54 protein-coding genes (1 of these 54 running past the window's edge) are annotated in these 55,787 nt (G+C 70.3%); 26 read left to right on the forward strand and 28 right to left on the reverse strand.

Annotated features, from left to right (window positions below; genetic code table 11):
• Positions 1–51 precede the first annotated feature (51 nt).
• From MFF54_RS03960 to tesB, 4 genes are all read right to left on the reverse strand, one after another.
• Positions 52–1,326, reverse strand: a complete 1,275-nt coding sequence (locus tag MFF54_RS03960; protein WP_238301337.1) for an outer membrane beta-barrel protein — start codon at positions 1,324–1,326, stop codon at positions 52–54.
• 365 nt (positions 1,327–1,691) lie between these two features.
• Complete coding sequence (locus tag MFF54_RS03965; protein WP_238301338.1) at positions 1,692–3,188, reverse strand: ammonium transporter; 1,497 nt, start codon at positions 3,186–3,188, stop codon at positions 1,692–1,694.
• Between the two features lie 97 nt (positions 3,189–3,285).
• The gene (locus MFF54_RS03970; protein ID WP_109951576.1) at positions 3,286–3,624 is read right to left on the reverse strand and encodes a P-II family nitrogen regulator; all 339 of its coding nucleotides are present in this window, start codon (positions 3,622–3,624) and stop codon (positions 3,286–3,288) included.
• A gap of 279 nt (positions 3,625–3,903) precedes the next feature.
• The gene (gene tesB, locus MFF54_RS03975; RefSeq protein WP_238301339.1) at positions 3,904–4,767 is read right to left on the reverse strand and encodes an acyl-CoA thioesterase II; all 864 of its coding nucleotides are present in this window, start codon (positions 4,765–4,767) and stop codon (positions 3,904–3,906) included.
• 134 nt (positions 4,768–4,901) lie between these two features.
• Between tesB and MFF54_RS03980 the strand changes: the two genes are divergently transcribed.
• Positions 4,902–6,176, forward strand: coding sequence for an FAD-dependent monooxygenase (locus MFF54_RS03980; RefSeq protein WP_238301340.1), 1,275 nt, complete (start codon positions 4,902–4,904; stop codon positions 6,174–6,176).
• Between the two features lie 79 nt (positions 6,177–6,255).
• Here the strand turns inward: MFF54_RS03980 and ppa are convergent, their stop codons facing one another.
• Positions 6,256–6,792 carry an inorganic diphosphatase gene (ppa, locus tag MFF54_RS03985; RefSeq protein ID WP_238301341.1) on the reverse strand — a complete coding sequence of 179 codons (537 nt, stop codon included), beginning with the start codon at positions 6,790–6,792 and terminating at the stop codon, positions 6,256–6,258.
• 111 nt (positions 6,793–6,903) lie between these two features.
• On the reverse strand, positions 6,904–7,410 hold the full coding sequence (locus tag MFF54_RS03990; protein WP_238301342.1) for a GNAT family N-acetyltransferase: 507 nt from the start codon (positions 7,408–7,410) through the stop codon (positions 6,904–6,906).
• Between the two features lie 206 nt (positions 7,411–7,616).
• On the opposite strand from MFF54_RS03990, the gene MFF54_RS03995 reads away from it, so the two are divergent.
• Positions 7,617–8,342 (forward strand): fused DSP-PTPase phosphatase/NAD kinase-like protein, encoded by a 726-nt coding sequence (locus tag MFF54_RS03995; protein ID WP_238301426.1) that lies wholly within the window; start codon positions 7,617–7,619, stop codon positions 8,340–8,342.
• A gap of 166 nt (positions 8,343–8,508) precedes the next feature.
• On the opposite strand, the gene MFF54_RS04000 is transcribed toward MFF54_RS03995, so the two are convergent.
• Together MFF54_RS04000 and MFF54_RS04005 are read right to left on the reverse strand one after the other, a co-directional pair.
• Positions 8,509–11,145, reverse strand: coding sequence for a DNA translocase FtsK (locus MFF54_RS04000; RefSeq protein WP_238301343.1), 2,637 nt, complete (start codon positions 11,143–11,145; stop codon positions 8,509–8,511).
• A gap of 133 nt (positions 11,146–11,278) precedes the next feature.
• The gene (locus MFF54_RS04005) at positions 11,279–11,683 is read right to left on the reverse strand and encodes an MAPEG family protein (RefSeq protein ID WP_238301344.1); all 405 of its coding nucleotides are present in this window, start codon (positions 11,681–11,683) and stop codon (positions 11,279–11,281) included.
• Positions 11,684–11,791: 108 nt separating this feature from the next.
• On the opposite strand from MFF54_RS04005, the gene mtnA reads away from it, so the two are divergent.
• Positions 11,792–12,889 (forward strand): S-methyl-5-thioribose-1-phosphate isomerase, encoded by a 1,098-nt coding sequence (mtnA, locus tag MFF54_RS04010; protein ID WP_238301345.1) that lies wholly within the window; start codon positions 11,792–11,794, stop codon positions 12,887–12,889.
• Positions 12,890–13,224: 335 nt separating this feature from the next.
• Here mtnA and MFF54_RS04015 read toward each other — a convergent pair whose 3' ends face one another.
• From MFF54_RS04015 to MFF54_RS04040, 6 genes are all read right to left on the reverse strand, one after another.
• Positions 13,225–14,214, reverse strand: coding sequence for a MaoC family dehydratase (locus MFF54_RS04015; protein ID WP_238301346.1), 990 nt, complete (start codon positions 14,212–14,214; stop codon positions 13,225–13,227).
• An 8-nt stretch (positions 14,215–14,222) separates the two neighbouring features.
• Positions 14,223–15,320, reverse strand: coding sequence for a redox-regulated ATPase YchF (gene ychF, locus MFF54_RS04020; RefSeq protein WP_238301347.1), 1,098 nt, complete (start codon positions 15,318–15,320; stop codon positions 14,223–14,225).
• Positions 15,321–15,329: 9 nt separating this feature from the next.
• Positions 15,330–15,779, reverse strand: a complete 450-nt coding sequence (locus MFF54_RS04025) for a PIN domain-containing protein (protein WP_238301348.1) — start codon at positions 15,777–15,779, stop codon at positions 15,330–15,332.
• Complete coding sequence (locus tag MFF54_RS04030; RefSeq protein ID WP_238301349.1) at positions 15,769–16,002, reverse strand: hypothetical protein; 234 nt, start codon at positions 16,000–16,002, stop codon at positions 15,769–15,771. Before MFF54_RS04030 ends, MFF54_RS04025 begins: the two co-directional genes overlap by 11 nt.
• A 46-nt stretch (positions 16,003–16,048) precedes the next feature.
• Positions 16,049–16,669 (reverse strand): aminoacyl-tRNA hydrolase, encoded by a 621-nt coding sequence (pth, locus tag MFF54_RS04035; RefSeq protein WP_238301350.1) that lies wholly within the window; start codon positions 16,667–16,669, stop codon positions 16,049–16,051.
• Positions 16,670–16,752: 83 nt separating this feature from the next.
• On the reverse strand, positions 16,753–17,436 hold the full coding sequence (locus MFF54_RS04040; protein ID WP_238301351.1) for a 50S ribosomal protein L25/general stress protein Ctc: 684 nt from the start codon (positions 17,434–17,436) through the stop codon (positions 16,753–16,755).
• Positions 17,437–17,668: 232 nt separating this feature from the next.
• On the opposite strand from MFF54_RS04040, the gene leuB reads away from it, so the two are divergent.
• The gene (gene leuB, locus MFF54_RS04045; RefSeq protein WP_238301352.1) at positions 17,669–18,778 is read left to right on the forward strand and encodes a 3-isopropylmalate dehydrogenase; all 1,110 of its coding nucleotides are present in this window, start codon (positions 17,669–17,671) and stop codon (positions 18,776–18,778) included.
• A 124-nt stretch (positions 18,779–18,902) separates the two neighbouring features.
• Here the strand turns inward: leuB and MFF54_RS04050 are convergent, their stop codons facing one another.
• A complete protein-coding gene (locus MFF54_RS04050) occupies positions 18,903–19,322 on the reverse strand; it encodes a hypothetical protein (protein WP_238301353.1) in 420 nt (139 codons plus the stop codon).
• Positions 19,323–19,482: 160 nt separating this feature from the next.
• Positions 19,483–20,265: a hypothetical protein gene (locus tag MFF54_RS04055; RefSeq protein WP_238301354.1), complete on the reverse strand. Its 783-nt coding sequence runs from the start codon at positions 20,263–20,265 to the stop codon at positions 19,483–19,485.
• Positions 20,266–20,664: 399 nt separating this feature from the next.
• On the opposite strand from MFF54_RS04055, the gene MFF54_RS04060 reads away from it, so the two are divergent.
• The 6 genes from MFF54_RS04060 (at position 20,665) to MFF54_RS04085 (ending at position 24,931) form a co-directional block, all read left to right on the forward strand.
• Positions 20,665–21,699 carry an aspartate-semialdehyde dehydrogenase gene (locus tag MFF54_RS04060; protein ID WP_238301355.1) on the forward strand — a complete coding sequence of 345 codons (1,035 nt, stop codon included), beginning with the start codon at positions 20,665–20,667 and terminating at the stop codon, positions 21,697–21,699.
• 137 nt (positions 21,700–21,836) lie between these two features.
• On the forward strand, positions 21,837–22,949 hold the full coding sequence (locus MFF54_RS04065; RefSeq protein WP_238301356.1) for a hypothetical protein: 1,113 nt from the start codon (positions 21,837–21,839) through the stop codon (positions 22,947–22,949).
• On the forward strand, positions 22,946–23,809 hold the full coding sequence (locus MFF54_RS04070; RefSeq protein WP_238301357.1) for a hypothetical protein: 864 nt from the start codon (positions 22,946–22,948) through the stop codon (positions 23,807–23,809). The genes MFF54_RS04065 and MFF54_RS04070 overlap by 4 nt, the downstream gene beginning before the upstream one ends.
• A 116-nt stretch (positions 23,810–23,925) precedes the next feature.
• Positions 23,926–24,384 carry a hypothetical protein gene (locus MFF54_RS04075; RefSeq protein WP_238301358.1) on the forward strand — a complete coding sequence of 153 codons (459 nt, stop codon included), beginning with the start codon at positions 23,926–23,928 and terminating at the stop codon, positions 24,382–24,384.
• A 3-nt stretch (positions 24,385–24,387) separates the two neighbouring features.
• Positions 24,388–24,669: a hypothetical protein gene (locus tag MFF54_RS04080; RefSeq protein ID WP_238301359.1), complete on the forward strand. Its 282-nt coding sequence runs from the start codon at positions 24,388–24,390 to the stop codon at positions 24,667–24,669.
• A gap of 118 nt (positions 24,670–24,787) precedes the next feature.
• Positions 24,788–24,931 carry a hypothetical protein gene (locus MFF54_RS04085; protein ID WP_238301360.1) on the forward strand — a complete coding sequence of 48 codons (144 nt, stop codon included), beginning with the start codon at positions 24,788–24,790 and terminating at the stop codon, positions 24,929–24,931.
• Here the strand turns inward: MFF54_RS04085 and MFF54_RS04090 are convergent.
• On the reverse strand, positions 24,923–25,570 hold the full coding sequence (locus MFF54_RS04090; protein WP_238301361.1) for a CatB-related O-acetyltransferase: 648 nt from the start codon (positions 25,568–25,570) through the stop codon (positions 24,923–24,925). The genes MFF54_RS04085 and MFF54_RS04090 overlap by 9 nt on opposite strands.
• A gap of 241 nt (positions 25,571–25,811) precedes the next feature.
• Here MFF54_RS04090 and rimP point away from each other — a divergent pair, with 241 nt between their 5' ends.
• The 9 genes from rimP to MFF54_RS04135 all read left to right on the forward strand — a co-directional run bounded on the left by rimP (position 25,812) and on the right by MFF54_RS04135 (position 38,650).
• Positions 25,812–26,576: a ribosome maturation factor RimP gene (gene rimP / locus MFF54_RS04095; protein ID WP_238301362.1), complete on the forward strand. Its 765-nt coding sequence runs from the start codon at positions 25,812–25,814 to the stop codon at positions 26,574–26,576.
• Positions 26,577–26,664: 88 nt separating this feature from the next.
• The gene (gene nusA, locus MFF54_RS04100; RefSeq protein WP_238301363.1) at positions 26,665–28,284 is read left to right on the forward strand and encodes a transcription termination factor NusA; all 1,620 of its coding nucleotides are present in this window, start codon (positions 26,665–26,667) and stop codon (positions 28,282–28,284) included.
• A 20-nt stretch (positions 28,285–28,304) separates the two neighbouring features.
• Positions 28,305–29,033, forward strand: coding sequence for an RNA-binding protein (locus MFF54_RS04105; protein ID WP_238301364.1), 729 nt, complete (start codon positions 28,305–28,307; stop codon positions 29,031–29,033).
• 175 nt (positions 29,034–29,208) lie between these two features.
• Entirely contained in the window at positions 29,209–32,175 is a 2,967-nt protein-coding gene (gene infB, locus MFF54_RS04110; RefSeq protein ID WP_238301365.1) for a translation initiation factor IF-2, read from the forward strand.
• A gap of 114 nt (positions 32,176–32,289) precedes the next feature.
• Complete coding sequence (gene rbfA / locus MFF54_RS04115; RefSeq protein ID WP_238301427.1) at positions 32,290–32,721, forward strand: 30S ribosome-binding factor RbfA; 432 nt, start codon at positions 32,290–32,292, stop codon at positions 32,719–32,721.
• 158 nt (positions 32,722–32,879) lie between these two features.
• Positions 32,880–33,899, forward strand: coding sequence for a tRNA pseudouridine(55) synthase TruB (gene truB / locus MFF54_RS04120; RefSeq protein WP_238301428.1), 1,020 nt, complete (start codon positions 32,880–32,882; stop codon positions 33,897–33,899).
• 76 nt (positions 33,900–33,975) lie between these two features.
• Positions 33,976–35,367: a dihydrolipoyl dehydrogenase gene (locus MFF54_RS04125; RefSeq protein WP_238301366.1), complete on the forward strand. Its 1,392-nt coding sequence runs from the start codon at positions 33,976–33,978 to the stop codon at positions 35,365–35,367.
• Between the two features lie 108 nt (positions 35,368–35,475).
• Positions 35,476–38,064, forward strand: coding sequence for a histidine kinase dimerization/phosphoacceptor domain -containing protein (locus MFF54_RS04130; RefSeq protein ID WP_238301367.1), 2,589 nt, complete (start codon positions 35,476–35,478; stop codon positions 38,062–38,064).
• Positions 38,065–38,074: 10 nt separating this feature from the next.
• Positions 38,075–38,650, forward strand: a complete 576-nt coding sequence (locus MFF54_RS04135) for a biliverdin-producing heme oxygenase (protein WP_238301368.1) — start codon at positions 38,075–38,077, stop codon at positions 38,648–38,650.
• A 186-nt stretch (positions 38,651–38,836) separates the two neighbouring features.
• Here the strand turns inward: MFF54_RS04135 and gmk are convergent, their stop codons facing one another.
• From gmk to dusB, 6 genes are all read right to left on the reverse strand, one after another.
• Entirely contained in the window at positions 38,837–39,505 is a 669-nt protein-coding gene (gene gmk, locus MFF54_RS04140) for a guanylate kinase (RefSeq protein ID WP_238301369.1), read from the reverse strand.
• Positions 39,506–39,542: 37 nt separating this feature from the next.
• The gene (locus MFF54_RS04145) at positions 39,543–40,406 is read right to left on the reverse strand and encodes a YicC/YloC family endoribonuclease (RefSeq protein ID WP_238301370.1); all 864 of its coding nucleotides are present in this window, start codon (positions 40,404–40,406) and stop codon (positions 39,543–39,545) included.
• An 81-nt stretch (positions 40,407–40,487) separates the two neighbouring features.
• Entirely contained in the window at positions 40,488–41,855 is a 1,368-nt protein-coding gene (gene mltG, locus MFF54_RS04150; protein WP_238301371.1) for an endolytic transglycosylase MltG, read from the reverse strand.
• Positions 41,856–42,021: 166 nt separating this feature from the next.
• On the reverse strand, positions 42,022–43,485 hold the full coding sequence (ntrC, locus tag MFF54_RS04155; RefSeq protein WP_238301372.1) for a nitrogen regulation protein NR(I): 1,464 nt from the start codon (positions 43,483–43,485) through the stop codon (positions 42,022–42,024).
• A 4-nt stretch (positions 43,486–43,489) separates the two neighbouring features.
• Positions 43,490–44,665 carry a two-component system sensor histidine kinase NtrB gene (locus MFF54_RS04160; RefSeq protein WP_238301373.1) on the reverse strand — a complete coding sequence of 392 codons (1,176 nt, stop codon included), beginning with the start codon at positions 44,663–44,665 and terminating at the stop codon, positions 43,490–43,492.
• Complete coding sequence (gene dusB, locus MFF54_RS04165; RefSeq protein ID WP_238301374.1) at positions 44,662–45,666, reverse strand: tRNA dihydrouridine synthase DusB; 1,005 nt, start codon at positions 45,664–45,666, stop codon at positions 44,662–44,664. The genes MFF54_RS04160 and dusB overlap by 4 nt, the downstream gene beginning before the upstream one ends.
• 173 nt (positions 45,667–45,839) lie before the next feature.
• Between dusB and MFF54_RS04170 the strand changes: the two genes are divergently transcribed.
• The 3 genes from MFF54_RS04170 (at position 45,840) to MFF54_RS04180 (ending at position 49,012) form a co-directional block, all read left to right on the forward strand.
• Complete coding sequence (locus tag MFF54_RS04170) at positions 45,840–47,144, forward strand: bifunctional 2-C-methyl-D-erythritol 4-phosphate cytidylyltransferase/2-C-methyl-D-erythritol 2,4-cyclodiphosphate synthase (RefSeq protein WP_238301375.1); 1,305 nt, start codon at positions 45,840–45,842, stop codon at positions 47,142–47,144.
• Between the two features lies 1 nt (position 47,145).
• Positions 47,146–47,646, forward strand: a complete 501-nt coding sequence (locus tag MFF54_RS04175; protein ID WP_238301376.1) for a CinA family protein — start codon at positions 47,146–47,148, stop codon at positions 47,644–47,646.
• Between the two features lie 136 nt (positions 47,647–47,782).
• Positions 47,783–49,012, forward strand: a complete 1,230-nt coding sequence (locus MFF54_RS04180; protein WP_238301377.1) for an FAD-dependent oxidoreductase — start codon at positions 47,783–47,785, stop codon at positions 49,010–49,012.
• Here the strand turns inward: MFF54_RS04180 and MFF54_RS04185 are convergent.
• Complete coding sequence (locus tag MFF54_RS04185) at positions 48,994–49,455, reverse strand: type II toxin-antitoxin system RatA family toxin (RefSeq protein ID WP_238301378.1); 462 nt, start codon at positions 49,453–49,455, stop codon at positions 48,994–48,996. The genes MFF54_RS04180 and MFF54_RS04185 overlap by 19 nt on opposite strands.
• A gap of 15 nt (positions 49,456–49,470) precedes the next feature.
• A complete protein-coding gene (gene lipA, locus MFF54_RS04190; protein WP_238301379.1) occupies positions 49,471–50,460 on the reverse strand; it encodes a lipoyl synthase in 990 nt (329 codons plus the stop codon).
• A gap of 366 nt (positions 50,461–50,826) precedes the next feature.
• On the opposite strand from lipA, the gene MFF54_RS04195 reads away from it, so the two are divergent.
• The gene (locus MFF54_RS04195; protein ID WP_238301380.1) at positions 50,827–51,339 is read left to right on the forward strand and encodes a CYTH domain-containing protein; all 513 of its coding nucleotides are present in this window, start codon (positions 50,827–50,829) and stop codon (positions 51,337–51,339) included.
• A gap of 176 nt (positions 51,340–51,515) precedes the next feature.
• Positions 51,516–51,668, forward strand: a complete 153-nt coding sequence (locus MFF54_RS04200; protein ID WP_238301381.1) for a hypothetical protein — start codon at positions 51,516–51,518, stop codon at positions 51,666–51,668.
• A 107-nt stretch (positions 51,669–51,775) separates the two neighbouring features.
• Here MFF54_RS04200 and MFF54_RS04205 read toward each other — a convergent pair whose 3' ends face one another.
• From MFF54_RS04205 to MFF54_RS04215, 3 genes are all read right to left on the reverse strand, one after another.
• Positions 51,776–52,321 carry a cell wall hydrolase gene (locus tag MFF54_RS04205; protein ID WP_370880171.1) on the reverse strand — a complete coding sequence of 182 codons (546 nt, stop codon included), beginning with the start codon at positions 52,319–52,321 and terminating at the stop codon, positions 51,776–51,778.
• A gap of 266 nt (positions 52,322–52,587) precedes the next feature.
• The gene (locus tag MFF54_RS04210) at positions 52,588–53,328 is read right to left on the reverse strand and encodes a trypsin-like serine peptidase (RefSeq protein ID WP_238301383.1); all 741 of its coding nucleotides are present in this window, start codon (positions 53,326–53,328) and stop codon (positions 52,588–52,590) included.
• Positions 53,325–54,308 (reverse strand): threo-3-hydroxy-L-aspartate ammonia-lyase, encoded by a 984-nt coding sequence (locus MFF54_RS04215; RefSeq protein WP_238301429.1) that lies wholly within the window; start codon positions 54,306–54,308, stop codon positions 53,325–53,327. Before MFF54_RS04215 ends, MFF54_RS04210 begins: the two co-directional genes overlap by 4 nt.
• A gap of 200 nt (positions 54,309–54,508) precedes the next feature.
• Here MFF54_RS04215 and MFF54_RS04220 point away from each other — a divergent pair, with 200 nt between their 5' ends.
• Both MFF54_RS04220 and MFF54_RS04225 read left to right on the forward strand, forming a co-directional pair.
• A complete protein-coding gene (locus MFF54_RS04220) occupies positions 54,509–54,727 on the forward strand; it encodes a hypothetical protein (RefSeq protein WP_238301384.1) in 219 nt (72 codons plus the stop codon).
• A 575-nt stretch (positions 54,728–55,302) separates the two neighbouring features.
• A protein-coding gene (locus MFF54_RS04225; protein ID WP_238301385.1) for an alginate O-acetyltransferase AlgX-related protein crosses the window boundary here: on the forward strand, positions 55,303–55,787 show its start. It continues 1,093 nt past the right edge of the window; the window shows 485 of its 1,578 coding nt (coding positions 1–485); the start codon lies at positions 55,303–55,305; its stop codon lies beyond the right edge, outside the window.

A 55,787-nucleotide genomic window follows, 5' to 3' on the forward strand; every position in this document is an offset into this window, starting at 1 on the left:
GCCCCTTTTCCATGGCCGGTGCAGGACGCGCCTCGCGCGCCCCGCAGAGGATCAGAAGGTGAAGCCGGTCTCGACCATGTAGCGGTCCTGGTTGCCCTTGTTGCCGAGCTTGCCGAAGCCGAGGCCCGCGATGCCGTTGAGGGCGTCGCCGCGCTGGAAGTCGACCAACTCAACGTGCGAGTACTCGCCGCGGATGAAGTAGCGGCCCACGGTGAAGGTCGGGGTGACCGTGAACGAGTAGGCCGAGCTGCCCGAGCCGTAGAGCACGTTGGTCCGGTTCTGCAGCAGGGCGCTGCCGCTCTGGCTGATGTACTCGAAGCGGCCGGCGAGCGCGAAGTTGTCGGTGAAGGCGTAGCTGGCGAGCAGCGCGCCGCCGAAGGTCTCGGCACCGGCCAGACCGAGCACGTTGCTCTGCTCGACCTTGGTATACTGGATGTAGGGCGTCACGATCCACGGACCGGCCGCGTAGGTGTAGTTCGCGCTGATGATGCTGCTGTTCTGCAGGGTCAGCGGCGTGGCGTAGTAGAACCGGTTCGGCTGGGTGACGTTGTTGTAGCTCGCGAAGTGCGTGCCGCCGTTGACGCCGATCGTGTTGGCGTCGTCGAGCTTGTAGGTGATCGCGCCGGTGATCCAGTTCAACTCACCCGAGAAGAAGCCGTCCGTCACAGCGAGCGAGGCCGCGAGCGGGCCGCTCGCGTAGTTCACCTGGACGCCCTGGTTGATGATGTTCTCCTGGTTGAACAGGAGGCCGCGCGAGATGTTCAGGTTCTGGAAGGTGAAGGCCAACTCCGAGCCGATATTGGTCGGCATGCGGCCGCCCTGGATCGACCACTCGTCGTTGATCGCCCACTTGCCGAACACCACCGGCACGGGGCCGAACAGCAGGCCGGTCTGGTCGATCGCGCTGAAGGTCGGGAAGCCCAGCGCCGGGATCGAGTACAGGCCGGTCTGCACGTAGAACTGGAACGGGCCGTCCGCCTTCTGGATGAAGGCCTGGACGTTGCTGAAGTCGACGCGGGCGACGCGGTCGTCGCGCTGGCCCGGGACCACCGGGGTGTAGAAGGACGGCAGACGGTCGCTGTAGTTGTAGGCGTAGCCCGTCACCGCGCCGCCGACATAGATGTCGCCGATACCGGTGGTGAAGCAGGACGGATCCGGGTTCTGCTTGATGATACCGCCGAAGGACGGGAAGGTGATCGCCGTCTTGCAGGGGCCCGTCACGGGCACCGCGGCGGGAACCGGCATGTCGGCGGCCTGAGCCTGGGCGAGGCCGAGCATCAGGGCAGCCGACGCCGTCGCGCTCCGCAGGATCAGTTTGGTCGTCATGAGTTTTCGAGCCCCAAGTTATTGTGTGCGCCGAAACTGCCCCAACTGCGCCGGACACAGCAAAACGAAACTGCGGGCATTTGCCTAGTTTTCGGGCATTCGAGCCGCGTCCGAGGTCTTGGCGTCCGCATGTTGCGGGAGGGACACATCCGGAGGGCCCCAATTCGCGGGTTTGGTGAAGAAACCCTTAATCGCCCCGGCTCATCCAGCATTCGGGACCTGTCCGGCAGATCTGCGTGGTATCTCCAATGCGGGTTTTCCAAGTCGTTCGATTCGAGCCGGGCAGGACTGCTCCTCCGGACGCGGAACGGCCCCGGCTCTCGCGAGCCGGGGCCGTCCGTGATCCGACCGAACGGTGCGGCTGATCAGTAGTTGTAGGCGCGCTCGCCGTGATCGGCGATGTCGAGACCTTCGCGCTCCTCCTCCTGCGTCACGCGCAGGCCGATGGTCAGGTCGACCAGCTTGTAGAGGATCGCCGAGCCGATGCCCGACCACAGGATGGTGAAGCCGACGGCCTTCACCTGGGCCATCACCTGCGTGGCGAGCTCGTAGGTTCCCACCGTCAGCTCGCCCGGCTTGGTGGTGTAGTCGGGGATGCCGACGCCGCCGAGTGCGGGGTTGACCAGGATGCCGGTGGCGATGGCGCCGATGATGCCACCGATGCAGTGCACGCCGAAGACGTCGAGCGAGTCGTCGTAGCCGAGGGCGTTCTTCACGCTGGAGCACATGATGAAGCAGGCCGCGCCGGCGACGAGGCCGAGCACGATCGAGCCCATCGGGCCGGCGAAGCCCGCAGCCGGGGTGACGGCGACGAGGCCGGCGATCGCGCCCGACAGCATGCCGAGCAGCGACGGCTTGCCCTTGAGCGCCCACTCCACGAACAGCCAGGAGATGGCGGCCGCGGCGGTGGCCACGAAGGTGTTGATCATCGCGAGCGCGGCCGAGCCGTTCGACTCGAGGTTCGAGCCGGCGTTGAAGCCGAACCAGCCGACCCAGAGCAGCGCGGCGCCGATCGTGGTCATGGTGAGCGAGTGCGGGGCGAGCAGGTCGCGGCCGTAGCCGATGCGCTTGCCGAGCATCAGGCAGCCGACGAGGCCCGCGATGCCCGCGTTGATGTGCACCACGGTGCCGCCCGCGAAGTCGAGGGCGCCCCACTTGAAGAGCAGGCCCGCGTCGCCGAGAACCGCGTCGTACTCGGCCTTGGCGGCGGCGTTCGCCTCACCGCCCGCGGCGGCGAGCTTCTTGGCGGCGTCGGCGAACACGTCCGGACCGCCCCAGTACCAGACCATGTGGGCCATCGGGAAGTAGATCAGCGTGACCCACAGGATCGAGAACACGATCAGCGCGGAGAACTTCATCCGCTCGGCGAAGGCGCCGACGATGAGGGCCGGCGTGATCATCGCGAACGTCATCTGGAAGCAGATGTAGACGTATTCGGGGATCACGACGCCGTTCGAGAAAGTCGCGGCGACCGAGTTCGCGTCGACGCCCTTCAGGAAGGCCTTGGAGAAGCCGCCGACGAAGTCGTTGAGGCCGCCGCCGTTGGTGAAGGCGAGGCTGTAGCCGAAGCAGACCCAGAGCAGGCAGGCGATGCAGCCGATGGCAAAGACCTGGGTCAGCACCGAGAGCATGTTCTTGGTGCGCACGAGGCCGCCGTAGAACAGTGCGAGGCCCGGCACGACCATCATCAGCACGAAGGCCGAGGAGACCAGCATCCAGGCGGTGTCGCCCTTGTTCGGCACCGGCGAGGCCGCCGGCGAGGCGGCTTCGGGCACCGGCGTCTGGGCCAGCGAGGGCTCGATCAGGAGAGCGGCGAGCGCCGCGCCTCCCAGCCCGAGCGCGAGGGCATTGCGAAGTTTCATGGACACGAGACTCCCGGTCGCGTTTGCTGTCGTTTGCGGTGAAGGATGGCGCGGGCGGCGGTGCCGGCCCGTTGCGGGCCTTCCGGCCCAGCGGAACTCAGAGGGCGTCGGCGTCGGTCTCGCCGGTGCGGATGCGGACGGCCTTCTCCAGCGGCATCACGAAGATCTTGCCGTCGCCGATCTGGCCGGTGCGGGCGGCGGCCGCGATCGCGTCGATCACGCTGGAGACGAGATCGGAGGCCACCGCCACCTCGATCTTCAGCTTGGGCAGGAAGCTCACCGCGTATTCGGCGCCCCGATAGATCTCGGTGTGCCCCTTCTGCCGGCCGTAGCCCTTGACCTCGGTCACCGTCAGGCCGTGCACGCCGATGCCGGTGAGGGCGTCGCGCACCTCCTCCAGCTTGAACGGCTTGATGATGGCCATCACGATCTTCATGGGCGGCGCCCCCTGCTTCCGGTTGGGGCCTCGGCCGGTGCACTCGGTGCGCGGCGGCCTCGGTCCGGTTGTCCGCGGCGAGCCGGAATGGCCCCGCGATCGGGGCCGCCTCATTCAAGGACTATGCCAGGATCGAGGGCACGGAACCTTTCGGGGTCGGGCCGTTTTGCCCACGCTTTAGTCGAATTGCGATCGACTCTGCCGCTTCAATGGCCGAGCTTTCGCCTACCGATTGGGCATTCTGGCGATGTCGGCGGCAGATCCTCGTCGCGGCAGCATTCACACCGTTCGCGGGCGGATCAGTCCTTCCTGAGCGACCGAGGCCACGAGCGTGCCGTCCTGGGCGAAGATCTGGCCGCGGGCGAAGCCTCGGGCGCCCCCCGAGCTCGGGCTGTCCTGGGTGAAGAGCAGCCAGGAATCGGCCCGGAACGGCCGGTGGAACCAGAGCGCGTGGTCGAGGCTCGCCCCCTGGATGTCGGGATCGAACACCGAGCGGCCATGCGCGATCAGGGTCGCGTCGAGCAGCGTCATGTCGGAGGCGTAGGCCAGCACGGCCCGGTGGATCGCCGGATCGTCCGGTAGGCGAGAGGCGGCGCGCAGCCAGACGTTGCATTGGGGCTCGGCCGGACCGGGTTCGAGGTAGCGCTTCAGGTCCACGGGCTTCAGCTCGATCGGACGCGGACGGGCGAAGTAGCCGGTCAGCGCGGGCGGCAGGCTGGCGCCACCCCGCTCGATCAGCGATTTCACCGAGGGCAGCGCATCGGGATCGGGCATGCCAGGCATCGGCATCTGATGGGCGTAGCCCTCTTCCTCCGCCTGAAAAGAGATCGAGGTGGCGAAGATCGGCCGGCCGTGCTGGATCGCCCGCACCCGCCGCGTGGTGAAGCTGCCGCCGTCGCGGATGCGCTCGACCTCGTAGATGATCGGCGCCTTCGGGTCGCCGCCGAGCAGGAAATAGGCGTGCAGCGAGTGCGGCGGTCGGCTCGCCGGAACCGTGCGGCTCGCCGCCACCAGCGCCTGCGCCACCACCTGCCCGCCGAACACCCGGGGCCAACTCACCTTCGGGCTCACGCCCCGGAACAGGTCCTCCTCCAGGCGCTCCAGGTCGAGGATGTCGAGCAGCTCTGTGACGATGTCGTTCATGGGGCGGACGGTGCCTTTCGGCGCGGCGGCGGTTATCGGTGGGCGGGAATTCATCGGTGAGTCGACATAGCACCGCCCGCGGGGCAAGCCACGCGGGGATGGGGGCAGCGGCCGGGGAGACGCAGGGGAGCGTGATGAGCGGAGCGAGCGGGCGTTCGGGCGGCCGGAAGCTGATCGTGGCCGGCGGCGGCATTCCGGGACTGACCCTGGCGCTGGCGCTCGCTCAGGCCCACGGGCCCGCGCTCGCGGTCGCCGTCCACGATCCGGCCCTGCCCGCGGGTGCCGGCCGCCACCGGGGCCGCGCCTACGCGGTCGCGGCAGGCGGGCGACGCATGCTGGCGGCACTCGGCATCTGGGAGCGCCTCGGCGCCGCGGCCGAGCCGATCACCGAGATGGTGATCAGCGACAGCCGTCTCGCCGATCCGGTCCGCCCCGTTTTCCTGACCTTCGGGCGGGAAGCGGATGCGGAGGACGGCACACCCTTCGCCCACATGGTCGAGGCGGAGCCGCTGGCCGCCGCCCTGCTCGACGCCTGCCGCGAGGCCGGTGTCGCGCTGGTCGCGCGCGGCATCGCCCGCTTGGAGGGCGCGGGGGAGGGCGCGGGGGACGGCGTCAGGGCGGTCGCGCCGGACGGCACCGCCGAGACGGCGAGCCTCGTGGTGGCGGCCGACGGGGCGCGCTCGCGCCTGCGCGAGGCCGCCGGGATCGGCTGGGTCGGCTGGTCCTATCCGCAATCCGGCATCGTCGCGACGATCGGGCACGACCGGCCGCACGCCGGCCGCGCCTACGAGCACTTCCTGCCGAGCGGGCCTTTCGCGGTGTTGCCGCTGGCCGACGGTGGCGCGCTCGGGCACCGCTCCTCGATCGTCTGGACGGAGCGCAGCCGCGACGTGCCGGCGTTGCTCGGCGGCGACGCGGCGGAGGTGCTCGCGGAGATCGAGCGGCGCTTCACGCCGGAGCTCGGCCGGCTCTGCCTGGAGGCGGGGCCGCACGCCTACCCCCTGTCCTTCGGCATCGCGCGCCGCTTCCGCGGGACGCGGCTGGCGCTGCTCGGCGACGCCGCCCACGTCATCCACCCGATCGCCGGCCAGGGCCTGAATCTCGGACTGGCCGACGCGGCCGCTCTGGCCGAGGCGGTGACGGGCGCGCTCCGACTCGGCCTCGATCCGGGGTCGGACGCGGTGCTGCAGGAGTACGAGCGCGCCCGCCGCTTCGACACGCTGGCGATGGGGGCGGCGACGGACGGGCTGAACCGCTTGTTCTCGAACGACGCCCTGCCGCTGCGCCTGGCCCGCGACCTCGGCCTCGGCCTCGTGGACCGGATGCCCGTCCTGAAGCGCTTCTTCATCGGCGAGGCCGCCGCCTCGCGCGGCGCGCAGCCTCGGCTGATGCGGGGAGAGCGGCTGTAGGGCGATCCGGGCTCCGGAATCCCCTCCCCCCGCCTGCGGGGAGAGGGTCGCATCGAGGGCCGCCGCGCGGCCCCGCGGCTTACGCCTTCGACTTGTTGTAGCGCTCGATGCCTTCCTGAATCAGGCGCTCGGCCTCGGCGCGGTCGCCCCAGCGCACGATCTTCACCCACTTGCCGGGCTCCAGATCCTTGTAGTGCTCGAAGAAGTGCTGGATCTGGCTGACCGTGATCTCGGGCAGGTCCGTGTAGTTCTCGACCCGGTTGTAGCGCTGGGTCAGCTTGCGCGAGGGCACCGCGATGATCTTCTCGTCCTCGCCGCCGTCGTCCTGCATCACCAGCACGCCCACGGGGCGCACGCTGATGACGGCGCCCGGGATGATGGCGCGGGTGTTGGCCACCAGCACGTCGCACGGGTCGCCGTCGCCCGACAGGGTGTGCGGGATGAAGCCGTAATTCCCGGGGTAGAACATCGGGGTGTAGAGGAAGCGGTCGACGACGAGCGTGCCGGCGTCCTTGTCCATCTCGTACTTGATCGGCTCGCCGCCGAGCGGCACTTCGATGATCACGTTGACGTCGTGCGGCGGGTTCTTGCCGATCGAGATGGCGTCGATGTTCATGGGCGTCTCTCCCGGCCCGCGCAGGCGGGCATACTTCCTGCGGTCTCTTATCGCCGCCGGCGGGAGAAGCAAATCGGGTGGGCCCGCACGCACACAGGCGGCGCGCGAGCCTCAGCCGAAGATGTAGCCGATCTTCGGCAGCGGGACCCCGGCGACCCTGTCCAGAACGTGAGGACCGGCACGGCCGCCGAGCGCGGCGTAGAAGGCGCCCGCCCGGTTGTTCTCTTCCAGCGCCCAGGCACCGAGGCGGGCGAGGCCGTGATCGGAGAGGTCGTTGCGCACGGCCCGGAACAGGCGCCGGCCGAGCCCGAGTCCCTGGTACTCCGGCAGGAGATAGAGTTCGTCGATCTCGCCCGCGGTGCCGAGACCGCGGCTGCGGGCCGGACCGTAAGCGGCATACCCGATGACAACGTCGCCGGTATCCAGCACCGCGATCGGGCGACCGCGCCGCAGCGCGCCCCGCCACCATGCGCCGTCGCGCTGCGCGATCATCCGTTCCAGGGCCACACCTGGAATGATTCCCCGGTAGGCCTCGCGCCAAGCCGCATCGAACACCCGCGACAACCCACCGACATCTCCCTCGCGGGCCCGGCGGATGCTCGTGGTGCGCGTGCTCATGGCCGGACCTTCCTGGTGGGAGCTGCCTTCGTGGGGGCTGCGGGCTGACAACACCGGTGTCGGCCAACAGGTTCAGTCGCGATCCTGGCGAACTGAAGGCAAGAGCGGTGCCGTGGTTCTCGCCGGGCCGTCCGAAATTGCCGCCGCCCGGCACGGCTGTTAGAGGCGGCGATCCGACCTCTTCCGTGCGACCCGGTCCCGCCCTCGTGTTCAAGCGATTCCTGAAGCCCGAGACGCGCTACGCCCGGCGCATGGCGCGCATCGCCCGCTTCGAGCGGCCGATTACCGGTGCGGGCGGGCGGCTGATGGCCTGGGCCAACATGCTGTTCGTCGATCACGGCGTGTTCCGGATGGCCTATCTCAACCGGCACCGGGTCGGCGCGGGGGAACTCTGGCGCTCGGCCCAGCCCGGTCCGCACCAACTCGCCCGCTTCCGCCGGGAGGGGGTGCGCACCATCGTCACCCTGCGGGGCGGGCGCGAGCACGGCTCCTGGCCGCTCCAGCGCGAGGCCTGCGAGCGGCACGGGCTGAAGCTGGTGGAATTCGTGCTCCGCTCGCGCGAGGCGCCCGATCGGGAGACCATTCTCGCGGCGCGCGACGTCTTCGCCCGGCTCGAGTATCCGGCGGTGATGCACTGCAAGTCCGGAGCGGACCGGGCGGGCCTCGCGGCCGCCCTCTACCTGATCCTGCACGAGGGCCGCCCGGTGCGGGAGGCCGCGCGCCAGCTCTCGGCGCGCTACGGCCATTTCCGCTTCGCCAAGACCGGCATCCTCGACGCCTTCTTCGCCCGCTACCTCGTCGAGGGCGAGGCGAAGGGGCTCGACTTCCTGACCTGGGTCGAGACCGTCTACGACCCCGAGGCGCTCAAGCGCGACTTCCGCCCCGGCTTTTGGTCCGACCTCGTGGTCGACCGGGTGATCCAGCGCGAGTAGGCCGCGCCCCGTCCTGGGGATCCCGCAGGGCCTCGGGCCCTTTGGCGGAATTCGGGGCTTGGCCCCGAGCTCCGCCCCGCGCTTGGCTTCGCCGACCAGGGCTCCGCGCTGGACCCGCCAAAGGTCTCGGACTGTGCGATCCGGAACTCAGGCGGGCCGCGCCGGATCACATCCCGTGCTGCTCGGTCTCGATCAGGATCTCGCGCTTTCCGGCATGGTTGGCCGGGCCGACGATGCCCTCGATCTCCATCCGCTCCATCAGCGAGGCGGCGCGGTTGTAGCCGATCTGCAGGCGGCGCTGGATGTAGCTGGTCGAGGCCTTCTGGTCCCGCAGCACCACCTGCACGGCCTGCTCGTAGAGGTCGCCGCCGGTCTCGCCGAAGGCGCCCTGGTCGAACACCGCCCCGTCCATCTCGATCTCGGCGGCGCCAGCCTTGCCCTTGCCGCCCTTGGCCGAGGCGTCGTCGTCGTCCTCCGCCGTGACGGCGTCGAGGTAGGCGGGCCGGCCCTGGCGCTTGAGGTGGGCCACCACGCTCTCGACCTCGGCGTCCGAGCAGAACGGGCCGTGCACGCGGGTGGTGCGGCCGCCGCCGGCCATGAACAGCATGTCGCCTTGGCCGAGCAGCTGCTCGGCGCCCATCTCGCCCAGGATTGTGCGCGAGTCGATCTTGCTCGTCACCTGGAAGGAGATCCGGGTCGGGAAGTTCGCCTTGATGGTGCCGGTGATCACGTCCACCGAGGGACGCTGGGTCGCCATGATCAGGTGGATGCCCGCCGCCCGCGCCATCTGCGCGAGGCGCTGGATCGCCCCCTCGATGTCCTTGCCAGCCACCATCATCAGGTCGGCCATCTCGTCCACCACGATCACGATGTACGGCAGAGGGCTGAGGTCCATCGCCTCGTCCTCGTAGATCGCCTCGCCGGTCTGCCGATCGAACCCGGTCTGGACCGTCCGCGTCAGCACCTCGCCGCGGCTCTGGGCCTCCTGAACGCGAGCGTTGTAGCCGTCGATGTTGCGGACCGCGATCTTGGACATCTTCTTGTAGCGCTCCTCCATCTCGCGCACGGCCCATTTCAGGGCGATCACCGCCTTCTTGGGGTCCGTGACCACGGGCGTGAGGAGGTGCGGGATGCCGTCGTAGACGGAGAGCTCCAGCATCTTGGGGTCGACCATGATCAGGCGGCACTCCTCCGGCTTCATCCGGTAGAGCAGGCTCAGGATCATGGTGTTGATGGCCACCGACTTGCCCGAGCCGGTGGTGCCGGCGACCAGCAGGTGTGGCATGCGGGCGAGGTCCGCGATGATCGGCTCGCCGCCGATGTTCTTGCCCAGGCACAGCGCGAGCTTGTGCTTCGTCTCCACGAAGTCGGCCGAGGCCAGGAGTTCGCGCAGGAACACGGTCTCGCGGCGGGTGTTCGGCAGCTCGATGCCGATGGCGTTGCGGCCGGGCACGACCGCGACGCGGGCCGAGACCGCCGACATCGAGCGCGCGATATCGTCGGCGAGCGAGATCACCCGGCTCGACTTGGTGCCGGGAGCTGGCTCCAGCTCGTAGAGGGTGACGACCGGGCCGGGACGCACGGCCAGGATGTCGCCGCGCACGCCGAAATCGCCGAGCGTGGCCTCCAGCAGGGTCGCGTTCTGCTCCAGCGCGTCGGCCGAGACGAGGCTCGCGGCCGAGGGACCGCGCGGTTCCGCCAGAAGGCCGAGCGCCGGCAATTCGTAATCGTCCGGATGGACCGGGGGCGGCACGGGCTGGCGCCGGGCCGGCACGGGGGCGGCGGCCGGCGGCGCGACGCGCGAGCGCGGCGGCTCCGGCGCGAGATCGTCCTCGTCCGCGTCGGGCAGGTCGGGCGGCGCGACGGCCGGCCGCGCGCGCGGCGGGCGCGGCGCCTCCGCCTCCTCGAAGACCGGTTCGCGCCGTGGGGCCGGCCGGGCCTGAGCCGGTGGCTGGTGGTCGGCCCAGGGCGCCTCCTCATCCGCGAAGGCGCGCTGCGCGGCGAGCGTCGGCGAGGCGCCCGCATAGGCGAGGTTGCCGGAGCGCTGGGCGCGCCAGCCCTCGACCGTGTCGCTCAGCGCCGCACGGCCGCGCATCACGGCCTGTGCCAGCGCGCCGAGCCCCACGAGGCCGAGGCCCGGCTCGCCCGCGACATCGCGCTCCTCCGAGCGGTGGGCGGCCGGGCGGCGCGCCGGCGGGGCGGGCTCGTAGGCGTCGTAGCTCTCGTCCGCGTCGTTCAGGCCCGCGCGGCAGGCGCCCGTGAGGCTGAGGATCGCCACGATCGCGTAGGCGAAACCGACGAGCGAGGCGGCGGGCCCCGCGATGGCTCCGACGACCGTGCGGCCGAGGCCGAGCAGCGAATCGCCCGCCACGCCGCCGAGCCCGGTCGGCAGTGGCCAGCGCGCGGTCGGCGGCAGGGCGCTCGCGACCGCGCTCGCCGCGCAGAAGCCGATGATCCAGAGCGCGATGCGCAGGCCTCCGCGCGGCAGGTCGCGCTCGCGCATCAGCCGCATGCCCCAGAGGGCCGGCGGTAGGACGAGGGCGAGCGAGCCGAGGCCGAGGATCTGCATGGCGAGGTCGGAGATCACCGCGCCCGGTCGGCCCAGCACGTTGTGGGCGCCGTGGTCGGTGGCGTGGTTCAGGCTCGGGTCGTCGATTGACCACGTCGCCAGTGCCACGGTCAGCGCCACCGCGGCGGTGAACAGCACGAGGCCGCCCATCTCCGTCAGCCGGCGCGCCAGGAACGGGCGCAGCGTGTCGACGAAGGTGTCGTAGGGCGACGCGGAGCGGCGAAGCGAGCGCATGCGGGACCGGACGCGTGATGGGATGGTTGGCCGTGAGGCACTTGCCCGGAACGCTACGGACGACCCGTTAACGGGTGGCTAAGGTTGAGGAAGGCTCAACCGGAGGCTGCGGGCGGGACCGGCCGCCTTCGCCTCAGAACAGGAATGCCACCGGGAGGAGCATCAGGCCGAGGGTCAGGATTGGCACGAGCGTCGCCAGCATGCCGCCGATTCGCAGGCGGATGTCCTCGGGCGCCTGTGAAACGCCGAAGGCGTGCACGCAGCGGCCGGCCAGCAGGACGAGCCCGATCCCGTCCAGCGTCCAGCGCGGATAACCGGAGAGCTCGGCCAGCAGCATCAGCACCAGCGCGAGCGGGACGTATTCCGCGAAGTTCGCGTGGACCCGAACTCGGCGCTCCAGGACGGGCTGCCCCCCGACCCCGAGGAGAACCCGGGCCGCGCGCCGCGCCTGCACGACCCGCAGCGAGAGCGCGCAGTACAGGATCGCGAACAGGCCCGCGTAGAGCGCGGTCGCCGCTGGGACGAAGAGTTGAGTCATCGACATCGAGCCTAGGATGGAAGTCCGGACCCGCTCCTGTTTACGGCCGCTCCGCTCCGCCGCAAGCCGCCGAGTGCAATCCGGCGCCTGTTGTGGCAGACCGCACGCATGAAGATCGACGGCCGCCCCTACCGTACCATTGTGCCGCACGCCGACGGCGTCAGCGTCGATGTGATCGACCAGACGCGCCTGCCCTTCGCGCTCGAGATGCGGCGGCTCGCCACGCTGAACGACGCCGCGGTCGCGATCCGCACCATGATCGTGCGGGGCGCGCCGCTCATCGGCGTGACCGCCGCCTACGGGCTGGCGCTGGGCTTGGCGGAGGATCCCTCCGATGCCGGCCTCGCCCGCGCGGTCGATGCGCTGGCGGCGACCCGGCCCACGGCGATCAACCTGCGCTGGGCCCTCGATCACGTCGCCGCCCAGCTCCGCCCCCTCCCCGTACCTGAGCGCTTCGCCGCTGCCTTCGCGGAGGCTGGGCGCATCGCCGAGGAGGACGTGGCGAGCTGCCGGGCGATCGGCGAACATGGCGGGCGCCTGCTGGCGGACTTGGCGAAGGCCCGGGGGCGGCGGATCAACGTGCTGACCCACTGCAACGCGGGCTGGCTCGCCACCGTCGACTGGGGCACCGCGCTGGCCCCGATCTACTGGGCGCACGATGCCGGTGTGGACCTCCACGTCTACGTGGACGAGACCCGACCGCGGAACCAGGGCGCGGCGCTCACCGCCTTCGAGCTGAACGGGCACGGGGTGCCCCACACGGTGATCGCCGACAACGCGGGCGGCCACCTGATGCAGCACGGCGGCATCGACGTCTGCATCGTCGGCTCCGACCGCACCACGGCGTCCGGCGACGTCTGCAACAAGATCGGCACCTACCTGAAGGCGCTGGCGGCCTCCGACAACCGGGTGCCCTTCTACGCGGCGCTCCCCTTCTCGACGATCGACTGGACGCTGCGCGACGGCGTCGCCGAGATCCCGATCGAGGAGCGCGACGGGCGCGAGGTCACGCACCTGACCGGCCGGCTGGCGGACGGGGGTTTCGCCACCGTGGAGGTGGTCTCGCCCGGCAGCCCGGTGGCCAACCCCGCCTTCGACGTGACGCCCGCCCGGCTCGTCACCGGCATCATCACCGAGCGCGGCGTCTGCGAGGCCTCGCCCGAGGGGTTGCTCGGCCTCTATCCGGAGCGGCGCCAGGCGGCGTGAGAGGAGAGAGCATCCCCGCGCCCCGCGCCTACCGTGTCTAAACATCGTCCGAACGAGGAGCGGGTCCCCTCTCCCGCGCGGGAGAGGGACAGGATGAGGGGCTCGGAGCGGGCCGAAAAGGGCTCGGCGGTCGCGGCGATGGCCAGCCTCATCCGGACAGTTCTCATCCCTCACCCCAACCCTCTCCCGCACGGGAGAGGGGGCGGGCCGTGGTTCGAGTTCGAGCCGACGTCAGCCGAGTTGTCAACGAGGCCGGAACCGGATGCACGGATCCAGTAGGCAGTGCAGGGAGAGGACGGAAGCGCGACTTCCGCAGCGCCCACCCGGCGCCCGCCCTACGGCTCCCACTGTGCGAACACGGCCGAGTCGAACCGAAACACCTCTTCGCCGTGCTGGTTGGTGCCCGTGTTGTGCGCGAAGGCCAGCCCCCAGCCCGGCCTTGAGGCCGAGGCGCGGCGATCGGTGAGCGTGGTGCGGTAGCGGATCGTGTCGCCCGCGTAGACGGGTTTCAGCCAGCGCAGCTTCCGGAAGCCCGGCGAGGGCCCGAGCATCGGTGCCGGACCGCGCGCGGCCGTGTAGGCGTAGTCGCGCGCGCGGGTCGTGGTCAGGCGCTTCATATAAGCCGCCGCCGTGTGCCAGCCCGAGGCGCAGAGGCCGCCGAAATGCGTGCGCGCTGCGGCCTCCGCGTCGAGGTGGAATTCCTGCGGGTCGTAGGCCCGCGCGAAGGCGACGATGGTCTCGGGCGTGAAGGTGTAGGGGCCGAGGTCCCGCGTCCGGCCGATCTCGGCTTGGCCGATAAAGTCGAGGATCTCGGCGTCGTCCGGCTCCGGGGGCGGCGCGGGCGGGGTCAGCGTGACCGGCCGGGGCGGCGGCGGTGCGACCCCGCGGCGCCCGAACATCACCGTGAAACCCTGGGTCATCACGATGCGGCCCGCGCCGTTCTCCAGGCGCGCGGCGAAGCGCACGAAGCCGACGCCCGGCTTCGAGGTCGAGGCGCGGCAATCCTCGACCGTGGTCTTCAGGACGAGGCTGTCGCCCGGCACGACGGGGAGCATCCAGCGCAGCTCGTCGATGCCCGGCGAGCCGAGCGTCGAGGCGCCGCGGAAGACGCTGGCGTGCAGGAGCCGCATACCGAGCGCGGCCGTCTGCCAGCCGGAGGCGATCAGCTTGCCCACGAAGGTCGCTTCCGCCGCCGCCTCGTCGAGGTGGAAGGGCTGCGGGTCGAACGCGCGCGCGAAGGCGACGATCGCGTCGCGGTCGACCGTCAGCGGATCGCTGACGATGCGGTCGCCGGGCCGGAAGTCCTCGTAGACGGGGGCCGACATCGCGCGCCTCAGTTGGCGAAGCGGAAGTGCAGCACGTCGCCGTCCTGCACGCGGTACTCCTTGCCCTCCAGGCGCAGCTTGCCGGCGTCGCGCGCGCCGCTCTCCCCCTTCAGAGAAACGTAGTCGGCGTACGCGATGGTCTCGGCCCGGATGAAGCCCTTCTCGAAATCCGAGTGGATCACGCCGGCCGCCGCGGGAGCGCGGGTGCCGTCGGTGATCGTCCAGGCACGGGCCTCCTTCGGGCCGACCGTGAAGTAGGTGATGAGGCCCAGCAGGTCGTAGCCCGCCCGGATCACCCGGTTGAGGCCGGGCTCCGCGAGGCCCACCGCCTCCAGGAACTCCGCCTGGTCGGCCGCCGGCATCACGGCGATCTCGCTCTCGATCTTGGCCGAGACCACCACGGCGACCGCACCCTCCGCCTTCGCGCGGGCGATGACGGCGTCCGAGTGCGCGTTGCCCTTGTCGGCGTCGCCCTCGTCCACGTTGCAGACGTAGAGCACGGGCTTGGCGGTCATCAGGCCGAGCTGGCGGAACAGGAACTCCTCCTCGGGCTTGCGCTCGACGAGGCGGGCGGGCTTGCCGTCGCGCAGCAGCGGCAGCGCGCGGTTGACGAGGTCGAGGAACTCCTTCGCCTCCTTGTCGGCGCCGCGGGCCTTCTTCTCGAGGGCGACGACGCGCTTCTCCAGGCTCTCCAGATCGGCGAGCATCAGCTCGGTCTCGATCGTCTCGATATCGGCGATCGGGTCGACTTTGCCCTCGACGTGGGTGACGTCGCCGTCCTCGAAGCAACGGACCACGTGGGCGATGGCGTCCACCTCGCGGATGTTGGCCAGGAACTGGTTGCCGAGCCCCTCCCCCTTCGAGGCGCCGCGCACGAGGCCGGCGATGTCCACGAAGGTCAGGCGGGTCGGGATGATCTCCTTGGACGCGGCGATCCCGGCGAGCGCGTCGAGGCGCGGATCCGGAACCGCCACGTCGCCGACATTCGGCTCGATGGTGCAGAACGGGTAGTTCGCCGCCTGGGCCGCCGCGGTCTGCGTCAGCGCGTTGAAGAGGGTCGACTTGCCGACGTTCGGCAGGCCGACGATGCCGCATTTGAAGCCCATGGGTCAGTCCTAATGCTCGGTCATGACGGCCTCGGGGCCGACGATGAAAGGGTTGAGGATGGTGGTGCCGCGGACCGTGCGGCCGTGCTGGTAATCCTCGGAGAGCAGGTAACGGCATCCGGCCTGGATCGCGGAGGCGAGGATCACGCTGTCCCACCACTGGAAGGCCGTCTCCTTCCGGATCGTCCAGGCCTGCGTTATCAGATCGAGGTCGGTCGCGCCGTGCGAGAACGCCTGCAGCTCGACCGCCATGAGCCGCATCGCCTCCGCGTCCATGTCGATCTTGCCGCGCAGGATGGCGTTGTGGATCTCGCCGATCACCTGGGGGCTCACCATGAGGGCGTCGCGGCGCGCGAGCGTCGCGAGCCAATGGCCTGCCGCCTGCTGCTTGCCGGGATAGCGGTCGTCGCGGGCGTAGAGGAAGACGTTCGTGTCGACGAAGACCAAGTCACTCGTCATCGTACAACTGGTCCCGCGTCGGGGCCTTTCCGTTCTCGTCCAGGAGATGGAGAGGCGGTCCGGCCAGGAAGCGTTCGATCGCCTCAAGCTGCGTCATCGGCCGGCCGACCCGCTGCTCCACGGCCTCGGCGACGAACTTCGACAGGCTCTTGCCATCGCGCGCGGCCGCGACCCGCGCCCGCTGCAGCAGCGCCTCGCTCATGGTCACGGTCACGTTCTTCATCGCCGCCTCCGGGTCGCCCTCGATATCGTGTCCTCGTGTTTTCGTGTCAATTCTTCGAAGGACCGCCCCGCGCCACCGTCTTCACGTCGTCCCAACCCCGGTCCGCCATGGCGAGGTGAACCTTGTTCTGGAAGCTCGCATCCTCGCCCGCGGCGAGCAGCGGGGCGTGGTCGGCGACCGCCCGGCAGAGATCCTCCACCCAGGGCTCCTCCGCCTTGCCGAAATCGTTCAGCACGTAGGCGTGCACCTGCGCCTTGTCGCCCGGATGACCGATGCCGAGGCGCACGCGCCGGTAGTCGTTGCCGCAACTCGCGGTGATCGAGCGCAGGCCGTTATGGCCGGCATTGCCGCCGCCGAGCTTCACCCGGAGCTTGGCGGGGGGCAGATCGAGCTCGTCGTGGAGCACGATCACGTCGCCGAGCGCGATCTTGTAGAAGCGCTGCGCCTCCGCGACCGCGCGGCCGGACTCGTTCATGAAGGTCTGGGGCTTCAGCAGGATGGCGCGCTCGGTGCCCAGCACCACCTCGGCGGCCTCCCCCTGGAAACGGCGGCGGAACGGGCTCGCCCGGTGCACCCGGGCGATCTCGTCGATACCCAGAAAGCCGATGTTGTGGCGGTTGCGCGCGTAGCGCGGGCCCGGATTTCCGAGGCCGACGATGAGCCGCATGCTGTGCCTCCGACATGAAAATGCCCCGGCCGCGGGACCGGGGCATCGTGAGGGCGGACGGGACCGCGGGGTCCCGGTCCGACTTACTCCTCGGTCTTGGCCTCGTCGGCGGACTCGGCCTCGGACTCCGCCTTCTCCTCGGCGGCCTCGGCGGACTGCGCCTCGGCGATCGCGGCCTCCTCGGCCTCGACCTCGGCGCCGAGCACCGTCGGCGGCACGATGTTGGCGACCGGGTCCGTGCCCTCGCCCGTGTAGGTGCCGGCCGGCAGCTTCAGGTCGGAGGCGTGGATCACGTCGCCGATCTCGCGGCCGGTGAGGTCGACCTCGATCGCGTCCGGGATCTGGTCGGGGGCCACGTCGAGCGAGACGGTGTGGAGCGAGACGTTGAGCGTGCCGCCGCGCTGCTTGATGCCGGGGGCCGCGTCCTCGTTCACGAAGTGCACCGGCACCTCGACCACGACGGTCTGGCCCTGGACGACGCGCAGGAAGTCGACGTGCAGCGGCACGCTGGTGACCGGGTCGAGCTGGAAGTCGCGCGGGATGGCGCGGACCTTCTTGCCGCCGATGCTGATCTCGAACACCGTGGTCTTGAAACCGCCGGCATAGATCAGGGTGCGGGTGCGGATGAGGTCGACGGCGATCGACTCGGGCGGCTGGCCGGCGCCGTAGATGACGGCGGGAATCTGGCCCTGGCGACGAACGGCCCGGGCGGCCCCCTTGCCGGCCCGGTCGCGTGCCACGGCCTCAAGCGACTTCACTGCGCTCATGGCGTGATCCTTTACGATTGATGGCCCGGGAAACGACAAAGGCCGCCCGAAGCGGACGGCCCGACCGATCCCCAGCGCGCCCGTGCCTCCAAGGGTGTCTGTTGGGCGCGGGGGGCGCATACACCCGGGAGACCCGAAAGGCAATGCCGGCCGCCGCGCGAGGAACCTTGCCAAGCGGCGTCGGCCCTCGATAGAGCCCGCCTGATCTTTCTCATCAGGACGAGACCGCGCCATGGCCAGCTACAACCTCCTGCTCCTCCCCGGCGACGGGATCGGCCCCGAGGTGATGGCCGGTGTCCAGACCGTGCTGAGCGCGCTCCGCGAGACCGGCATCGCCAGCTTCGAGACCGAGACCGACCTCGTCGGCGGCGCGGCGATCGACCGGCACGGCAAGCCGCTCGCCGACGAGACGCTGGCGCGCGCCGAGGCCGCAGACGCGATCCTCCTCGGCGCGGTCGGCGGGCCGAAGTGGAACGGCGTCGCCTACGACATCCGTCCCGAGGCCGGCCTGCTGCGCCTGCGCAAGGATCTGGGCCTCTTCGCCAATCTGCGCCCGGCGATCTGCTACCCGGCGCTGGCCGACGCCTCGGCGCTCAAGCGCGAGCTCGTCGAAGGCCTCGACATCATGATCGTGCGCGAGCTCACCGGCGGCGTCTATTTCGGCGAGCCGAAGGAGATCACCGTGCAGGCGGACGGCTCGAAGCGCGCCGTCGACACCCAGGTCTACACCACGGGCGAGATCGAGCGGATCGCCCACGTCGCCTTCGACCTCGCCCGCAAGCGCTCCGGCCGGGTCGCGTCGGCGGAGAAGAACAACGTGATGAAGTCCGGCGTCCTCTGGAAGGAGGTCGTCACCGCGGTGCATGCCGAGCATTACGCCGACGTCGCCCTGGAGCACGTGCTGGCCGACAACTGCGCCATGCAGCTCGTGCGGCGGCCGAAGCAGTTCGACGTGCTGGTCACCGACAACCTGTTCGGCGACGTGCTCTCGGACGTCGCCGCGATGCTCACCGGCTCGCTCGGCATGCTGCCCTCGGCCTCGCTCGGCGCAACTGGAGAGGGCGGGATGCGCCGCGCCCTCTACGAGCCCGTGCACGGCTCGGCGCCCGACATCGCGGGCGCCGACAAGGCGAACCCGATCGCGATGATCGGCTCGCTCGCCATGTGTCTGCGCTACTCCTTCGGCCTGGGCGAGGCCGCCGATCTCCTCGACGGCGCCATCACCGACACCCTCGCCGCCGGCACCCGCACGGCGGACATCGCCGCGGACGGTGCCGGGGCCGTGGGGACGAAGGCCATGGCCGAGGCGATCGCCGCCGCCGTGCGGGCGCGCGCCGCCTGAGTCAGGCTTGGGGCTCTGCCCCGAGACCCGCCAGAGGGCCCAAAGGCCCTCTGGATACCCCCAACGCGAGAGGGGCGCACGGCCTTCGCCGCGCGCCCCTTCACATGAGACGGACCAGATGGTCTCAGTACGGGTTGCCGTAGCGGGACACGTACGAGGTCGGGTCGATCGCGTCGACGAAGGAGAGATCGACGTTGCGGATCGAGCTGTTCCGGGCGCCGATGAACGGACCGTTGGTGATCGGGTCGGGCAGGATGCCGAAGCCGAAGCGGTCGTTGCGGCCGTAGACCGGGTTGAGCTGGTTCGACTGGGCGATCAGCACGGGGTTGGTGGCCGGGTTCGAGACCGAGCCGTTGCCGGGCTCCACCACGTTGCCGGCGTCGAGCCAGCTGCGCGGACGGATGCGGATCGGCAGCGGGCGGCTCACGCGGTAGTAGCCGACGCCCGGGGCGTAGCCGTCCTGGGCCTGAACCGGGGCCGTGGTGCCGAGCCCGATTCCGGCGACGGCGAGGGCGCCCAGCAGGGCGATCTTGATCGAGCGCATGTCGCACCTTGATGAAAGCGGGGGTGATCGTGGCGGGAAGGTGTTAACAATCCGCCGCGTCTTCTTGTTGAGTAGACGTCTGAGCGTTGCCGTTGTTCCACCCGTGCGGCCGAGCTAGCACGGATCTGCCGCAGATTCGCCTCATTTTTTCGTGGCGGCCTCATCCGCGTCCGGCCGCGGCGCGGCGGACACGGATCGAGCCGGTGCGCCCAGCGGGGGGCTCCGTCGCGGCGCTGGGCTGAGGCGGCCGGCAGCCGGGATCGCGGCGGGTCTCGGCCGCGCGGAACAGGTCGGCGGCCGGCCCCTCCGCGCCGTCGAGTGTCAGGGCGTCGAGCGTGCAGGCGAGCGACCGCGGCTCGGGCGGCTGCGCCAACGGTGCGCAGAGCCAGCCGTCGATCCGCAGGGGGCTCGCGCCGAGCGTCGCGAAGCCGGTACAGATCCGGCGCGCGCCGCCGGCCAGCGTCGCCTCCAGGGTCTCGACCGGGCCGAACTTGGTCTCGATCCGGCCCCGCGGCCCGGTGCGGACCACGGCGATGCCCGGCCCGTCCGCGCCGCGGCGGACGAGCGTGATGAAGAGGCCGGGCGTCTCACCGCCGGCGTCCCGGGCCAGCGTCAGGCGCAGAGCGCTCGCCTCGATCGCGTCGAAATCGCCCCGCGCCAGGGTTTCCTCGCGCAGGCCCGTCACCGGGTTGATGCGCGCCGGCTCCAGCCGCACCGGGTCGATTGCCTCCGGCTCGTCGAGCCCGAGGCGGCCGGGCATCGACGGCGCGGCCGACCGGGCCGGGGCCGCGAGCGTCGCCGGCACGAAGGGCGTTTCGGCCGCGGCCGGCGCGGGCGGCTGGGGCGGCGCCTCGGTCCGGCCGCGGGCGAGCAGCGCCATGAGCGCGACCGCGCCGCAGGCCGCCGCGATCTTCAGGCTCGGCCCGAGCAGCGGCAGGCGCATCGGGGGCTCGGCGGCTTCGGTCGGTTCGAACGGTGTCGTGCGCAACGGGGGCCGGGGGTTCGCCTCGGCGGATCCGCGTCCGCCGCGCCCCGACCTTGGGCGCGGGCTCGGCACCAAGAGGTTGCCGCGGCCCCGCGCATCAACCGGTTCCCATCGCTAAGGTGAATCGAAGGTTGCGCCTGTGATGCGCTCCGCAATCCTGCCGCTTGACAGGCGCGCGGGTCCAGCGTCTTGCTCCGCACGGCTGCCGCACCCACCTGCCCGTCAGGTCGGATGCGCGCGGCCATGCCCGCATTGGGGCAAGCGATCCGGCCGGTGAGCCTGCGTTCCGCAGGCCGGAGAAGCCGGGGCCCGCGCGAGATGCGGTGGCCGGGTCGTCACGGACAAGCGGAGTGGACAATGGGCTACAAGGTCGCCGTCGTGGGCGCCACGGGCAACGTGGGCCGCGAGATCCTGGATATCCTGGCCGAGCGGGCCTTTCCCGCCGACGAGGTCGTGGCGCTGGCCTCGCGCCGCAGCCAGGGCCAGGAGGTCTCCTTCGGCGACAAGATCCTGAAGGTCAAAGCCCTCGACACGCACGACTTCTCCGACACAGACATCTGCCTGATGTCGGCCGGCGGCGAGACCTCGAAGGAGTGGAGCCCGCGCATCGGGCAAGCCGGCTGCGTGGTCATCGATAACTCGTCGGCCTTCCGCTACGATGCCGACGTGCCCCTCATCGTGCCCGAGGTGAACGCCGACGCGGTCGAGGGCTTCACCAAGCGCAACATCATCGCCAACCCGAACTGCTCGACCGCCCAGCTCGTCGTGGCGCTCAAGCCCTTGCACGAGGCGGCCGGCATCCGGCGCGTGGTCGTCTCGACCTACCAGTCGGTCTCCGGCGCCGGCAAGGAGGCGATGGACGAGCTGTTCAACCAGACCCGCGCCGTCTTCACGGCCGGCGAGGTGACGAGCGCCAAGTTCACCAAGCGCATCGCCTTCAACGTCATCCCCCACATCGACGTGTTCATGGAGGATGGCTACACGAAGGAAGAATGGAAGATGGTCGCCGAGACCAAGAAGATGCTCGACCCGAAGATCAAGCTCACGGCCACCGCCGTGCGCGTTCCGGTCTTCATCGGGCACGCGGAATCGGTGAACGTCGAGTTCGAGCGCCCGATCACCCCCGAGCAGGCGACCGAGATCCTGCGCGCGGCCCCGGGCGTGCTCGTGGTCGATAAGCGCGAGAACGGTGGCTACATCACCCCCCACGAAGCGGCCGGCGAGGACGCGACCTACATCTCCCGCATCCGCGAGGACGCCACGATCGAGAACGGCCTGAACTTCTGGTGCGTCTCGGACAACCTCCGCAAGGGCGCGGCGCTGAACGCCGTGCAGATCGCCGAGGTACTGATCAACCGCAAGCTCCTGAACAAGGCGCGTCAGGCCGCCTGAGGTTTCCGGGGGCCGCGCCCCCGGCCGGGTTCTGGATCCATCCGACGCCGTCTCGCTCGCGAGGCGGCGTTTTTCGTTTCGCCAACTATAGGAATTATAACTGTATATTCCCGATTTGTTCTGGTATTTGATCCTAATTGAGGGCGATTCGGGTCGGTGTCATGACGAGACGGGAACCGGTCGGTGACGAGATCCGGCAACTAAGGGGTGTCCTGGCCGGACTCGCCCTCGACACGAAGCTGCTCCGCCTGGAGCACGCCCTGGGGCGGAAGGACTGGTCCGACCAGCCGCGCGCTCCGGCCGGGCAATCGGACGGCGGGCAGTGGGTTGGCGGCGGCGGCGGTGGCGCCGTCGATCCCGAGGTGCTGTGGCTGGTCACGCCGCAATGGGCGCAGATGCCCGAGGCCGAGCCCGCGCAGAGCCAAGAGGAGACCCGTCTCGAGGACGGGACCCGCATCCTCTCGATCCGCATCCGCGCGGGCCGGCGCGATTTCGACGAGCAGCACGCGGTCACCGCGCCGGACGGCGAGAGCCGGATCTTCGAGACGCTGGGCGCGACGCAGACCATCCGCGACGGCGTCTCCGGCGAGATCCTCGGGCGCAGCACCTTCACGGCGAACGGCGTCGAGCCGGACGCGACGATCCAGCCGGCCTTCCTTCCGGCGGTTCCGGCTGCTGTGGTGGCCGTGCAGGCTCTGCGCACGCTCCAACTCGCCGGCACGCTCTACTCGCTCCTATCAGCGAGGCGCAGCGGCTACGGGACTGTCCTGGGCGCTACGGCGCACGAGTTCCGCGGAGCGGAGGACTTCCGGGAGAAGCCGGCGATCTGGGTCGGCCCGCTCGACCAGCCGGCGCTCGACGCCGCCTGCCCGAAGACCGGCGCGATTCAAACACAGCTCGATGCGGTCAACACGGCCGTTCGGCAAGAGAATCAGTTCCGGACTCCCAGCCAGATCGGTAACGAGGTTCATTCTCGGATGCACTTTTGGGTGCAACACCAAAAAAATTCTCGCCTCAAGTCTGAATTTTCGATCGACAAAGAAGGGTTCTCAACCCGTGTCAACAAAGCCGGCACAAGTCGGCTCGACATCTACCACCAAGCCAGCCCAACGGTCACCTGCATCTATGATCATAAGACGGGAGCGCGTGGCCTCGCATGGTCGAACGCGTTGCGCTACGCGGCCGCTGCCAAGAAGCACTTCCCCGGAACGCAACGGATTATCGTCATTCAAATGAGGCCGCGCACATGACAAACGCGAAGCAGATAAAGTGGCTGTTTCGAAGCCTGCTGGAGCGTAATCCAGATCTCATCCAAGTCGAGCCGGGCGTAATATGGATCAGGCCGATTCGGCACTTCGCTGCCAAAATATGGGTGAAACGGTGTTTGGATCCGAATATATTCGACTCAAATATGAGTCTGACAACCCTCTACTGGGGCGGATCAACAATAGAAGATCCTTTCGGAAGCTTTATTGAATCTTTTTCGCGAAAGCCTCGTCCGGCTCCGTTCACCAGGGAGTATTTTCTTCAGCCGCAATACGAGCTTCGGCCGGAATTCCCGCAATTGGCTGCTTGGGGGAGCACGATCGGTAGATGGGATTGGAGGGTTCCCGACATCGACCGCATCTTCACATGCGCGGTCGAGGAGCAGGTTCTACCCCTGCTTCGCCCACTCGCAGAGGACCACCGCGCCTATCTGCCGTTCTTCCGTAAGTTCATTATCCCTGGCGGTCGCGTACATGCCGAGCAACAGGTCGCTATCGCCCTCGCATCCGGCGCGCTCGACGAGGCGCGCACGTTCCTCGCCCAGATCTGGAAGTGGTACGAGACGGACAGTTACGGCGACTACGAACCGCCGGACCAGATCGTCTATCCGAAGCCTGGCCAGAGGAAGCGGGCTGCCATCGAGGCTTGGGAGAAGGCCTGTCTCTGTACCAGCTATCGGAAAAGACGCCGCCGCATCCTCGAGGTCGTCGAACCGCTGCGGACCGGCGACCGCGCAGCGCTTGCGGCCATCCTCCATCGCTGGGAGGCTGAGGCGGCGCGCATCCACGGGGTCGAGCGCTGGTGGGAGCCCACGCCGTTTCCCATCGAGGAGCGGGCAGCGTGACAACCGCTCGGCAGATCAAGGGCCTGTTCCTGCCGCTGCTTCAGCGGAACGACGACCTCATCCAGATCGACAGATTTTTCCTCTGGGTAAATCCCGTTCGCCATGTCGTATGCTGAGTGACGATCGACGGAACGTCTGATCCCGACCTCTTCGTGCCCGCTTTTAGTCTGACGCCGATATATTGGGATATCATTGAAATCAAATCATGTCCTGGTTCCTACAACGAGCAGTTCGGGACGGAGCCGTCGCTGCCGAAGCTTCCGGACGCATATCGATATCAGCCTCAGTACTGGACGTTGCCGGACTACATCGAGCGACTGGCTATACTCAGATCGCACCGGCAATGGCGTTGGTCCGATCCCGAGATCCCGCGGATTTTCCTCATGATGGTGGAAGCCGAGATCCTGCCACTGCTGCGGCGGATGGCGCAGGATAACGCAGCCTACGCCGCCTACCACCGGACCGATATCCTCCCGGATGAGCGGGCTCACCAGATACGGCGGTGGGCCGTCGCGCTCGCTGCGGGCGCCATCGACGAGGCCCGCGAGATCAAGGCAATCCTCATGAGAGGGTAAGAGGTGGACAGGTACGGCGATTACCAGCCGCCGGATCCTATCGTCTGGCCGCGGAAGGGCGAACGAAAGCGCGGCTATCACGAGGCCTACATCAAAGCGATCGACTGCGTCGCCTATCGCCGTTGCCGCCAGCGCCTTCTGGAGGTTGCTGAGCCCCTGCGCCTCGGAGACCGCGCCGCCATCGCGGCGGCGCTTCATCGCTGGGAAGGCGAGGCGGTGCGGGGGGACTACCACGAGCGCTTTTGGGAGCCGACACCGTTTCCCATCGAGGAGGGGCTGGGCTGAGCGGCCAGTGAGCAGGGGATGCAAACCTCACCTCGGACGCGAATGGTGTGGGTACTTTTCCCACACAGTGCGGAAACATAGCTGCGGCACAGGGTGCGCTCCTCACAGGATGTCCGCCATGCTCGCTCCCGAACCGCCGCGCCTCCGCCGTCGCGAAGTTTGCCTCCTCTGCCTGCTGGCCCTCTGGGTCGTGGCTCTGCTCCGCGTCGAGCACGCGCCGCCGCTGACGCCGCCGGCCGTGCCCTACGCCGCCTCACGCTGAGGTGGCGGCCTCCAGCGCATCGACGTCGCCGTCGCCGATCGCGCCGAGATGGGCTGTGATCCGGTCCGCGTCCCAGTCCCACCACGCGATACGCAGGAGGTGGGCGATGTCGGCGTCCGAGAAGCGCATCCGCACGACGCGGGCCGGGTTGCCGGCCACGATCGCGTAGGGCGGCACGTCGGCGCTCACCACGGACTTTGCCGCGACGACCGCGCCGTCGCCGACAGTGACGCCCGGCAGGACTGTGGATTCGTATCCAAGCCAGACGTCGTTGCCGATCACCGTGTCGCCCCGGTTCGGGAACTTGCCAGTAGGCGCCGTCGCCCAGGCGCCGCCGAAGATCGCGAACGGGTAGGTCGAGGGCGCGTCGAGCCGGTGGTTGCCGCCGTTCATCAGGAAGCGCGTGCCGGCCGCGATGGCGCAGAAGCGCCCGATCACGAGGCGGTCACCCAGAAAGGCGAAGTGGTACAGGATGTTGTCGAGGAAGGCGCCAGGTCCCGCCGGGTCGTCGTAGTAGCTGTAGGCGCCGACCTCGACGTTCGGCGGCAGGTCGAGATTGCGGAGGAAGGTGACCCGCGGATGTTCCGCCAGCGGGTGCAGCTGGGACGGGTCTGGTCCGGTACGCGCGTCGTGGGGCATGCGGGCTCCTGATTCGCCGCGGGAGCGCGCATGGTAGCCTCGTCGGCTGGGCGAGAGCGTGGAGATCGTCGCTGCGGGAACTTGAACTTGCCCCAGTCCAGGGTTATCTAGCGCCTAACAGTTCTGATGGCAGTCGAAAGGCTGCGGTTCGGAGTGGGTCCCCCGGGGCCCGCTCTTTTTTATTGCCGCACCCTGCCTGTCGATCGCGCGCCCCGCGGGCGCCCGGAATCGCGAGACCAGCATGGCGGAAGCCCCCGAGACCCCGACCCCCGAGAAGCGCCTCGTCACGGAGAGCGGCGTTGCCGCGCGCGTCGTCCAGGTGATCGAGGGCGCGGTCGAGGGGCTGGGCTACCGGCTCGTGCGGGTGAAGGTGACCTCGGGCGGCAACGCCACGGTGCAGATCATGGTCGAGCGGCCGGACGGGCTCTGCGCGATCGAGGATTGCGAGGCGGTGAGCCGCACGATCTCGCCGCTCCTCGACCTCGATGACCCGGTGGGCGGCGCCTACAACCTCGAGATCTCGTCGCCCGGCATCGACCGGCCGCTGGTGCGGGTCTCGGATTTTGCCCGATGGGCCGGCTACGAGGCCAAGGTGGAGCTCGCCCGTCCGCTCGACGGCCGCAAGCGCTTTCGCGGCATTCTGGGCGAGCCCGACGCCGCGGCGCTCACCGTGCCGATCGACCTGCCCGACGTGAAGGAGGGCCTGCCGAGCCGGATCGTGCTGCCGCTGGCCGACCTCGCGGAGGCGCATCTCGTCCTCACCGACGACCTGATCCGCGAATCGCTGCGCCGCGGCGGCCCGCCGGCCGAGGACGCCGACGAGCCGGAGGCGGACGAGGAGCCCGAGGCGGAGGCCGCCCCGCAGGTGCGCTTCATCCCCGCGCCGAAGCGCCCGAAGCCGAAGGCCGACAAGCCGGTGAAAGCCAAGCCCGCGAAGGGGCCCGGCCCGAAGAAGCCCGTGATCACCAAGGCGAACCGCCTGAAGGACCGCGACTCGTTCCACTGAGCGCGTCGCCGAAGATTTCCGCCGCCGCCCCCCGCGGCCGGCACACATCAATCCGGCACACCCAAGCCGAACGGAAAGGACCTGAACCATGGCCGTTGTCAGCGCCAACAGGCTCGAACTCCTGCAGATCGCCGACGCGGTCGCCCGCGAGAAGGTGATCGACCGCCAGATCGTCATCGAGGCGATGGAGGAGGCGATCGCCAAGGCCGCCCGCTCCCGTTACGGCGCCGAGACGGACGTCCACGCCGAGATCGACCCGAAGACCGGCGCGCTGCGCCTCTCGCGCCACCTGCTGGTGGTGGAGGAGGTCGAGAACGACGCCCGCGAGATCACCCTCGACCAGGCGCGCCGCTACAATCCGGGCGCCCTCGTCGGCGACGTGATCTCCGATACCCTGCCGCCCTTCGATTTCGGCCGCGTCGCCGCGCAGTCGGCCAAGCAGGTCATCGTCCAGAAGGTGCGGGACGCCGAGCGCGACCGTCAGTACGAGGAGTACCGCGACCGCATCGGCGAGGTCGTCAACGGCCTCGTGAAGCGCGTCGAGTACGGCAACGTCATCGTCGACCTCGGCCGCGGCGAGGGCATCGTGCGGCGCGACGAGATGATTCCGCGCGAGACCTTCCGCCCCGGCGACCGCATCCGCTCCTACCTGTTCGACGTGCGCCGCGAGGTGCGCGGGCCGCAGATCTTCCTGTCCCGCTCGCACCCGCAATTCATGGCCAAGCTGTTCGGCCAGGAAGTGCCCGAGATCTACGACGGCATCGTCGAGGTGAAGGCGGTGGCCCGCGATCCGGGCTCGCGCGCCAAGATCGCCGTGATCTCGCGGGACGGCTCGATCGATCCGGTCGGCGCCTGCGTCGGCATGCGGGGCTCGCGCGTCCAGGCCGTGGTCGGCGAGCTGCAGGGCGAGAAGATCGACATCATCCCGTGGTCGGAGGATCAGGCGACCTTCATCGTCAACGCGCTCCAGCCGGCCGAGGTCGTGAAGGTGGTGCTGGACGAAGAGGCCGACCGCATCGAGGTGGTGGTGCCCGACGACCAGCTCTCGCTCGCCATCGGCCGCCGCGGACAGAACGTGCGCCTGGCCTCGCAGCTCACCGGCTGGGACATCGACATCCTGACCGAGGCCGAGGAATCCGAGCGCCGCCAGAAGGAGTTCGCCGAGCGGACCCAGGTCTTCATGGAGGCGCTCGACGTCGACGAGACGGTCGGCCAGCTGCTCGCGGCGGAGGGCTTCCGCAACGTCGAGGAGATCGCCTACGTCGACACGCAGGAACTCTCGAATATCCAGGGTCTCGACGAGGAGACCGGAGCCGAGATCCAGGCGCGCGCGCAGGATCACCTTGCTCGCATCGAGCAGGAGCACGACGACCGTCGCCGCGAACTCGGCGTCGAGGACGAGCTGCGCGAGATCGACGGAGTGACCACGCCGATGCTGGTGGCCTTCGGCGAGAACGACGTGAAGACGATCGAGGATCTGGCCGGATGCGCCACCGACGACCTCGTCGGCTACACGGAAGGCCGCGGCCCCGAGGCCGTGCGTCACGCGGGCTACCTCGACGGGTTCGACCTGTCGCGCGCCGAGGCCGAGGCCATGATCATGGCCGCGCGTCTCCACGCGGGTTGGGTCGAGGCCGCGCCCGAGGAGCCCGAGGTTGCCGAGGGCGACGGTGAGGCGACCGGCGACGCCGCCGCGGCGCAGGCCTGAGGAGAGCGGAGAGCCGCGCCGTGGAGGCCGCAGTCACCGATACAGGCGAGGAGCTGGCGCTCGACGCCGGCCCCGTCACCGGCCGCAAGGTGCCTCAGCGCACCTGCATCGTCACGCGCGCCGTGCAGGCGCCTGAGGCGATGATCCGGTTCGTGCTGGGGCCGGACGGCGCGGTGGTGCCGGACCTGCGCGCCCGCCTTCCCGGCCGCGGCGCCTGGGTCACGGCGCGCCGGGACACGGTGGCCGAGGCGGTGAAGCGGCGCCAGTTCCAGCGCGCCTTCCGGGGCAAGGCCGGCGCGGTGCCGGCCAACCTCGCAGACCGGATCGCGCAGGCGTTGCGCGAGGATCTGCGGCAGGCCATCGCGCTCGCCAACAAGGCGGGCTGCGTGGTGGCCGGGTTCTCGAAGGTCGAGTCGGCGATCGGGGCAGAGCCCGGCGTCGCCGCCCTGATCCACGCCGCGGAGGCGAGCCCCGACGGGCGCCGAAAGCTCGTCGCGGCATTGCACAGGCGGCATGGCGGCTCCATATCGGGGATCCCGATCGTGGATGACCTGTCCGAAGACGAATTGGACATGGCCTTGGGTCGGGATCATGTGATACACGCTGCGCTCGTCGCAGGAGTCGGAGCCACCGGCTGCCTGGTGCGTTGGCGTCGGCTACGCTCCTTCGAGGGCGCCGGTACGGCGGTCGAGGAGCCGGGCTCTGCACGCGATGACGGGGGCGCACCGCCTCCGCCGGGAGGTGCGTGAGCCCTCCGGGCGGAAACGGGTTCGAGGCCCGTGTTCGAGCGGGACGCGACATCTTAGGAATTCTCGGCTGGATCTGTGGGCGTCGCTCACCGCTTCCTGCTCAGAACAGGTCAGATCGGCGCTCAAGGGGGCGTCGATTCACGGGGCGATGGAAACCCTCAAGGGTTCGAACTGAATGAGCGATACGAACAACCCGGGCGACAAGACTCTGAGCAAGGCTCCCGCGCGACCGCTGTCTTCGAAGCGGCCGATCGAGGCTGGGACCGTGCGCCAGAGCTTCTCCCACGGCCGCACCAAGCAGGTCGTGGTGGAGACGGTGAAGCGCCGTGTCATCGGCGCGACGCCCGGCACCCAGGCACCGGCCCGCGAGGCGAATCCCGCTCCCGCGGCTCGCCCCGCACCGGCCGCCCCTGCCGCCGCCCGTCCGGCGCAGCGCCCGACCTCGGGCGTGGTGCTGCGGACGCTGAGCGAGCAGGAGCGCGACGCCCGCGCCGCTGCTCTCGCCGACGCCCAGCGCCGCGAGCGCGAGCAGCAGGAAGCGCGCCGCCGTGCCGAGGCCGAAGCCGAAGCCGCCCGCCGGGAGGCCGAGGCGGCCGCCCAGCGCGAACGTGAGGCTGCCGAAGCCCGCAAGCGTGAGGCAGAGGCCCAGGCCCGCCGCGAGGCCGAGGAGCGCCAGCGCGCCGCGGAGGCGGCCAAGGCCGCTGCCGAGGCGCCTGCCGCACCGCCGGTCCAGGCACCCGCACCGGTCGCAGCCGCGCCCGCCGCGGCGGCCCAAGCTGCGCCGGCTCAGGCTCCTGCCGCAGCGTCCCCGAATGCGCCCGCTTCCCGTCCGGTCGCGGCGGCCCCGGCCCGTCCCGCGGCACCCGCTGCCGCGCGTCCCGCTGCGTCGCCCGCCACGGCACGCCCGACCACGCCCGCCGGCGTCCGTCCCGCCGCGCCCGGCGCTCGGCCGCCCCTCGCGCCGCGTCCGGTCTCCGCGGAGCCGCGCCGCACGATCACCGCCGATTCGCGCAAGCCCCGCGATCTGAACTTCATGGCTCGTCCGGCTCCCGCGCCGGAGCCCGAGAAGCCCGCTACCCCGACGACCGCGCAGCGGCCGACCGGCACAGCGGCGCGTCCCGCGACCGGCCGTCCCGCCGCGGCCGAGGACGAGAGCGACAACACGAAGCGGGTCATCCGCCGTCCGGGTCAGCCGCTCAAGATCATCGCAGCGCCCAAGACGCCGAAGTCGCCGGGCGGCGACCGCAACCGCGGCCGCCTCACCATCGCGACCGCCACCTCGGGCGAGGACGAGCGCACGCGCTCGGTCGCCTCCTTCCGCCGCCGCCAGCAGCGGATGAGCGGCCACCGCCAGGTGGAGCAGAAGGAGAAGCTGTCGCGTGAGGTGACGATCCCCGAGACCATCACCATCCAGGAGCTCGCCAACCGCATGTCGGAGCGCGCCGTGGACGTGATCCGTCTGCTGATGAAGCAGGGCCAGATCCACAAGATCACCGACGTGATCGACTCGGACACCGCCCAGCTCATTGCCGAGGAGCTCGGTCACACCGTGCGCCGCGTCGCAGAGTCGGACGTCGAGGAGGGCCTGACCTCGGACGAGCCGGATCTGGAGGAGGATCTCGATCCCCGTCCGCCGGTCGTCACGATCATGGGTCACGTCGATCACGGCAAGACCTCGCTGCTCGACGCTATCCGCAAGGAGAACGTGGTCGAGGGCGAGGCCGGCGGCATCACCCAGCACATCGGCGCCTACCAGGTGGCCTCGCCCTCCGGCGACCTCATCACCTTCATCGACACCCCCGGCCACGCGGCCTTCACCTCCATGCGCGCCCGCGGCGCCAAGGTGACGGACATCGTGGTGATCGTGGTGGCGGCCGACGACGGCGTGATGCCCCAGACCATCGAGGCGATTCAGCACGCCAAGGCGGCGGGTGTCCCGATGATCATCGCGGTCAACAAGATCGACAAGCCGGATGCCAAGCCGGAGCGGGTCCGCACGGAGCTGCTGCAGCACGACATCCAGGTCGAGTCCATGGGCGGTGAGACCCTCGAGTTCGAGGTCTCGGCCAAGACCGGCCAGGGCCTGCCGGAGCTCCTTGAGGGCATCCAGATCCAGGCCGAGATCATGAACCTGCGCGCCAACGAGAAGCGCGACGGCGAGGGTACGGTCATCGAGGCCCAGCTCGACCGCGGCCGCGGCCCGGTCGCGACGGTCCTGGTCCAGCGCGGCACGCTCTTCACCGGCGATATCGTCGTGGCGGGCGCCGAATGGGGCCGCGTGCGCGCCCTCATCGACGACCAGGGCGAGCACGTGCAGTACGCGGGTCCCTCGGTTCCGGTCGAGGTGCTCGGTTTCAACGGGACGCCCGATGCCGGCGACCGCGTGATCGTGGTGCCGAGCGAGGCGCGCGCCCGCGAGGTCACCGAGTACCGCGCCCGTCTGAAGCGCGAGCGTCTCGCCGCCCGCACCGGTGGAGCCAACCGCTCGCTCGTCGACATGATGCGCGAGATGAAGGAAGGCGCCGGCCGCAAGGAGCTGCCGGTCGTCATCAAGGGCGACGTGCAGGGCTCGGTCGAAGCGATCTCGGGCGCCCTTGAGAAGCTCGGCAACGACGAGGTCGGAGCGCGCATCCTGCTCGCCGGCGTCGGTGGCATCACCGAGTCGGACATCACCCTGGCGCAGGCCTCGAAGGCCTTCGTCATCGGCTTCAACGTGCGGGCCCACAAGGAAGCCCGCGAGTCGGCCGAGCGCAACGGCATCGATATCCGGTACTACAACATCATCTACGACCTCGTGGACGACATCAAAGCCACGCTGTCGGGGATGCTGCCGCCGACGCTCCGCGAGGAGCGCCTGGGCGAGGCCGTGATCCAGGAGGTCTTCGAGGTCTCGAAGGTCGGCAAGGTCGCGGGTTGCCGCGTCACCGATGGCATCGTCGAGCGCGGCGCCCATGTCCGCCTGATCCGCGACAGCGTGGTCATCCACGAGGGCAAGTTGAAGACGCTGAAGCGCTTCAAGGACGACGCGAAGGAGGTCACCTCCGGTCAGGAGTGCGGCATGGCCTTCGAGAACTTCGAGAACATGCGCTCCGGCGACATCATCGAGTGCTACCGGGTCGAGGAGATCCGCCGCAGCCTCTGACACGGCCCCTTCAGGGCCGGTCGCGGCGGCTGCAGCCCGGGCTGCAGCCGCCGTTTTCTATTGTCCCGCTCCGCGCCGGCCGACTCCGCCGCGGAGCCAGATCGCTTTCGGATGATGGCTCAGAAACCTTCTCAAGCCGGCCCCTCGCAGCGCCAGCAGCGCGTGGCCGAACTCGTGCGCCATGCGCTGGCCGAGGTGCTCCAGCGCGGGGACGTGCAGGACCCCACCCTGTCCTCGCACGTCATCACCGTGCCGGAGGTCCGGATGTCGCCGGATCTCAAGCTCGCGACCGCCTACATCATGCCGCTCGGCGGCCAGGACGAGGCGCCGGTGCTGGCGGCGCTCGATCGCAACCGGAAGGTCCTGCGCCAGGAGGTCGCCCGGCGGGTGAACCTGAAATACGCGCCGGAACTGCGCTTTCGCCGCGACGAGACTTTCGATGAGGCGGCCCGCATCGACCGCCTGCTGCGGGACGAGCGCGTGCAGCGCGATCTCGCACGCCCGGACGACAGCGACGCCGAACCGGATGCCGATTCCGGGCATTGACCCGGTCTGCCGCAGACTTCCGCCCGCCGACATCCGGGCGTGGAACGAACCCGACGCACCCGGAAGCGGGCCCCGATGCCAGCCCGCCGCCGCTCGAGAGGACAGACACGGCTTTGATCAACGAGTTTCCGCCCCCGGAGCGCCCGGCCGCCGCCGAGATGCCCCTGCCCCGCGAGCGCCGCTTCCAAGGTGAGCATCATGGCGAGCGCCAAGGTGAGCGCGGTGGTGAGCGCCGACCGCAGCGCGGCCCCCGTCCCGATCGCCCCAAGCGCCGCGACGTGTCCGGCTGGGTCATCCTCGACAAGGGCGTCGGCATGACCTCGACCCACGCGGTCGCGGTGGTGAAGCGCCTGTTCAACGCCAAGAAGGCGGGCCATGCCGGCACGCTCGACCCGCTGGCCTCGGGCATTCTGCCGATCGCGCTCGGCGAGGCGACCAAGACCGTCCCCTTCGTGATGGACGGCCGCAAGGCCTACCGCTTCACCGTCGCCTGGGGCGTGGAGACCGATACCGACGACGGCGAGGGCCGGCCAGTTGCGACCAGCGAGGCGCGCCCGAGCCGAGAGGCCGTCGAGGCCGCGCTTCCGACCTTCCTCGGCTCGATCGAGCAGGTGCCGCCACGTTTCTCCGCCATCAAGATCCAGGGCGAGCGCGCCTACGATCTCGCCCGCGAGGGCGAGGTGGTAGAACTGGCGCCCCGCCGCGTGCAGATCGACCACTTGGCGATCGTCGAGCATACCGGCGACCAGACGGTGATCGAGGCGGAGTGCGGTAAGGGTACCTACGTGCGCGCCATCGCCCGCGACCTCGGCCGCATGCTCGGCTGCTACGGCCACATCGCGGCGCTGCGGCGCACCCGCGTCGGCCCCTTCACGGAAGCGGTCGCCTGCACGGTGCAGGGGCTCGACAACGAGAATCCGGACGCGAACCTCGCCCATCTCCAGCCGGTCGAGACGGCGCTCGACGGTGTCCCCTCCACGGCGGTCTCGCGCGACATGGCTCTGCGCCTGATGCGCGGCCAGCCAGTGATTCTGCGCGGGCGCGACGCGCCGGCCTCCGGCAAGGCCTTCGCCACCTGCGGCGGCATCCTGGTCGCTGTCGGGGACGTGGAGCGCGGCGAGCTGGTGCCGCACCGGGTCTTCCATCTCGGCGGCACTGCGGCGAACCGCCCGGCCTGAGCCCGGAAGAAAACCGGAACGAAGGCCGTTTCGACCTGTTGGCCCGCGGGCGCGTCGCCGCCCGCGGGGAATACGGATGCCTGAGCACAGCTGCGACGTCGCGATTATCGGGGCCGGCACCGCCGGTATCGCGGCCTATCGGGCGGCGACGGAAGCCGGCGCACACGCGGTGCTGATCGAGCGCGGACCGGGCGGCACCACCTGTGCCCGCGTCGGCTGCATGCCTTCCAAATTGCTGATCGCCGCGGCGGACGCGGCGCACGCCGCCCGGCACGCCGATCTGTTCGGGGTTCGGGTCGATTCGGTGCGTGTCGATGGTGCGGCGGTGATGCGTCGCGTCCGCGAGGAGCGCGACCGTTTCGTCGGCGCGGTCTTCGAGTCCCTCGGCCACATCCCGGCAGCGCGCCGCATCGGCGGCGAGGCTCGCTTCCTCGATGCCCGTACCCTCGCGGTCGGCGAGCACAGGGTCGCGTTCCGCTCGGCCGTGATCGCCACAGGTTCGAGCCCGGCGGTGCCGAAGCCGCTCCGCGGGCTCGGCGACCGGTTGCTCACCACGGACACGATCTTCGAGATCGACGACCTGCCCGATACCCTGGCGGTTCTGGGCGGCGGCGCGGTCGGGATCGAGCTGGCCCAGGCCATGGGGCGCCTCGGCGTGGCCGTCACCCTGATTGATTCCGGCAAGGCGATCGCTGGCCTGACCCATCCGGATCTCGTCCACGCCGCCGCCGAGATCTTCGCCGAGGACATGACGCTCCTGCGCGAGACCGAGATCGAAGGGGCGGAATCCGTCGACGGCGGCGTGCGCCTCACCTGGCGGACGGCGGATGGGACGACCGGCGCCGGCCGCTTCGCCAAGGTTCTGGCCGCCGCCGGACGACCGCCGAACCTGTCGGGGCTCGACCTCGGCGCCGCCGGCCTCGACTTGGACGAGGACGGCCTGCCGCGGTTCGACCCGCGCAGCTTCGTCTGTGAGGGAGCACCGCTCGTCATCGCGGGGGACGCCAACGCCGCGCGTCCGATTCTGCACGAGGCGAGCCGCCAGGGCACGATCGCCGGCCGCAACGCGGCCGCCCTCGCGCGCGGCGGGAGCCTGACGGCGCCCGAACCATGGACGCCGCTCGCCATGGTCTTCACCCATCCCCAGACCGCGCGGGTCGGCGCCGCGTACGACCGCAAGGCCACGGACCGTCTGATCGGAGACAGCGACTTCTGCGATCAGGGCCGCGCTCGGATCGACGGGATGAACCAGGGCGGCGTCCGCCTGTGGGCCGACCACGCGGGCCGGCTGCTCGGTGGCGAGATGATCGGCCCGGCCGCGGAGCATCTCGCGCACATCCTCGCCGACGCGATCACGGTCGGAGCGCGCGTGCAGGATCTCCTCGACCGCCCGGTCTACCATCCCACGGTTGAGGAGGGCTTCCGGAGTGCCGTCTCGGCGCTCGGGGACGCGATGGCGGATCTCTGAGCGTTGCACAATCGGAAGTGGGTCCGCGCACGCGGGAGGCAACCGGAGCATTGCGCTCAATCTGTCCACCCGGCATACCGGGCATCCGATGAGTCAGTCCCGCTTCTGATGCCGCAGCTCGCAGCGCCCGGCAGTCACGTCGACCTCGACGCCCTCGCACCCGACGAACTCGACCGGCTCGACACGGGTATCGTCGGGCTCGATGAAGCGGGCAGGATTGTCGTGTTCAACGAGGGGGCCAGCGCGCTCTGGGGTCTGTCGCGGGAGGCCGTGCTCGGGCGCAACTACTTCCGCGAGGTGGTGCCGAGCACCAACGTGCCAAGCTTCCTCGGTCGCTTCCTGGCCGGACGGCGCCGCGGTGTCCTCGACGAGAGCTTCGAGTTTGTGTTCGGGCGCGTGCCGAGCCCCCTGCGCACGCGGGTGCACATGCGCGGCGGGCAGGCGCACGACTGGCTGACGATCGAGCCGCTGGAGAGCCTCGGCGCCGGCCCGTCGCGTGAGGCCGTGATGGCGGCGATCGGCAACCGGGTCCGGGCCGAGCCCGTCGATCCCTCGATCTGCGAGCGCGAGCCGATCCACATCCCGGGCTCGATCCAGCCGAACGCCGTGATGCTGGTGGCGGATGTCGAGACGCTGACGATCCTCGCCCACAGCACCAACGCCTTCGAGATCCTGCCTGATCCCGGTCACGGCCTCGACGGGCGCCCTCTGGCGGCGGTCCTGCCGCTGCCCTTCATCGATCTCGTGCGCGCCCGGCTTGCCGGCGGCACCCTGACTGACGGCCGCTCGGTGCGGCGGACGCTGCGCCTCGACGGGCTGGAGGCCGCCTATTATGCGGTGGCACACGCCCATGCGGGCCGCCTCATCGTCGAGCTGGAGCGCGCTCCGGACAGTCCGGACGATTTCGGCGATGCCCGCCAGACCGACACAGAGCTCGCTGTCGGGCGCTTGCGCGCCGCCGAGACCCTCGCGGGTGCCGCCGCCATCGCGGCCCTCGAGGTCCGGGCGCTTACCGGCTTCGAGTCCGTGCTCGTGTACCGCTTCGACCTGGACTGGAACGGCGAGGCGGTGGCGGAGGACAAGATCCCGGACTGGTCGCGCAGCCTGTTCGGCCTGCGCTTTCCCGCCTCGGACATCCCGGCCCAGGCTCGCGCGCTCTACACCAAGGCCAAGAGCCGCTTCGTGATCGACCGCGACTGCGTGCCGGTCCCGCTGCTCGCGGCGCCCGCCGCCGGCAACGCACCCGTGGACCTTACCTTCGCCCAGAACCGCACCCTCTCGCCGATCCACCTGGAATATCAGCGCAATCTCGGGGTGAACGGCTCGATGTCGATCTCGATCATGGTCGAGGACCGGCTCTGGGGCCTGATGATCGGCCACCACCGGCAGCCACACTACGTGCCGCCCGAGACCCGCGCCGCTGCGACCGTGCTGACCGACGCCTTTGCGATGCGGGTGCAGGAGATCGAGGCGCGCACGCTCTGGGCCGAGCGGCAGGCCCATCTGGCGACCGAGGCGCGGTTGGTGCGCGAGCTGACGCGCTCCGACGACTTCGTCGCTGCGCTGACCGGCGCCGAGACCACGATCCTCGATCTCTTCGGCGCGACTGGCGCCGGCATCGTCGCGGGCGAGCGGGTCACGCCGATCGGCAAGGCACCGCCGCCCGATGACCTGCTGCGCCTCGCGGCGTGGCTGAGGGAGCGGATTGGACCGGGAGGGACCAGCTTCTCCACCATGAGCCTCAGCGCGGATTTTCCGCCCTTCGCGCCCCACCGCGAGATTGCGAGCGGCCTGCTTGCCGCCTTCGTCGACGGGCAGCGCGAGAACCTGATCCTCTGGTTCCGGCCCGAGGTTCCCAGCACGGTGACCTGGGGCGGCGACCCGCGTAAGCCGGTGCTGGCCGGCGACGGACCGGTGGCGGTGCTGCCGCGCCGCTCCTTCGAGCGCTGGGTGGAGGAACGCACCGGCTTCGCGGCGCCCTTCGCCGAGTGGCAGGTCTCCCTGGCCGTCTCCCTCGCCCGAGCCGTCGAGGGCGTGGTGCTGCGCCAGCGCCGCAAGATCGACGAGCTGACCGGGCTGCTCGCCGAGAAGGAGCGCCTGCTCGCCCAGAAGGATCTGCTGACCCGCGAGATCGACCATCGTGTCAAGAACTCGCTGCAGATCGTCTCATCCTTCCTGCAGATGCAGCGCCGCCAGATCGCGGACGCGGACGCGCGGCAGGCTTTCGCCGACACCTCCGCCCGGGTGATGAGCGTCGCGCGGGTGCACGACAGCCTCTATCAGGCCGAGACTATCGAGGAGGTCGATCTCGGCCAGACCATCGAGAGCCTGTGCCGCGATCTCGCGGCGCTCGCCGGCGAGGGCCATGCGGTCGATCTCACTGCCGAAGCGGGGCTGATGGTGCCCTACCGCAAGGCGGTGGCGCTCTCGCTCATCGCGACCGAGCTCGTCACCAACGCTTTCAAGTACGGTATGCGCGAGGCCGGAGCCGGCCGCGTCGCGGTCCACGTCTCGGCCGCGGGCGCCGGGGTGCGGCTCCGGGTCTGCGACGACGGCGTCGGCCTGCCGGACGGCTGGGACGCGAATCCGCGCGGGACCGGGCTTGGCATGAAGCTGATCCGGGCCATGCTCGACCAGATCAACGCCCGGCTCGAAGTCGCCAACGCGCCCGGCGCCTGCTTCACCGTCACTGCATGATCGGGACGCAATGATCGGGGACCTGCACCGGCGCCTGCGCGCGGCGACCGCCACGGCCCACGAGGGCCTGGAGCGCGATCTCGGCTGGGAGCGGCGGGTTGCGACCCGGGCGGGCTATCGCGACCTCCTGGCCCGGTTCCGGGGCTTCCACGCGGCCTACGAGCCCGCGATCGGCGCAGGTCTCGCCGACGAGGCTTTCTTCGGGCCGCGGCGCCGTCTCGCCCGGCTCGATGCCGATCTCGCCCATCTGGGCCTCGACCCGGCCGGGATCGCAGCCTTGCCCGCACCCTCAGCGCCTCGGTTCGACGGGTCGGCGGCGCTCGGCGCGCTCTACGTCCTGGAGGGCTCGACGCTCGGCGGCCAAGTGATCGGCCGTCGCATCGCGGCTTTGCACGGGTTCGAGGCGCGCGGGCTGGCCTATTACCGCGCGCACGGGCCGGCGACCGGCGCGATGTGGTCCGCCTTCCGGGCCCGGCTGGAAACGGCGGCGGACGAGACCGCGCTGACGGAGGCGGCGGTCGCGACCTTCGAGGCGATGCGGGTGTGGCTGTGCGGGGACGGGTCGATCGCGTCCCGCGCGGCGTGAGCGGGCCTACACGGTTGGATGGTTCGATCGTGGCCGAGCACGGTCATTCCGGGGCGCCGGAGGCGAGCCGGGAATCCATGAACACCGCAGCGACGTGTTCCGATACTTCGGTGTGCATGGATCCCGGGCTCCGTGGACGCGGCCCCGGGATGACGGCAGACAGGGCTGCCGCTGAGCGAGCCCCGCTCAGCCCCCCTGCCCCTCCGCCAGAATCCCTTCGACGAAACCCTCCAGCCCCGTACGTCGGGTCCGGCGCAGGCGCTCCGCCGTGAGGATGCTCTGCAACGCCGTGAAGGCGTTCTGCAGATCGTCGTTGACGATAACGTAGTCGTACTCGCTCCAGCGCTGGATCTCGTGGCGGGCGTTCTGGAGCCGCTTCTCGATCGTGGCCTGCGAATCCTCCGCCCGCCGCTCCAGACGCTGGCGCAGCTCGGCCATGCTGGGCGGCAGGATGAACACCGTCACCACGTCGTCGGTGAGCTTCGAGCGGACCTGCCGGGTGCCCTGGTAGTCGATGTCGAAGATCATGTCCCGGCCCGCGGCCAGAACCCGCTCCACGGGGCGGCGCGGCGTGCCGTAGAAGTTGCCGTGCACCTCCGCCCATTCGAGCAGGTCGTCGCGGGCGCGGAGATCCTCGAAGGCCTCGCGCTCGATGAAGTGGTAGTGCTTGCCATCGATCTCGGAGGGGCGGCGCGCCCGCGTCGTCACCGAGATCGACAGATCGAGCCCCCAGCCGCCGTCCTGCGCGATCGCGCGCGTCAGCGTCGTCTTGCCCGCCCCCGAGGGCGAGGACAGGATCAGGATGAGGCCGCGCCGCGCGACCGCGTCGGGCCTGTGCCGCACCGGCTCCGTCATCCGCGCCCCCTGATCGTCCGTTCCGTCACGCGCCCACTCACTCGACGTTCTGAACCTGCTCGCGGAATTGCTCCACCACGGCCTTCAAGTCGAGTCCGATCCGCGAGAGCGACGCGTCGTTGGCCTTGGCGCAGAGCGTGTTGGCCTCGCGGCCGAGCTCCTGGGCCAGGAAGTCGAGCCGCCGCCCGATGGCCCCGCCCCTGGCGAGAAGCTCCTGCACCGCTCCGACATGGGTGCGCAGCCGATCGAGTTCCTCGCGCACGTCCGCCTTGGCGGCGAGCAGCACCGCCTCCTGGTGCAGGCGGTCCGGATCCAGGGTGCCGCCCTCCGTCAGGCTTGCGATTGCCGCCGCGAGACGCGCGCGCACCGCCTCGGGCCTACGGGCGGGGCACACCTCGGCGGCCTCCGTGAGTTCGGCGATGCGCGCGATCTGGGCGCCGACGATCTCGGCGAGTTGGCGCCCCTCCGCGCGGCGCGCCTCGACGAGGTCGGCCACCAGCCGCACCACGCCCTCGGCGAGGTCGCGGGCGAGCGAGTCCGTCTCGGGCGCGGCCTCCTCCTCGGTCTCGATCACGCCGCGGATGCCGAGCAGGCCGTCCATGGTCGCTGGCGCGACGCCCTCGGGCACGGGCACGCGGGCAACGGCCGCGGCGAGGCTCGCCAGCAGCGCCTCGTTGACCCGGACCCGCACGGCCGTCTCCGGCTTCGTCAGCGCCAGGCTGAGCTGGCACTGGCCGCGCGACAGGGTCTTCTGGAGGGCGGTGCGGGCGACCTCGCCGGCCGCCTCGTAGCCGTTCGGCACGCGCAGGCGGACGTCGAGCCCGCGGCCGTTGACGCTGCGGACCTCCCAGGCCCATTGCACCGGCCCGCTGGTGCCGGCGGCCCGGGCGAACCCGGTCATGCTCGCGATCATGGTGCGGTCGATTCCGGCGCTACGTTCCTCCGGCCCACAAAGGGGGCGGTGCGCGCCGGATTGCAAGCCTCAGGGCTGCTTCAGCACCGGCACGGTCTTGGGGGAGCCGAGATCGTAGGTCTTGTTCCGCAGCGGATCGAGGCGGGTGCCCTCGGAGGCGTCGAAGGCCTTCGGGCGCGTCCCGCCCTGGCCCTCGATGAAGGCCGCGTTGGTGCCGGGCGGCGCGTAGGCCGAGGCGCGGCCGGGCGTGTTGGGGTCGGCGGCGGGCTCGACCTTGTCGACGCCGCCGGCATCCGGCGTCGGGCTCTGGCGGGAGCGCTCGACCGCGCGCCAGCGGGCGACGTTGCGCTGGTGCCCTTCCAGGCTGTCGGCGAAGGCGTGGCCGCCGGTGCCGTCGGCCACGAAGTAGAGGTCCTTGGTGCGGGAGGGATTGGCCACCGCCTCGAGCGCGGCGCGGCCGGGATTCGCGATCGGCCCCGGCGGCAGACCCTCGATCACGTAGGTGTTGTAGGGGGTCGGACGATCGATCTCGGAGCGCAAGATGCCGCGGCCGAGCGTGCCGCGCCCGCCCACCAGCCCGTACACGATGGTCGGGTCCGATTGCAGCTTCATGCGCCGGTTGAGCCGGTTGACGAAGACGCCGGCGACCCGCGGGCGTTCGTCGGCCCGTCCGGTCTCCTTCTCGACGATGGAGGCGAGGGTCACCATCTCGGCCGGCGTCTTCACCGGCACCTCGGCGCTGCGGCGCAGCCAGATCTGGTTCAGCACCTCGCGCTGCTTCTGCTTCATCAGGTTGACGATCATCTGGCGCGTTGCGCCGCGCTCGAACTTGTAGGTGTCGGGCAGGAGCGAGCCCTCGGCCGGGATCTCTCCGACCTCCCCGGTCAGCACATCGTTCTCGTTGAGGCGGGTGACGATCTGCTCGCTCGTCAGGCCTTCCGGGAAGGTGATGGCGTGCTGGACCTGCCGGCCGGTCGTCACGGTGTCGATGGCATCGCTGATGCTGGCATGGGCCTTGAAGTTATACTCGCCCGCCTTCAGCGGCGGCTTGCCGCCGAAGCGGGCGGCGAACTCGAACAGGCCCGTATGGCCGATTACGCCCTCGCGGCGCAGGATCTCGGCGATCTCGCCCGTGCCGCTGCGGGTCGGGATCACCACCACCTTGTCGGCTGCGAGCGGGCCGGGCTCGTGAATCTGGCGCTGGAACAGGGTCAGGCCGATCATTGCCCCGATGGCGACGACGACCGCAAAGGTCAGCAGCCCGCTGATCGTGGCGATGAGGCCGCCGCGCTCGCGCACCGGCCGCTCGGGCGGCGGCGGCGCGGCGGTCGGCTTGATGGCCTCGTGCGGCGAGCGCGGAGAGAGCCGGTTGGGCAGCGCGGCCTCGTCGCGGGTGATCGGCGTCGACTCGAATGTCTTGCGTCTGCGGAAGAACATGAGGATCCTGCTCGGGCTCGCCCGTCGCGCAGATGCGCGCACAGAGCGTCGTCCCGCGTCGGGTGAAGACCGCGGCGAGACGAGCCTAGCGGGTTTTGTGGCGAAATTGCCATTCGGCGCGGCAGAATGCCCGTGCGTACCGCGCCGTGACCTCGTCTGCGATCCGTCAGCGCGAGGAGCGCAGCACCTGCAGGTCGAGGTCGCGCACCTTCTTGCGCAGGGTGTTGCGGTTGACGCCGAGCAACTCGGCCGCGCGGATCTGGTTGCCCCGGGTGGCCGCGAGCGCTGCGCCGATCAGCGGCCCCTCGATCTCCCGCAGGATGCGGTGATAGAGGCCGGGCGGCGGCAGCGTATCCCGGTAGCCCGAGAAGTAGTCGGTGAGGTGCCGCTCGACGGCGCTCGACAGGCTCTCCGACTCGTTGCCCTTGCGGGCGCCGTTCTGCCCTTGCGCGGAGACCGGCGGGGAGAGCGGCAGCGTGTCGAGCTCCGCCTCGATCACCGGACCCGTGATGGTCTCCTGCGGGTAGAGGGCCGCGAGGCGCCGGACGAGGTTCTCCAGCTCGCGCACGTTGCCGGGCCAGCGGTAGCGCTTCAGCCGCTCCATCGCGTCGCCGTCGAGCGTCTTGCGGGTCAGGCCCTCGCGCTCGACCAGCACGAAGAAGTGGCGCACGAGATCCGGCACGTCCTCCGAGCGCTCGCGGAGCGCGGGCAGGCGCAGGGGAACCACGTTCAGGCGGAAGAACAGGTCCTCGCGGAAGATGCCCTGCTGGATCGATATCCGCAGGTCCTTGTTGGTGGCCGCGATAATCCGGACGTTCGTCTTGATCGGCACGCGACCGCCGACAGTGGTGTACTCGCCCTGCTGAAGCACGCGCAGCAGGCGGGTCTGGGCCTCCATCGGCATGTCGCCGATCTCGTCGAGGAAGAGCGTGCCGCCCTCCGCCTGCTCGAAACGGCCGGCAGAGCGCTGGAGCGCGCCCGTGAAGGCGCCCTTCTCGTGGCCGAACAGCTCCGATTCGATCAGGTCGCGCGGGATCGCCGCCATGTTGACGGGGACAAAGGGCCCGGTGCGGCGGCGGCCGTAATCGTGGAGGGCCCGCGCCACCAGCTCCTTGCCGGTGCCCGACTCGCCGGTGATCATCACGGTGAGGTCGGTCGGCATCAGGCGGGCGAGCGCCCGGTAGATCTCCTGCATGGCGGGCGAGCGGCCGACCAGCGGGATGTCCTCGTTCTCCGGGCCCTGACCCGGCGCGGGCGCGCCGCGGGGGCGCGAGAGAGCGCGCCCGACGATGGCGATCAGCTCCTTCAGGTCGAAGGGCTTGGGCAGGTACTCGTAGGCGCCCCGCTCCGAAGCGCGGATCGCCGTCATGAAGGTGTTCTGCGCGCTCATCACGATGATCGGCAGTTCCGGCCGCACGCGCTTGATGCGGGGCAGGAGGTCGAACACGTTCTCGTCCGGCATCATCACATCGGTGATGACGAGGTCGCCCTCCCCTTGCGCGACCCAGCGCCAGAGCGTGGCGCAGTTGCCCGTGGAGCGGACCTCGTAGCCCGCCCGCGAGAGCGCTTGATTGAGGACCGTGCGGATCGCGGCGTCGTCGTCCGCGACGATGATGTGGCCGTTGGGCATGACTCTACTCGGCCTCCACGACCGATTCGCGCCCGTCCCGGGCACTCGACATAGGGAGGAGAAGGCGGAAGGTGGTGCGGCGGGGAGCGGGATCGCACTCGACGATCCCCCCGTGGTCGCCGACGATCTTGGCCACCAATGCAAGACCGAGGCCGGAGCCCGACACTTTCGTGGTGACGAAGGGGTCGAACAGGTCGGGCAAAAGCTCGGCGGTGATGCCGGGGCCGTTGTCGCGCACCGCCACCTCGATCGGCAGGCTGACGCGCTCGCGCGAGCCCGGAACCTGAAGGCGGAGACCTGTGCGGAAGGCGGTCGAGAGCGTGATCTCGCCGTCGACCGTGTCGGCGCCGATCGCTTCCGCCGCGTTCTTCACGAGGTTCAGGATCACCTGGATCAGCTGGTCGCGGTTGCCGAGCACCGGCGGCAGCGAAGGATCGTAGGTCTCCACGAAGCGGATGTGACGGGCAAAGCCCGACTGGGCCGAGCGCTTCACTTGGTCGAGCACGCCGTGGACGTTGACGGGGACGCGCTCGACGGGCCGCTCGTCCCCGAACAGCTCCATCCGCTCGACGATGCGCACGATGCGGTCGGACTCGTCGCAGATCAGCCGGGTCAGCACCCGGTCCTCCTCGGCGCCGGACTGTTCCAAGAGCTGGGCGGCGCCCCGGATGCCGGCGAGCGGGTTCTTGATCTCGTGGGCCAGCATGGCACCCAGCGCAACCATGGAGCGCGCCGCGCCCCGGTGCGTGAGCTGGCGGTTCATCTTGTCGGCGATGGTGCGCTCCTGGAGCATCAGCACCACGGTGTCGCCGTTGTCGCCCAGCGCGGTGGCGAAGACATCGACGCTGCGCTCCTGGCCCGTTCGCGGCGAGACCAGCTCGACCCGGTACTCGCTGACGCTGGAGCGGCGGCGGCGCACCTCCGCCACCAGCGCGATGATCGGCGAGGCGAAGGGGATGATGTCGCGCAGCTGCCGCCGCTGCATCAGCCGGGCTGAGGCGTCGAAGAAGCTCTCCGCCGCGTGGTTGCAATGGATGATGTGGTCGTCCGGCCCGATGGTCAGCACCGGCAGCGGCAGCGCGTTCAGCACCGCCGCGCCGCTGGGACCCGTCCCGCCGGCCTCGGCATCCGGCAGGTCGCCCGCATCGCGTTCCGTCACGCCCGTGCCCCCCTCGATCATGCGGCTTCCGCGACCGCCGGGGCGGGCGCACCGAACGCGGCGCGCAGCAGGGCGCGGGCCGTGGCCGGATCCGTGGTCGTGAGCAGCCGGGTGCGGGCCTCGGGGGGCAACGCGCCCCCGGTCTCCGCATAGGCCGCGAGATGCTTTCGGGCGTGGCGCACGCCCATGTGCTCACCGTAGAGGGCGATCAGCCCGTCATAGTGCGCGACCGCGATCGCGGCCTGCTCGGCGCGCGTCGGTGCCGGTGCAGGCTCACCGGCGAGCGCGCGCGCGATCTGCCCGACCAGCCAGGGCCGGCCGACCGCCGCGCGCCCGACCATCACCCCGGCGGCCCCCGAGGCCGCGAGGCAGTCGCGCGCGTCCTCGGCATCCGCGATGTCGCCGTTGGCGATGACCGGGATCGCGACCGCTTCCACCACGGCGCGGATCGCCGCCCAGTCCGCCCGGCCCTTGTAGAATTGCTGCCGCGTCCGGCCGTGCACCGTCACCGCGTCGAGCCCGATCGCTTCCGCGCGCCGCGCCAGCTCGGCGGCGTTGAGGCTCTGGTGGTCCCAGCCGAGGCGCATCTTCACGGTGACCGGCACGGTCACCGCGCCGCGCACGGCCGCCAGCAGGCGGCAGGCATGGTCGAGGTCGCGCATCAGGGCCGAGCCCGAGGCGCCGCCCGTCACCACCTTGGCGGGGCAGCCCATGTTGATGTCCACGACGTCGGCGCCGCAGCCGACCGCGAGCCGCGCCGCCTCGGCCATCGGTTCCGGCTGGCAGCCGGCGAGCTGCACCACGTGCAGGTCCACGCCGCTGCCATCGGCCCGCAGCCGCGCTTCGCTCGCGCCGCGGGCAAACTCGGCGGCCGCCACCATCTCGGACACGACCGCGCTGGCGCCGAGGCGCCGAGCCGCCCGCCGCATGTGCAGGTCGGTCACGCCCGAGAGCGGCGCCAGGAGCGCCAGCGGCCCTGGAGCCGCACCGCGCAGAGCGCTCAAATAATGATCATCAGTCATTCTGCACAACGATTAGACAAAAGCTGCGCCGACGCAAGCGGCAACCGCGTTGATTTCGGAGGTTGCCCCGCTTAAAGCCGGTGCACCCTGCCCGGTAGCCTCCCCGGTGCGGGGGGTATGCGCGCACCTCGCGTACCGGATCGTGTGAAGCTTGCGAGGGGGGAACGCCCGTCATGTCCACCACCGGTTCGAGCGTCGCCGCGGTGGTCGTGGCGGCGGGGCGCGGCATCCGCATTGGCGGCGGCACGCCGAAGCAGTACCGGCAGGTCGGTGGGCAGGCCGTGCTCACCCGAACGCTCGCTGCGCTCGGGACCCTTCCGGTCGTCGGCCGCGTGCAGGTGGTGATCGCGCCCGACGCCGCCGCCTTCTACGAGACCTGCCTCTCCGAACTCGATCCGGCCGTTCGGGCCAAGCTCCTCGCGCCTGTCGAGGGCGGCGCGACGCGCCAGCGATCGGTGCGGGCGGGCCTGGAAGCGCTGGCGCGCGCGGGCGCGCCCGAGATCGTGCTGGTCCACGACGCCGCCCGTCCCTACGTCGACGCAGCGCTGATCGACCGCGCGGTGGCAGCCGGCCGCGACCACCGCGCGGCGGTGCCGGGCGTGGCGGTCAGCGACACGATCAAGCTGGTGGAGGAGGCGGGCGACGGCATCGGCCGGGTGCGCGAGACCCCCGCCCGCGAGAACCTGCGCGCCGTGCAGACCCCGCAGAGCTTTCACTTCGCCGCGCTCCTCGACGCCCACCGCTCGGCGGCGGCGGCCGAGCTGCACAGCTTCACCGATGACGGCGCTCTCGCCGAGTGGGCGGGATTGCCGGTCGTTGTCTTCGCGGGAGACCTGCGCAACCGCAAGATCACCCAACCGGCCGACCTGATCGAGGCGGACCGCGCCTTCGGGGCGCCGGACAGCGCCCTCGTGGCGCCGGACAGGAGTTCAGAGATGACCCAGTACGTGACCCGCCTCGGCACCGGCTTCGACGTCCACGCCTTCACGGAGGGCGACCATGTCTGGCTCGGCGGCGTGAAGATCCCGGCCGACCGCGGCGTGCTCGCCCATTCGGACGGCGACGTGGCCCTGCACGCGCTCACCGACGCGCTTCTCGGCGCGATCGCGGACGGGGACATCGGCACGCACTTTCCGCCCTCCGACGAGCGCTGGCGCGGGGCCGCCTCCGACCAGTTCCTCGCGCACGCAGTCTCGCTGGTGCGGGCGCGCGGCGGGCGCATCGACCATCTCGACATCACCGTGCTGGCCGAGGCCCCGCGGATCGGCCAGCACCGCGAGGCGATCCGGGCGCGCATCGCCGAGATCGCGGGCGTGCCGCTGACCAGCGTCTCGATCAAGGCGACCACGACGGAGAAGCTCGGCTTCGTCGGACGCGCCGAGGGCCTCGCCGCCCAGGCGGCCGCGACCGTGCGCCTGCCGGACGCGGAGACCGTTCCGGTCGATGCCCAGGCCGAGACCGCGATGCGGCAGGGCTGAGGTGATCGGCGACGCTGCCCTCCTCGCCCGGGCCGAGGTCCTGATCGCCGCCTACGCGAGCGCCGGCCTGCGCGTCGCCACGGCCGAATCCTGCACGGGCGGTCTCGTGGCGGGTCTGCTGACCGCGGTGCCCGGCTCGTCCGCGGTGCTGGAGCGCGGCTTCGTCACCTACTCGAACGCGGCGAAGAGCGAGGCGATCGGCGTGCCCGCCGATCTCGTCGCGCGGCACGGTGCCGTGAGCGAGCCGGTCGCGCGCGCCATGGCGGAGGGGGCGCTCGCCGCCTCGCGGGCCGATGTGGCGGTGGCGATCACCGGTGTCGCGGGCCCGGGCGGCGGCAGCGCCGAGAAGCCGGTCGGCCTCGTGCATTTCGGGCTTGCCGCGAAGGGGCGCCCGGTCGTTCACCGCGAGCACCGCTTCGGCGATCCGGGCCGGGCCGAGATCCGCCGGCTGGCGGTGGCCGAGGCGCTCGACCTGCTGGATGAGGCGCTGCGCGGCGGCTGACCCTCGGAAGCGGCCCGTGTGCGCGAGCGATCCGAGGCGGCGGTTGAAGGTCTGACCCTCTGACGACCGCTCAGCCGCATTCGCCGTTGCGGTCCGGCCCGGGCGACGTAGGATCGCCGGGCGAGAGGAGCGCCCGATGGAGCCAGCCCCTGCGGTCTGCATCGTCGGCGGCGGCCCGGCCGGGATGATGGCGGGGCTGCTCCTCGCACGCGCCGGCCTCACCGTCACTGTGCTGGAGAAGCACGCCGACTTCCTGCGCGACTTCCGCGGGGACACGATCCACCCCTCCACCCTCGACCTGATGGATGAACTCGGCCTCGGCGAGGCTTTCCGGGCGCTGCCGCACCGGCGGGTGGAGACGCTGGCGGGCGTCATCGGCGGGCGGGCCTTCCGCATCGCCGATTTCCGGCACCTGCCCGCGCGCAACCGCTTCATCGCGCTGATGCCGCAATGGGACTTTCTCGACTTCCTGGCGCGGGCGGGTGCCCGCTATCCGGGCTTCCGCCTGCTCATGCGGACGGAGGCGACGGCGCTCGTCGGGGACGGTTCGCGCGTCACCGGCGTGCGTGCCCGCGGGCCGGAGGGCGAGCGCGCGATCATGGCCGACCTCGTTCTCTGCGCCGATGGCCGCCACTCGGCCATGCGCGCGGAGGCCGGGCTCCGACCGGTCGTGTTCGGGGCGCCGATGGATGTACTCTGGTTCAGCCTCTCGCGCCGGCCCGACGAGGACGCGGTGACGGCAGGTCATTTCGGGCGCGGGCGCATTCTGGTCACCCTCGACCGGGGCACGCACTGGCAATGCGCCTACGTGGTGCCGAAGGGCGGCGATGCCGCGATCCGGTCCGGAGGCCTGCCGGCCTTCCGTGCGGCGTTCGGCGAACTCGTGCCCTTCCTGGCCGACCGGACCGGCGAGATCGTGTCCTGGGACGCGGTGAAGGTCCTCACCGTCGCGGTCGACCGGCTCGAGCGCTGGTACCGGCCGGGCCTGCTCTGCATCGGGGACGCGGCTCACGCCATGTCGCCGCTCGGCGGCGTAGGCATCAATCTCGCGATCCAGGACGCCGTCGCGGCCGCCAACCTCCTGGCCGGGCCGCTGAGGACAGGCACGCTCACCACGTTCGATCTCGCCCGCGTGCAGGCGCGCCGGATGCGGCCCGTGCGGCTGACGCAGGGCCTGCAAAGGCTCATCCAGAACCGCGTGATCGCCCGCGTGCTCGACGCGTCAGGGGCGCTGACGCCGCCGCTCGCCCTGCGGCTCCTCGATGCGGTGCCCGCGCTCCAGCGCCTTCCCGCCCGGATCGTCGGCCTCGGCTTCCGGCCGGAGCACGTTGCCGGCTCGGTCCAGGCTCAGGCGGCCGCGCCGTAGATCCGGTCGGCCCGGCCCTCGAAGGCGTCGGTAAACTTGCGGAAGGCTCGGTCGAACATCGTGCCCATGAGCAGCCCGAGCGTCCGGCTCTTGAACTCGTAGGTGATGAAGAAGTCGACGTCGCAGCCGCCCGCCGCGTTCTCGCGGAAGGTCCAGCGGTTCTCCAGATGCCGGAACGGACCGTCGATGTACTCGGCCACGATCTTGAGCGCCGGCCGGTCGAGGCTGACCCGCGTGGTGAAGCGCTCGCGGATCGCCTTGTAGCCGACGCCCATCTCGGCGACGAGCACCTCCTGGCCCTCGCTGCCGCCCGGCATGCGGCGCAGCACCCGCAGCGACTCGCAGAGCGGCAGGAAGTCCGGATAGGTCTCCACGTCGGCCACGAGATCATACATCTGCTGCGGCGTGTGGCGTACCGCGCGGGTAACCCGGAAAGAGGGCATGGTAAACCGACGGGATCAGGCGGACTTGGCGGGGGCGAGACGGGCGTTGCGCGCCGCCTGGAGCCGGGCGAAATCCTCGCCCGCATGGTGCGACGAGCGCGTCAGCGGCGTCGCCGAGACCAAGAGGAATCCCTTCGCATACGCCATGGTCTCGTAGGTCTTGAACTCGTCCGGCGGCACGAAGCGCACGACCTCGTGGTGCTTCTTGGTCGGCTGCAGGTATTGGCCGATCGTCAGGAAGTCGACATCGGCCGAGCGCAGGTCGTCCATCAACTGCACAACCTCGTTCCGGTCTTCGCCGAGGCCGACCATGATGCCGGACTTCGTGAAGATTGTCGGATCGAGCTCCTTCACCCGCTGCAGCAGCCGCACCGAGTGGAAGTAGCGCGCCCCGGGACGCACGGTCAGGTACTTGCCCGGTACCGTCTCGAGATTGTGGTTGAACACGTCGGGCTTGGCCGCCACGACGACTTCCAGAGCGCCGTCCTTGCGCAGGAAGTCCGGCGTCAGGATTTCGACTGTTGTACCGGGGCTGGCCTTGCGGATCTCCGCGATCGTACGGGCGAAGTGCTCCGCGCCGCCATCCTTCAGGTCGTCGCGATCGACCGAGGTGATCACCACGTGGTGCAGGCCGAGCTTGGCCACCGAGTCGGCGATCTTCAGGGGCTCGTCGGCGTCCAGCGCTTCCGGAAGGCCGGTGCGCACGTTGCAGAAGGCGCAGGCCCGCGTGCAGGTGTCGCCCATGATCATGAAGGTGGCGTGCCGCTTCTCCCAGCACTCGCCGATATTCGGGCAGCCCGCCTCCTCGCAGACCGTGACGAGGCCGTGCTCGCGCACGATGGCGCGGGTCTCCGACCAAGCCTTCGAGCCGGGCGCCTTCACGCGGATCCAGTCGGGCTTCTTCGCCTGAACGGGCTGGTCCGGCCGGTGCGCCTTCTCGGGATGGCGCGGGCGCGCGACCGCGGGGCGGGGATCGTTCCTGAGCAGATCGAGGACGACGGCCATAGAACGATCTTCGCCTCTCCGCGCGGGCGCACCCGCGCTGGCGGGGCTCAATCAGGGATGCCCCTGACTTAAGGCCTTCCCGTCATCACCGCAAACCCGCGCGACCGGCCGCCGCAACTCCGGCGGGACAGCCCTGCCGCTCCGTCACCCGGCATCGGTCCGCCTCACGCATGGTCCCGTCCTGACCAGCGTCGCGCGCACGTCGCACCGTCGAGGACAGACCTCTCGGCGGCAAGGCGTGCGTGCGTACAGATCCGCAATGCCTCGCTGGCTTGTCAGGACTGGTTGAGACGGCTTAGTCAGTCCCCCTCCTTCCGGCGGGATTGTCCCGAGCGCTCCGCCGACGTTGATCAGCCTGAGTTCCGGATGCGTTTCGAGATCGAGCGGAAGTTTCTGGTCGCGCATGACGGGTGGCGCGCGTCCGCGACCGGCCGGCGCAGCCTGCGCGACGGTCTGGTCGGTCAGTTCGGGCGCGGCAAGGTTCGGGTAAGGCTCGACGAGGACCGGGCTTGGCTCACGGTGAAGGGCGCACGGCTCGGCATCAGCCGTCCGGAATTCGAGTACGCCATCCCCTGCGCCGACGCGGAGGCGATGCTGCGGAACGTCTGCGTCGGCGGCGTGATCGACAAGACGCGTCACTGCGTGCCCCACGACGGCCTGACCTGGGTGGTGGACGAGTTCGGCGGATGCCTCGCTGGCATCGTGCTGGCCGAGGTCGAGCTCGATTCCGAGGATCAGGCCTTCGCCGAGCCGGACTGGATCGGCGAGGAGGTGACCGGGGATCCGCGTTTCCGGCAGACGACGCTGCTGCACCTCTGTGGGCGCCTGGGCCGTCCGGTTACCATGGGGGATATCTTGGCCCTGCCGCGCACGCTCTGAAACCGACGCGCCGACGGCAGCGCGAAAAAATACGGCCACGCTAGCTCGGGTAGGGCGTGGCGCAGGGCCTTCAAGAATGTTCGGGCCGCGTCGACTTCGTTAACCAAGCCCGCGTGATCCGGGCGGGAGCGAAGATGGTTGCGGCGTTGAAACGGGCGGTGCGGTTGCGGCGGACGATGCGCGAGCGCGACACGCGGATCGAGGCGAGCGGCTGCGCCATGGCGCGGCCCCTACCCGTCGGAGAGGCCACGAGCCTGTCCGAGCGCGGCCTCACCGCCCGCGAGCTGATCCGCATGGCGCAGGCGGCGCGTCGCGCCCTGCAGGATTAGCGGATTCCGCACCGACCGGTCCGGGATGCCGGCAGAACGACGAAGGGGTTCGGGCAAGTGCGCCCGAACCCCTTTTCTTTTCTCTCAAGTGCGGGTTGCGAGCTGCCTCAGCCGGCGCGCCCGAGCTGCGGAAGGCCGGCGATCGTGCAGATGTCGCGCGCCGGTCCCTGCGGCAGGGTCTCGGCCTGCTGCGCCGGGGCGGGAGCCGCTACCGGGACTTGCGCGGCGGAGGCCGGCGAGGCGGCGTAGGCGAGCGGGGCCGTCGCCGTCGAGCCGGGCTTGCGCTTCTCGTAGAAGGCGTTCCCGCCCGCGACCGCCACGTAGTGCATGTTGTTGTACGGGAAGCGGTGCCCGGCGGTGTGGAAGTACATCGCTTGGCCCACCTTCGGATGGCGCTCACCCGCGAGCACCGCGTCGGCGACGTCGGCCACCTTCTCCAGGCTCTTCGACTCGTTCATCGGCTTGGTGAGGACGCCCGCGGCGAACTGACGGGGCTGCCCCACCACCTCGCAGATGCCGCCCGGGAATGCCGCCGATTCCAGCCTGTTCATCACCACCGTGCCGACGGCGAGGAGGCCCTCGGCGTCGCTGCGCTGGGATTCGAAGTACATGGCCCGCCCGAGGCAGTCGCGCTCCGTGTCGTTGACGGCCATGGCGGGTTTGCGGCCGGGAATCGATCCGGTGACAGATGGCGTCGTGGTGTTGCAGCCTCCGAGGCCGCCGCACGCCAGGATGAATGCCAATCCGGATACAGTCTTCGCCGTCCTCACACCCTGCATGCGCTCGCGCTCCCTGCCCGATAATCCTCGCACCGGCGAGGCCGCATTCTCCATGCGGCCCAAGAACCGGCCTGCCTCAGCCACGCTCAAGCTTGAGTGCAGATTCGGGGCAGAGATGTGGCGGGGTGCTTACCGTTTCGTTAACGGACCGGGGACAGCTCCGCGCGCATGCGGTCCGCTTCCTCCCGGAAGCTGCGGACCGGGACCGCGAGCGAGCGGCCGCCCGTCCCTTCCGGACGGCGCGCGACCAGCACGCCGATCACCGTCGGACCGCCCTCCCCCATCTGCAGAAGAGCCGAGCCGGACTCGCCCGGAATGGCGCGACAATCGTGCAGCAGCAACGGCGGTTCGGGTTGGTTCTCGACCGCGCAATGGCCCTGAGCGCTCATGCGCTCGGCTCGGGCATGGCTGTATCCAGCTCGGCGGACCTCTTGGCGGCCGTTCCCCGGCGCGTCGTCGGTGTTCGCAGGAGCCAGCGAAACCGGCCGGATATCCATCGGCTCGGACAGCACGATCAGGGCCCAGTCCTTCGCGAGATCCGCCTGCGTCGTACCGAAGGCGTAACCGGGGCCGGTGCGGTAGGTCAGCGCCGCCGCGTGACCGTTGTAGGTGCCCTGCCGCCAGCCGGCCACGAAATGCACGCTCTGCGGGCCGACCCAGCGCGCGCGGGGCGCGTCCCAGAGGCAGTGGGCGGCGCTCAGGACCAGACGCGGGGCGATGAGCGTGGCGCTACAGAAGGCGCGGCGATTGGCTCCGAGCACGACGTTGAGCTTGCCCACCGCCGTGTAGGGCCAGACGCCCGCATCCACCGCAACCTCCTCCGCCGCGACCGGCAGCGACGCGAGCAGCGTGCCGAAGACGAGGCCCGGCGCAAGTCTCATCCGCCGACGAACCGCGCGAAGCTCGCGAGGTCGACGTTGCCGCCGCTGATCACGACGCCGACCCGCTTATCGCGCACGTCCACCAGACCGCTGAGGACGGCTGCCGCGGCGAGGCAGCCCGTCGGCTCGACCACGAGCTTCATACGCTCGGCGAAGAAGCGCATCGTCTCGACGAGTTGGGTGTCCGAGACGGTGAGAACGTCCGTGACGTGGCGCGCGATGATCGGGAAGGTGTGCGCGCCCAGATGTGTGGTCTGCGCGCCGTCCGCGATCGTCTGCGGTACCGGGATCCGCACGATCCGGCCCTCCCGGAACGAGCGCTGGCCATCGTTGCCGGCCTCAGGCTCGACACCGTAGACGCGCGCCTCCGGCATCAACTCGGCGGCGGCGAGCGCGCAGCCCGCGAGCTGGCCGCCGCCGCCGAGGCACGCGACCAGGATATCGAGCGGCCCGGTCTCCTCGATCAGTTCCAGCGCCAGGGTGCCCTGGCCGGCGATGACCTCCGGGTGGTCATAGGGAGGGATCAGGCTGAGGGAGCGTTCCGCCGCGATGGACCGGCCCAGCGCCTCGCGGTCCTGCGTGTAGCGGTCGTAGGTGACGACCTCCGCGCCGTAATCGCGGGTCGCCGCGACCTTCATGGCGGGCGCGTCGAGGGGCATCACGATGGTGGCCGGAACGTCGAGCAAACGGGCCGCCAGGGCGATCGCCTGGGCGTGGTTGCCGGAGGAGTAGGCGATCACGCCGCGTCGGCGCGCATCCTCCGGCAGCGCCGCTATGGCGTTGTAGGCGCCGCGGAACTTGAACGCGCCGGCCCGCTGCAGGTTCTCGGCCTTGAAGAACAGCTGCCCCCCGGTTCGGGCATCGGCCGTGCGAGACGTGAGCACCGGCGTCCGATGCGCCGCGCCCCGGATCCGCTCCGCCGCCCGCGCAACGTCGCCGTAGCTCGGCAGGCTCACGCTGGCCGCGTCTTCGCTCATCATCATCCCTCGCAGGTCCGTACGGTTCGGGATCTTAGACGTCCCCCCTGGTCAACGCCACGGCGATGGCCGGCGTGGTGCTGGCACAACCTGTGCTGAGTAGGCCGGGAACGTCCCGGTTCTCTCGAGGGAGCGATCCCCTGGATAAGGTCTCCTGCGAGCGAGGCTCCCTTGTCGGCAGGAACCTCCTGAGCCGCCGGCTCGTGAGCCGCGAGGAACTGCTCGGCCCCGCAACGCTGACCGTCTGGCCGCACAGCATCGAAGCCAAGGCGGTCGAGCCTCGCGAGATGGAGAGCCTCGTCGTCGCCTTGGAGGAGGCCGCGACGGCCCTGCGCAGCGGTGAGGGCACCCCGTGGGTCATCACGAGTGCCGGAACGATGCTGCCTCCCGATCTCCTGCGAACTCTGCTGGCGTCACCGTGACTCCGGCGCATCGGATGGCCGCCCCTGGGTGGGCTTGGGCTGGTCGGACGTCGAGGGTGCGGGCCGAAGGATGTTTGCCGCGAGGCCTCTTGCAATCGCGGGTGAAACGGATCTAGCCTCCTCGTCTCGGCGCCAGATAGGGCGTCGGTCTTGAGAGAGGAGGCCTGCGATGAGCCGACACGGTTCCTGCGTCCCGACATCTCGTACCGCCGATCCGGATCAGGACACGCCGCCGAACAGGAACCTGCAGGGATAGTGGCGCCTCGGGCGACGGGCGGTCGAGTTCCCCGTCTGGCATGGCCGAACGGGCCGGATGCTCCCGCATCGTCTTGAGAACGCGTGGCCCCTGCAAGGCCCGTCAGCCCGCCGGCTGACGGGCCTTTTTCTTGGGAGAGGGCCCTCGGACCGACCGAGCTGATTATCGCTGACCGCATTCCGGCCGATGCGGCCGCGAACTTCGGCGGAGCGTCGCCCCGTCCGACGCTTCACCGATCTCACCTGACCGCCGATCGGTGCACCAAGCCTGGAAGCCGCGGCGCCTCCGGCGTCGCGCGCGCCGTCGTCATTGCTTTCGGATGCGGGTCGATGCAGATGCTCGCTCGCACGGCACCGTCGATCCGCCACCGCCACAGGTCTCTCCGATCCTCATGGCTCGTTCTCCGTTCAGAATATCCTCACTTCTCAGGCATGCGCGGGCTTTTATAAACAGACTCGAGAAGGAATACAGATCTTGGCGGCTCCGAGGTGTAAGGACTGAAAATATCGGCGCGGTTGCTGGAGCATGGAGCGGCGATGATCTGACGGGTTGGGTCCGAGCCGATGTATGGACCGATCACAGGGTACCGGTCATCGGTGTCTACAGAGGCGAGCAACGGGTCGGTCTCACGATCGCCAATCAGCCGGTCAGAGACAGCGCAAGTCGTTTAAGCTTTGCCGTGCATGTCGACGGTGGCCTTGCGATACAGGATCTGGTCGCCGGGCACGTCGCCGTCTTCCTCCTGAGACACGGCTTCCCAATCGTCAAAATTCCGATCTCGCCGGCCCTGCGGGTGGCCGCGGC

The sequence above is a fragment of the Methylobacterium gregans genome (assembly GCF_022179245.1).
In the GTDB taxonomy this organism is placed as follows: domain Bacteria; phylum Pseudomonadota; class Alphaproteobacteria; order Rhizobiales; family Beijerinckiaceae; genus Methylobacterium; species Methylobacterium gregans.

Coding starts and splice junctions, on each gene's coding strand:
- MFF54_RS03960 (WP_238301337.1), bottom strand. CDS start 1,326: ATGACGACCAAACTGATCCTGCGGAGCGCGACGGCGTCGGCTGCCCTG.
- MFF54_RS03965 (WP_238301338.1), bottom strand. CDS start 3,188: ATGAAACTTCGCAATGCCCTCGCGCTCGGGCTGGGAGGCGCGGCGCTC.
- MFF54_RS03970 (WP_109951576.1), bottom strand. CDS start 3,624: ATGAAGATCGTGATGGCCATCATCAAGCCGTTCAAGCTGGAGGAGGTG.
- tesB (WP_238301339.1), bottom strand. CDS start 4,767: ATGAACGACATCGTCACAGAGCTGCTCGACATCCTCGACCTGGAGCGC.
- MFF54_RS03980 (WP_238301340.1), top strand. CDS start 4,902: ATGAGCGGAGCGAGCGGGCGTTCGGGCGGCCGGAAGCTGATCGTGGCC.
- ppa (WP_238301341.1), bottom strand. CDS start 6,792: ATGAACATCGACGCCATCTCGATCGGCAAGAACCCGCCGCACGACGTC.
- MFF54_RS03990 (WP_238301342.1), bottom strand. CDS start 7,410: ATGAGCACGCGCACCACGAGCATCCGCCGGGCCCGCGAGGGAGATGTC.
- MFF54_RS04000 (WP_238301343.1), bottom strand. CDS start 11,145: ATGCGCTCGCTTCGCCGCTCCGCGTCGCCCTACGACACCTTCGTCGAC.
- MFF54_RS04005 (WP_238301344.1), bottom strand. CDS start 11,683: ATGACTCAACTCTTCGTCCCAGCGGCGACCGCGCTCTACGCGGGCCTG.
- mtnA (WP_238301345.1), top strand. CDS start 11,792: ATGAAGATCGACGGCCGCCCCTACCGTACCATTGTGCCGCACGCCGAC.
- MFF54_RS04015 (WP_238301346.1), bottom strand. CDS start 14,214: ATGTCGGCCCCCGTCTACGAGGACTTCCGGCCCGGCGACCGCATCGTC.
- ychF (WP_238301347.1), bottom strand. CDS start 15,320: ATGGGCTTCAAATGCGGCATCGTCGGCCTGCCGAACGTCGGCAAGTCG.
- MFF54_RS04025 (WP_238301348.1), bottom strand. CDS start 15,779: ATGACGAGTGACTTGGTCTTCGTCGACACGAACGTCTTCCTCTACGCC.
- MFF54_RS04030 (WP_238301349.1), bottom strand. CDS start 16,002: ATGAAGAACGTGACCGTGACCATGAGCGAGGCGCTGCTGCAGCGGGCG.
- pth (WP_238301350.1), bottom strand. CDS start 16,669: ATGCGGCTCATCGTCGGCCTCGGAAATCCGGGCCCGCGCTACGCGCGC.
- MFF54_RS04040 (WP_238301351.1), bottom strand. CDS start 17,436: ATGAGCGCAGTGAAGTCGCTTGAGGCCGTGGCACGCGACCGGGCCGGC.
- leuB (WP_238301352.1), top strand. CDS start 17,669: ATGGCCAGCTACAACCTCCTGCTCCTCCCCGGCGACGGGATCGGCCCC.
- MFF54_RS04050 (WP_238301353.1), bottom strand. CDS start 19,322: ATGCGCTCGATCAAGATCGCCCTGCTGGGCGCCCTCGCCGTCGCCGGA.
- MFF54_RS04055 (WP_238301354.1), bottom strand. CDS start 20,265: ATGCGCCTGCCGCTGCTCGGGCCGAGCCTGAAGATCGCGGCGGCCTGC.
- MFF54_RS04060 (WP_238301355.1), top strand. CDS start 20,665: ATGGGCTACAAGGTCGCCGTCGTGGGCGCCACGGGCAACGTGGGCCGC.
- MFF54_RS04070 (WP_238301357.1), top strand. CDS start 22,946: ATGACAAACGCGAAGCAGATAAAGTGGCTGTTTCGAAGCCTGCTGGAG.
- MFF54_RS04085 (WP_238301360.1), top strand. CDS start 24,788: ATGCTCGCTCCCGAACCGCCGCGCCTCCGCCGTCGCGAAGTTTGCCTC.
- MFF54_RS04090 (WP_238301361.1), bottom strand. CDS start 25,570: ATGCCCCACGACGCGCGTACCGGACCAGACCCGTCCCAGCTGCACCCG.
- rimP (WP_238301362.1), top strand. CDS start 25,812: ATGGCGGAAGCCCCCGAGACCCCGACCCCCGAGAAGCGCCTCGTCACG.
- nusA (WP_238301363.1), top strand. CDS start 26,665: ATGGCCGTTGTCAGCGCCAACAGGCTCGAACTCCTGCAGATCGCCGAC.
- infB (WP_238301365.1), top strand. CDS start 29,209: ATGAGCGATACGAACAACCCGGGCGACAAGACTCTGAGCAAGGCTCCC.
- rbfA (WP_238301427.1), top strand. CDS start 32,290: ATGGCTCAGAAACCTTCTCAAGCCGGCCCCTCGCAGCGCCAGCAGCGC.
- truB (WP_238301428.1), top strand. CDS start 32,880: ATGCCCCTGCCCCGCGAGCGCCGCTTCCAAGGTGAGCATCATGGCGAG.
- MFF54_RS04125 (WP_238301366.1), top strand. CDS start 33,976: ATGCCTGAGCACAGCTGCGACGTCGCGATTATCGGGGCCGGCACCGCC.
- MFF54_RS04130 (WP_238301367.1), top strand. CDS start 35,476: ATGCCGCAGCTCGCAGCGCCCGGCAGTCACGTCGACCTCGACGCCCTC.
- MFF54_RS04135 (WP_238301368.1), top strand. CDS start 38,075: ATGATCGGGGACCTGCACCGGCGCCTGCGCGCGGCGACCGCCACGGCC.
- gmk (WP_238301369.1), bottom strand. CDS start 39,505: ATGACGGAGCCGGTGCGGCACAGGCCCGACGCGGTCGCGCGGCGCGGC.
- MFF54_RS04145 (WP_238301370.1), bottom strand. CDS start 40,406: ATGACCGGGTTCGCCCGGGCCGCCGGCACCAGCGGGCCGGTGCAATGG.
- mltG (WP_238301371.1), bottom strand. CDS start 41,855: ATGTTCTTCCGCAGACGCAAGACATTCGAGTCGACGCCGATCACCCGC.
- ntrC (WP_238301372.1), bottom strand. CDS start 43,485: ATGCCCAACGGCCACATCATCGTCGCGGACGACGACGCCGCGATCCGC.
- MFF54_RS04160 (WP_238301373.1), bottom strand. CDS start 44,665: ATGATCGAGGGGGGCACGGGCGTGACGGAACGCGATGCGGGCGACCTG.
- dusB (WP_238301374.1), bottom strand. CDS start 45,666: ATGACTGATGATCATTATTTGAGCGCTCTGCGCGGTGCGGCTCCAGGG.
- MFF54_RS04170 (WP_238301375.1), top strand. CDS start 45,840: ATGTCCACCACCGGTTCGAGCGTCGCCGCGGTGGTCGTGGCGGCGGGG.
- MFF54_RS04180 (WP_238301377.1), top strand. CDS start 47,783: ATGGAGCCAGCCCCTGCGGTCTGCATCGTCGGCGGCGGCCCGGCCGGG.
- MFF54_RS04185 (WP_238301378.1), bottom strand. CDS start 49,455: ATGCCCTCTTTCCGGGTTACCCGCGCGGTACGCCACACGCCGCAGCAG.
- lipA (WP_238301379.1), bottom strand. CDS start 50,460: ATGGCCGTCGTCCTCGATCTGCTCAGGAACGATCCCCGCCCCGCGGTC.
- MFF54_RS04195 (WP_238301380.1), top strand. CDS start 50,827: ATGCGTTTCGAGATCGAGCGGAAGTTTCTGGTCGCGCATGACGGGTGG.
- MFF54_RS04200 (WP_238301381.1), top strand. CDS start 51,516: ATGCGCGAGCGCGACACGCGGATCGAGGCGAGCGGCTGCGCCATGGCG.
- MFF54_RS04205 (WP_370880171.1), bottom strand. CDS start 52,321: ATGGCCGTCAACGACACGGAGCGCGACTGCCTCGGGCGGGCCATGTAC.
- MFF54_RS04210 (WP_238301383.1), bottom strand. CDS start 53,328: ATGAGACTTGCGCCGGGCCTCGTCTTCGGCACGCTGCTCGCGTCGCTG.
- MFF54_RS04215 (WP_238301429.1), bottom strand. CDS start 54,308: ATGATGAGCGAAGACGCGGCCAGCGTGAGCCTGCCGAGCTACGGCGAC.